The organism is Bacillus sp. S71, assembly GCF_016625265.1.
Classification (GTDB): domain Bacteria; phylum Bacillota; class Bacilli; order Bacillales; family Bacillaceae_G; genus Bacillus_A; species Bacillus_A cereus.
The window spans coordinates 173014-230514 of the sequence record NZ_JACVUW010000004.1 but is presented as its reverse complement, the minus strand read 5'-3'; the positions used below and the strand labels follow the sequence as shown (position 1 = coordinate 230514).

The window sequence follows — 57501 nt, the reverse complement described above, 5'->3', positions numbered from 1 at the left end:
CTTCACGAATACCACCTGTGGATTCTATGATTCTATAGTTATCTTTATTGACCTCAGATTCCATCCAACCTACGCCTACTCTACCATTGATGTTTTGCATAGTATTGTAGTAATCTGTTAAATCCAGCATAGTCATAACTTCATCATTATCTCCTAGAAGAAATACAGCTACAGAACCCATTTGACCAACCCTAGTAGATTGTAGTGTGAATTGACAATCTAAAATAAAATCAGTAGCATCTTGAGGGATTGCCCTAGTCATTACAGGTCCATGCCATGCGGTACCATTACCATAATCTTCAGCATAGAATGCGTAACCTTGCCATACTTTAAAACTACCTGCGGGCTGAATATAACCGATTTTTTGAGTATACGGTGTCCATTTGGTTAAGTCCGTCATTTCATCCCATAAAATACGTTCCTCTCTAGATACCACAACCGTCTGTATTGGGACTGGATAACCCAGTCTGAAGTACTCTAGCCCGTTCCATACATCCAGAAAAGGACTCTTTGCCCCTACAGTTATATCAATAATTGGATTAGACTCTACAGATCCTTTGTTAATAAAGTTAGACTTTAAGTCACTGTTCTCAATAGCAAGGGTTTTACTTTGTACAGGACCTAACTTATATGGCATTGGACAAATGAACTTAATTGTTCCTATTCCAAGTGTTACAAACTCATCTGGATCAAAACTGTCATCCACAACTGCTAAATATGTTCTATTGGGTTCTACATCAAAAATAAGCTCTACTGGTTGATCTGTTATTAACCAACTTGCAATTTCTTCTTTTACCATTTCTAAATCAGCATCATCAGGAACTATAATCCCTACAGGAATTAATAAAACACGCATTTCTGTTTGTGTATTTAATAATCTTGCCCCAGGATATCCTGGGGTACTTAGAAAATTCCGTTTCAATGGTGCCCAAGTTGGTCTTTTCCAACCTTTTGCAATTTGGATATACTTTTTACGTTCATTGTTAAATTTGAAAGAGCTCATTTTGACACCTCATTTCTTTATAAAATAAAAGAAACCCAAACCTAAAAGTCTGAGTTTCTTTTTTCTTCCCTTTCTTGATACTCGGTTGTATATCGATAAGTACCACGTGCCACATCTCGTCCATCTAAAACAACAGGAACTTCCACAACTAAATTACCGCCAAGCATTGGGGTTACTCCATTACTTGATGAACCAAAAGAATTATTAACAACTTGATTTGATACACTATTTGTCATCGCCTGTCTGCTATTCGACATATTTCCATACACACCACTCATGACATTTTTTAGTCCTGCCAATTGGCTTGCGGAACTAGTCATCATACGTCCCATGTCACTCATTAATTGATTTATTTCACCTGACATAGCAAATTGACCTCGAGGCATGGCTGCTACGATTCCCGCACCAATACCTCCAAGTGTCTTTTTATTTAAAGGTAAAACAGCTTCATCACCAGCTTCGCCAGCCCCTTGTAGATTGCCACCGTTCATTCCGAATATTGTCGGCTTAGTGAAGATACCACCTTTTGCACGCCAGTCCACATTAACGCCTGATGGGATAGTGATATTTTTCCCCATAACTGTCCATGTACTAGTCTGCAAGCTAAAGTGTGGTAATTTAGGCATTTCTGGAGATGGTATTTTTAATCTTAAATTACTAAAGAATGACTTGATTTTATCTACAAATCGCTCTACTTTATCAACCGCATCTTTAATTGGATCAATAATAAATCGTTTCGCTGCTTCAAATTTTTCTTGCGCTGCATTCTTTACGGAATCAAATTTTTCTCTAGCTGAATTATATAAATCAGTAAATTTTTGCTTTGCCTGATTATAAGCGTCTGTTACTGGCTGAATAACATATTGCTTCACTAAATTCCAGGCCGCGAGTGTATACAATTTTATAGATTCCCAATTTCCTAATATCCAGTTAGCTAAATCTGAAAGCTTTTGTTTCGTTGTATTCCACAATTCTTGAACCGGTTGAATAACATACTGTTTTATTAAATTCCACCCTGCTAGTGTGTAAGACTTCGCTAATTCCCACTGTGAACCAAGCCAAGAAACTAAATCAGTAAATTTTTGCTTCACTAAAGTCCAAGTTTCCTGAACCGGTTGAATGATATACTGTTTAAATAATCCCCACGCAACTTGCGCTACCGCTTTTGCAATTTCCCATTGTGTACCAAGCCATGTAACTAATTCGCCAATTTTTGTACTTACCCATTCATAAGCTTGTTGAATTGGTTGAATAATATATTGAGATATTGCCGCCCAAGCAATTTGCGCTCCAGCTTGGATTAATAACCATCCAGCTTGTAGTACCGTTGAAATTAATGAAATAATTGGATCTAAGAATGTAAGTATAGAATTCCAAATTTCTTGCCATTTTTGGTATAGTTGTATGAAAAATTGAGTTGCTGTTTCTACCAAAGATGACCACCAAGTAGATGCCGTCTCAACCAAAGAGGAGAGCCAACCTACAGCTGTATCAATTAAAGAAGAAAACCATCCTGAGGCTGTTTCTACTAGGGATGACCAATAAGACGATGCCGTTTCGACAAGTGAAGATAGCCACATTGTCGTTGATTCTACTAGAGAAGCCCACCAACCAGACACTGATTCTACAAGCGAAGATAACCACGATGATGCTGTTTCGACTATTCCACTCCACAATTCAGATAAATATTTACCTATAGAATTAAAGGTATCTATCGTCCATTGACTTATAGAATCCCAATTTTTATATATAGTAATACCTAAAGTAACTACAGCTGCAACAATCACACCGAATAGAGCTATCCAACCTGTCATCGCTAAACCTATACTCGATATGACGACAACGATTGGTGCTAAAGCCATAAATGCTCCTGAAATTACACCAATAGCTACTGCTATAGCTGCCAACGTAGCCGCTAATTTAGGATTATTAGAAATCCAATCCGCTATTTTAGCAACAACATCAGCGATAACTCCAAGAACAGGTTTGAGAGCCATTTGTAAATCTTGCATCGCCTTTTGGAATTTAACCGCTGGGTTTGCATCCATTTTCTTAATGGAATCATTCAATTTATCTTGTTGTTTTCCAAAATCAACCGTTTTATCTTTCGCACCTAGCAAAGTATTAATGATGTTTTGCCCTTGATCTTCATACATTGTCATTTTGTTATCGTAAAGGCTTTTTATCCTCTACTTCTTACAGTTCATTTCCTGTAAGTTCGGCATACGTTTTCACTAATAAGTGTCGCGGTCTCGTGGAGGGATTATATCTTTTCACCCTCTATGCTCTGCCCCTGACTACACTTCGTATAGCCTTCGGTTCAAATTAGGATTCGCACCCTTTTTGCTTTATACCGCGATTTTAATTCGGCACAATTTATCATCTACCGAATAGTTTTACCCCTAATTCATTACGTTTCGTTTCATCTTCTACTTGTGACAATGCTAAAGCAATATCAGTCATAGCGGCTGAACCTTCTTTACCACCATTAGCTACAGCTTGTCCCCATTTTTGTAATTGTTCTGCTGAGATATTAGTACCTTCCAACGTTTCCTTCATAGCTTTATCGACACCTTGACCGAATTCAGCTGCTTTAATCCGTCCCTCTTTCAAACCATCTAAGAGATTATCAATCATTTATATTCAACGTGATTCGCAACGTCACGCCCGTTCTCTTATGAACTGCTATACGTCACCGCATAGATTAGACTATATCTTCAACTACTTGAGTTGCTCCCCGTTTCGAGTGTCATTTGCTTACACCCTACGTCTTTCGACTAGTCGTTGCACGTTCCTTAATTAAAAGGCTTCGCTCAGTATTGTCTCATTCGAGAGTTTCACTGAATTAAAGGAGTTTTTCATTGTATGTCACCATACAAGGGAACTATAATCTAATTCCATGTTCCTGTTTCAACCCCAGCTGCCATGATTGCTTGGACCTCTTCAGCGTTGTAGCCTGCTCGCGTCAGCTGACCACCATATTCAGCGATAATATCTAATTGTTCTGGTGGGAAGCCCATTTTTAGTAATGCATCAGCCATCCCAAGAGCGCCCTCTTGGGAAATCCCTAATTCATTTCCTATTTCATTTGTTTCTTGAATTAATTCAGTGAAATCTATACCTGCATATGCTTTAGAAATAACAGCTGCGCTTTTTACAAATGAAGCATTTGCTTCATCACTAACATTTTTATTTAAAGCCCATTGTCTTCTTACACCTTCAAGCGATTCTTCAGCATCTAATCCATATGCTGAAATGCCTCTTACTGCTTCCTCTACTGATTTCTTTGAGGACTCAGGAACATCGAAAGAGATATTAATCTTCGTTTGTAGCTTTGACATGTCCATTGCTTTTTCAATAGCCGTTGCAATTCCGCCACCAGCTGCTAATCCACCGATAACATTTTCTAATCCAACTTTTAGACCTTCAAACTTCTTCTCAGTTCTTCCAGCTTCTTGTTGTAAATCTCTCAGTTCATTTCGTACTTGCTGAATTGAATTACCAGCATCTACAGATCGTAGCGCTCGCTGTAATTTTTCTATATCTGTTTCTGCTCCTAATGCTTCGCGGCCAATAATTCCAATCGCTTGCTCTAACTGACGACTTGTAGCTGTTCCATTTCGAATTGCATTCACAAGACGATTCCCTAATGCTCCTGCAAAATCATCAACGCTTTTCCCTGTAGCTCTAAACAATGTTTCTAATTGCCTTGTGGAACTCGCTACATTCTCTTGCTCAGCTTTCATGTTTCCTAGTTTATTTTTAAGACCATTAAGTGACCCTTCTGTAAATTCAATCTCACGTCTAAATGCACGATACTGTTCTTCAGAAATTTTACCGTTTTGGAATTGAGCTTGTACTTGCTGTTCCGCTGCTTTCAATTTATCTAGCTTTTGCGTTGTATTTTCAATCTGTTGCGTAAGTAACTGTTGTTTTTGCGCTAATGCTTCCACATTACCAGGATCAAACTTTAACAACCGTTCAACGTCTTTAAGTTCTTTAGTTAAATCATTACTTCGTTTATTTACATCTTTTAAAGCGTTTTGAAGCCCTGTGGTTTCTCCGGCAATTTCAATCGTAATCCCTTTAATTCTTCCTGCCATTTTCTCACCCCTTTCTTAGAATGAATCGAAGTCTTTTTGACCTGCTTTTCTAACTTTTTCTTTATCTGGATTCTCTAACTCAGCGAATTCAGCAATGTAATCAAAGCAATCACCAACGGTCATTTCTTCTAAATCACCTTGTGTTAAATTTGCTTTATAACAAAGAGCAAGAAACAATTCAGTGGTAAATTCTTCATCACTGAATGTCCCTTGCTCTCCATTGTTTTTCTTTATTTTTTTTTTGCTCCCATAGTGAGCTGAACTAATTCCATTACCTCTGGCATAATTTCTTCAATTGGGAATTCTTCAAATTCATCCAGCCATGTCATAGGATCAGGAATATTCGGATCAGCCGTTTTAGCGTATAACCAAGTTAAGTCATAAATAAGTTCAAAATCCACATTGCTTAAATCAACATTAGACATATCAATTGGCTGTTGTGAGCCACCTGGTGAAGTTACTGCACTAATTGCCCCTAATCCCATCAAATCAGCAAATAAATTCCGTCTGAATTGTGCTTTATATCGCTTAACTGTTGCTGCTGTAGCTTTTAATCTGACTTTTTTTCCGTCTATTGTAATTGTCTTTTCCATTCACTTACGCCCCTTTTGGTACTGCAGGTAACTTTGTATACACTTTTTTGTACCAATTATCATAGATTTCTTGTTTTGATTTAGTTGTAGTTTTCGTTTTAACCATACGTTTTCCGTTAATATCAATAGGGCTTGATACAAATTTAAGTTCATTTGTGTTAGGTTCTGCTGAATTTGTTTTCGTTTTAGATGCAATTGTTGGACGACTTGCTGCGCAGTTAAACATAACATGTCGAGTCGCTCGTACATCGCCATCGAATTCAAACAATAAAGCAAATGGTTTTCCTTTTGCGTCAGCTAATTCATTTAATACACCATCTTCTGTGTCTAATTCTTCTCCCAATGCATCAACTGCAAATTGCTCTGGAATTGTCGCGATGGATAGCGTACCGTCATAACCTTGGTTATTGCTTGCTGCATAGTACAGCATGTCATCCGCGTAGAATTCAATTAGATCTCCTCGTGGATCACAGGTTAATTCAACCGCACCTGGTAATCGGATTGGTGTACTGAATGTAACTACACCATCTTTAATTTCATAGAGTGCATAGTGGACATTTTTCAGACCGAAAGCTACTTTATTTTCTGGCATTCACATCAACCTCGTTTCGTATATTTTTTGATACATTTTTTCAGATTCAATAAAAGTCCCGTACGAATCATAAGGAATCTCATGATCGTCTAGGACTTTTTCAAGTTTTGCTTCTGCAACTAAATCTTTTTTATTTGTGTAAAGTTCAATATTTGCATCGTCTATCTTGTAATACACCTTATTATCAGCCATTAAATTTGCTGATCCATCAACAAGGATACAAATATAAGGTGGCACTGGTACTGGCTTTCCTGGCGTTGCTATGAAATGCGAATAAGCCACAGGATAACCTGTAGCTTCAAGGATTTTTATTAACTCACCTAATGTCATTATTCAAGCGCCCTTTCAATACGTCTTGGCAACTCATCAATTACATATTGTTCAACTGGAAGGATATGAACTTGTGCCGGTACACGGCCACCGCCGACTTTCGCATGTCCATTTTCTAAAAGATGCGTTAATTGTCCTTGTGAATTGTGGACGACAACACCATTACCTTCTTTTTTCTTACGCCATCCTTTACGATATGCCCCTGTTTTTTTAGGACTACCTTGCTTTAATTTTTCTACAGCAACATCAGCAACCTCTTCTTGTGCTGTCAACAATTCTTCTTCCACAACATTTGCATATCTTTGCAATTCTCTAGCAAGCTCACTCGCAAAATCATTCATATTAAACATGCTCCTTTGCGATAATAGTCAATGTTTGATACATTTCATTATCATTCATTGGCGGTTCGATAATGTCAAAGATACGACCTTTCATATTGATTCGCATTAGTTCTGTAATACCTGTTGTATAAGGCATCACAAACCGATAAATTCGTGTAGATTGTGATGCTGAAGCTTCAATGTACTCCGAACCTTTTACCGTTTTTATCATTGCCCATGCTTTTTTTACTTCTTGCCAATTACCTGTTTCAACTTCTTGATTCAAATCATCTTTTATTACTTCAGGTTGTTCAATGATAATTCGATTTCTACAATCACCTGTATTCAGTGGTTTCTTGTACTGAAAAGGACGCATATTAATCACCGTCCAATTTAATTTCTTCTAATGCTTTATCGATACCTAAACTATTAATCTGACTTAAAAAATTCTTGTCAAAATACTCTAATGCATCGTTATAAACATAACGAGAACGTTCAAAGACTAATTCTTTGAACTCCTCGTCTTTATTTAAATCATAATTCCCACAAACCCTAAGTAATGCCTTGTTAGACGTAGAAAGGATGCGCTTTAGGTTATCATCTTCCTCATCCCCTAAGTGCATCCTATCTTTGAATTGCCGTAATATTTCATTCGAAATTACTGTATTCATTCACATCATCCTTGTGTTGGTGGAGTTACTTCTTCAAGCTTTAATGTGTAAACTTGTGAAGTGTATTTATCCTTCGGTTTACCTGTAGCATATTGTTTAGCAATATAAACAGTTGCATCTTCTAAAGCTAATGTTTCTTCATACTTCTTGATTGGCTCTGTTCCACCCATCGCTGCAATGTATTCCCCTTTAACAAAGAAAACCACTTGTCCTTGAGGTACAAATACAGATTCTGTTGGGATTGGATTAAAAGGTAAGCTCGTTACATATACACCTGCCGCATTTTGAATCGTAGCATTTGCTTGAATATCAAAAGTATCAAATGGATTTGTTACCATAACTACTTTACCCGCAATATTTTTTGGTCGATCTGCATCTGTTTTACCATCAGGATTTAATTTTTTAGCCAATAATTTGACCACGCCTTTTAATTCATTAATTGTTTTGCGACCAGGCTCAAAAGTTAAAGTTCCAGCAACTTTTTTATCTGGATATACTCCATTTGTGACACTTCCGCTAGGATCTTTTAATAATCCAATTGGCTCATTTTTACCCGTACCAGCTACAAAACCACGTTCTAAACCTACTGACATTGCTTCTGTAATCATAGTACGAACATATCGTTCCACCCAAACTGGACCAAGCTTCAACATATCATTTGCTAATGGAATAAATGCTGTTAATTTCAGTTGAGTAATTGACTCTTTTCGGAATGTAGCATTTAATTGTCCTTTAATATCACCAAATAACGGTCCCCATACAGCTGCACCCTCTGAATCTCCATAAATAAATTCTGTCACGGCTCCTAAATTCTCTAAACCGATATGCTCTAGCAACGGATGACCTTGAACTAAATCATCAAAAATTCTCTCTTGTGTTGTTTTAGGTAAAGTCTCAGTAGATTTAAACCCACCCTCTTCAACAACGGCATTAAAGAATTTCATTTCTTCACTTGTTAGTACATTAGAACCACGAGATTGCATAATAGAACGATCTACCATTGATTCATTCACTTGATTTAAAATATCTGAACGAACATCTGTTGCAAGTGCTTCAATCATGGAATTTAACGCTGCTGATTGTTCTTCCGCTGTACCTTCTTGTGTTGCTTTCGCGAAAGCTAGTTTCTTCTCTTCAAAATTATTAAACTTAATAACCATATTTTATTTTCCTCCTAAAGTTAAAAAGAGCGTACTCAGATTCTGTTTTGTATTAACAGGCTCTTGAATAGACTCTTTGGGATTTTGATTATTTGGTTGTTTCATATACTTAGCTACTAAATCTTCTTTAAAATTTTCTACAACTTCCACTTCTTCATCTTCTTGCGTATCATCAATTTCAATTTCATCTGCAATTTCATCAGCTAAACCAAGAGCAACCGCTTCTTCTGCTGTTAACCAAGTTTCATCTTTTAAAAGTTGTTTTAATTCTTCATCTGTTCCAACAAAACGTTTTTTATAAGATGCCGCTAAAGCTGAATCAATCTTTCGTAAATCTCGTGCTGTTTTTTCAAATAAATCTGCATTTCCATATTCAAAGGTACTTGCTTGATGAATCATCATCATAGTATTACTAGGCATAATGATTTTATCACCTGCCATCGCAATTACAGACGCGGCACTGGCTGCCCAACCATCAATATGAATTATAATTTTCGCATTATGCTGCTTTAGTTGATTACAAATTGCTACACCATCGAATGCGGAACCTCCACCTGAATTAATATGAACATGAATTTTTTCTGCTTTAACATCTTGAATTTTTCTTCTTACAGCTTCAGCATTATTTTCACTAAACCATCCACCAATTGATCCATAAACAGTTAATTTGTACTCATTTTCACCTTTAGCTTCAAAACGAATATCTCGTTTTAAGTTCAAAAGCTTATTCATATTCACATGCTCCATCATTCCTCACCTCCTTTTTCTCCATTCATTTGAGTATAGTTTTTTGTAATATAGTGTTTGTCCAAGTTCGGATCATTTGAAGCTTCATATCCCCCCTCCAATCTAATTTCGTTACCTGTAAAGGCGCCAGAGGAAATGAGCTTATCAATGCTTGTTGCAAGATCAAAAATACTTTGATAAGAAATAGATTTTATTTCTATCCTTTGTCCCACAAGATAATCTTTCATCTCAAAAAACTTCACATTTGATTCATCAGATAGTTTCTTTAATAAAGGATTTACGGTGAATAGCATGTAGTTTTTCGTTTGCTTCTCTACATCAGCCATTTCGCCATATATCAAAGCTGTTGGAATCCCCATTGACATAGATACTTGATTTAAGAAACCATTCGTTACTTTATTGATTTCTTCCACGCTTGGTCCATTCGCAACACCATTGTATATTTCGTTATAACTAAAACCCTTTTGTTGTGGAACAATAGCAATATCCTTATTACCAAACGCTTGATACATATCATCAATAAATTTTTGTAATTTCGCTATATTCTCTTCCGTTTTGGCACCTGACATTTCCATATCAACTGTTCCACGAACTTGATTTTTTCGTTTTTGGGAACTCAGTATTCTACTGAACAAGTCTCCGTAATCTTTAAATAAACCATCAATAAGCGGAGATAATTTGTCATTTCGATACTTTAAGTGAATTACTTCACTTTGCCTAAAACTTCTCTTAAACGTATAATCTTTTACTATTACATTAGTAAAAGTATCCTCAAACACGGCGTATTCATTATGTTGAAACCCATCTGCAATAAGTAAATCACCATCATCTGCTTGTATAACTAAACACTCATTATCATAAATAAGTTTGCGAACAAATCTTTCCCAAAAGGTACTTGCGGTCATATTCTTGTTCGGTCTAACGTTTAATCGATAATAAAGCTCATTCTTCTCAAATGTGTTACCATGTCTTACTCTAAATTCAGATTGACTAATCGTTCTCCCTAAAAATGATACACATGTATCGATTGCCAATCGTTTCATATGAACCCTGTTCGCCGTATCAGTAATTATGTCCAGATCCACCATAAATTCTAGTTCTTTGTTTCTTTTAAATACTGAACCTAACCATCCAATGGTTATCACCCCCTTTACTAGAATTTAATGTCACCTATAATGAAATCCGTTACTTCTTGTATTTCATCAGCTCTATAGAGAGCATGTACAAAACATTGAAATCCATCAGTTTTTCTACGTACAGGCTCTTTCTTTTCATATATTTTATTTCCATCACTTTTGATAACAACCAGCACATTTTGCGTATACCAACGCATTAGCGGATTATCATCAAAGACAATTTGTTTATTTGCAAATGCCATTTCAATACGTGGAGCTAATAAACTATGAATAGCTTTTGGGTTTCGTATAACTTCTATTTCAAACCCTTCTGCTACTAATAATGGTCTTATTGCTTCCATTCTGAAGTTATCAGCAATAATTTTTTTAATTCCATATTGTTCTCTCATTTCTACAAACCAATCAACAATGTGTTGAGGATTAATAGTTGGTTCATCTACAACTGTTAGTAAACCTTGCTCTTCCCAATCTTTTATAGGAGCAAATTTTTGTTTTTTATACTCGCCAGCTTTTTTAGAATAACCATAATAAATATCAACAAATTCTTTACGCACAAAGGAATGGGTTTTAAAAATGTACTCACCATTTTGTCTAAATAAAAGACCACATGCTGCGAAATCTCGAATACTCGCAAAGTCTAACGCTCCTATGCATTCTTGAGCATATAAATCAGGGAATGGACGGTTTGTAGCAAGAATCTCTGACCATTTTGCAACAGATCGTTCTAGATTTGTAACTGGTAAGTTCATACGCTTTGTCATAAATTCTTCTCGGTTACTTGGATCATCCTCTAAATCTTCATATTCTTCCTTTATCGTTTCAAGTAATCCCTCAGCATACTCGCTTAGTGGCTGCGATAACATAGGATTAGCTAATTCCCAATTATCAATATCATCAACTTCCTTTTCATCATTAAGCTTACAGATAAAAGGAAATACGGCATTAGGACGAGCTTCACCATTTAAAACCTTCATAGCTTTTTCTTTTTGTTTATCTAAAAACCCATCTCGTACATAACCATCTGTACCAATATAAAATTCACGAGGGTTTTTCTTTTTCCCTAAGCCACTGATATGGACGCGAACGTCTTTATTACTTTCATATTGATGTATTTCATCAAATACAACTGCACCATCACGCAATCCGTCTTTTGTATCCCCGTTGGAAGTTCTAAACTTTAGTATACTTTCAGTAGCCTTTGAAACAGTTTGAGTTAATGTGGTTTTAAACGCTCTCTGTAAAACCTCATTTTTCTTTACGCATTTATGCACTTCGTCAGGACTTGTTTTCGCTTGTTCCTCACTATTCGCAACAACAGAGATGTTATACTCTGGAATACCGTGCAATTCACTAATTAAAAAGTGAATAATTACAGATATCAGACCATTTTTACCGCCACCACGTCCTAACATCCATAGGAATTTCCGATAAAATACGCGTCCATTTTTCTTATAAAACAAAAAAACGAATGCTATTAAGAATTTTTGAAATGGCTGCAATGGAAAATACCACTTCTCACCGAAGTTGATACAATCCTGAATCATTTCATCATCAAAATACAAATCGTCTCTGTTTAAAACGTATTTTTCTAGATAATTAATTAACAGTTCTCTCTCTTTGTTGAACTTTATTTTTCCACTTCGATAAAGTCCAATGTATTCTTCTACATACTTTTGCCTAATCATGTTAAATCACTTTTATTATAACCAGCCTTAGGAATATTTGGTTTACAAACAAACTTTATATCTCTTCCTAAAGCAATTAAAGAACTGTTAATTTTATTTCTCTCACTTATAAGAGGATGGGCCTTAACAAAAACTTGAGATCCGTTTTTGACTGTAACAGACTCACCTTCTTTATTGATAGTCCTGTTTATTTTTCTAAATGCTTTAACTAGATCAATATATCGTTCTACTTTTTCAACCTCGACTAAATCTTCAACATCAATACTGTTCATTAGCTGTTCCTTTAACTTTGTAATACTGACAGCCATCTACCCACCCCCCTTACGTGCGTAATTTCGAAAAAAACCTGACAGTTAACCCCCTCCTCCGGTGCCCCTTAGAGCATTTTTTGATGAAATATTTTAAGGGGGGGTATTATTATCGAATCATTTTTACCACTTTTCATCGTTTTCCCATTTGTTTATCTTTTTAACAAACACTCTACCGTGTTCTTTATTATGGCAATCCACACAGACTGTTTCTAAGTTATCTATTTCTAAAGCAAGTTCTGGATGATGTTCAAGTTCTTTTATATGATGGACAACGAGCTGAATCTTCTTACGCTTTGCACTCTCACTGTATTCTTTTGTGTCTGTTTGAACGCGACCATTACGTTTACACTCCTGACACTCATAATTGTCTCGCTTCTTTACTCGTTCTCTTATACTCTTCCATTCGCCACTGTCATAGAACTTACGCTTCATTTGTTTGTTTTTGTATTCATGCAACATCCTTTACCTCAATCGCACCTATATCACAACCGCTTGTTCTTTTTTGTTGAGTTTCATTTATCTAATTCCTCCTTACAATAACCTCTTGAACTCATTTTCATATCCTTGTATTATATTTTGTTATCTTACTTGCATACTAAATATCAATTTTTAGAAGTATCTACGAATTTGAAGGTTCTTTTTTGAAAAATAAAAAACACCCTAATTACTGGGTGTTTTTTATCCTTAATTATTTTCATCTCTAGCGTTTTTTTCCAATAAAATTATCATATTTTTTAACTCTTTCAACATTTTAATACGTTCATAGTCATCATTTTCTTGATTAAGAATCAGATGTATTTTATTGCTTGCGTAGTATTCCGTAACTTCAGTGGTCAAGGATTCAATCTCTCTTATTAATCCCTTAATTTTTTGCTCTGGATTATGTTTACTGAATTCTAATATTTTTTTATTATATTCCGCTAAGATACTATTATAACTTTTATAGATTACTTGGTCTCGTATACATTTTTCATTTTCAATTTCATTTTGCAAATTCAATTCTTTTACTTCTTCTATCGCCTTATTATTTACACTTTCATGTAAATGCACTCTAATTTCTTCTAAAAATCTAGCAGCTCGATACATATAAAACGAAGTTCCAGCTTTCAAACTAAATTCATTTAACAGTTCAATACGTGGTCCTACTGTTTTTCCACTTTGTTTCCCCCACCAATCTTCTTTTCGATCATCAGTTATAAAAACTATTGGTTTTTCATTATTTTTTGCATATTCAATAATTTGATACCAAACCACTAAATCTCCATACTCATCCTTGTAAATATTTCCTCCGTACTGTTTGACTTGCCCTTTCTTTTCTGCTAAATCCTTGTAGCCAGGAGGACATTTTCTATCATACCTTTTCTTTCCTTCTTCATAAATTTTATCCAATTGATCTTGAGAATAGGCATTTCCGACCTTATCTTTAAATAATTTATTTATTTCAGTTAATACCTCATCATCGGCAAAGAGATTAGGGTGTTCTTGTTGTTTCACCTTTATATCTTCAGTCAGATTCGTAATACACCCTTCTAATTGCGCTTTAATATTGTCCCATTTTATATGAGGATGTATTTTATCATATTTTTTAGCTAGCTCATTAATAAACTCTTTAGAACCCGATTCAAGACTAGAAATTAAACCATTATAAAAATTTTCCTGATCACTTATCACTGATAACCTATTAAAATTATATTCTAATCCAACTTGATGAGGCATCCATAATCTATCTTCAATTCTATGTAAAATTTCTAACCATTCTTTTTTTGTTTCAATAGAATACTTATATAAATTCAATAAAACATTCGTATCAAATACAAATATACATTCTTTAAATAATTCTTTAAATTGATCGTTGTTATACCCTTGAAACTCTGGAAATTCTGCTTTCATGATTACCTCCATATATTTCTATATTTATCCATAACAAATATTATCATTCTCACCTTTTTTATGCAAATAGAAATTTAAATTAGAAAGGTATTATCCACAAACGATATTTTCTAAAAAAGCTCCCCGTACCCATTTTAAATCTAATATTTAAATACCAAACTAAATAAAAATACTAAAGCCATAACACTCAAGCGACATGGTTAAACATATAATCACTTCCTCAAAATAAAAAGCACCTGAATAGGTGCTTTTTTCATTAAGTATTGAATTGTACTTCAATTACGGTAAATGAAGTTTTATTCTTCTTCCAACCATCTAATTCTGTTTGTATTTAACTACCCAACAATACTAAGTAACTCGAAGAAGAGCAAAAGCTCTCCTTAATAACGGTATCATTCAACCACTACCATCTGCTGGTTTCGGATTTTATGTGCCGTCATTATGAAACCGTTTAGACAACATATAGTTTATAAAGGAATTTATGAGTTGTGTTTTCCGCCACTTCTCACAATACAAATATATCACGTTGATTCCAAAACAACCGACACATTTCCTGCCAAAAAGTGGTCAAGACTCTGCCACTTATTTTATAACTTCCCATCTCAAACTTGAGCCATTAGTCATAACTACCTCTCGATCTCGCAACCATGTTCTAACATGCATACTATGTTTCACAATATCTTCACCTTTACTATTTTTTATTGTTTGATTTATGTACTTCATCTTTTCATTTGCTATTGTTTTATATTCTACTTCAACTCTTTTTATTTCATAAACCTCAGTATTAAAAGACAATGATGGAATATATAATTCATCCTTACCTTCTAATACATAAACATCTACTGTATTAAATGTATTTTCACCAGTCTTATCTTTTAAAATCACTTTTATTTGCATATCAAAACAATGATTAGAACTTATATTTTTTATTCTTATAAAAGTACCTTGTATTATTTTTTTATCAGATCCGCTCAGCCTATATTCAGCAAGTGCCTTTTTATATTCTTCTGTAAGAATTAATCTCCCGCCTTCTTTTAATATTTTATCACCTGCATAGGGATTAGCTATTGTACTTTCAACCACAACAAATGCTCTTAAATCCTTCTTCTTCAATGAATTAGCATTTCTCAAATTAAATATCAATGCAATAATCGTTCCAATGAAGCCCCACATTGACCAGCTAGTTAAGTTACTCAACATTTGTTCCAACAAGCTCATATTAATAATCACTCTCCTCAAAAAACAAATTAATACAACATGGCGTTTAATATATTAATTTTATCATGCGATCACCTTCCTTAGTTACCCATATCTTATATTGTGTGTAACTGACCCCTTCGCTGAGTCCCTTGGTATCAATGGTTTCATTTAACTTTCTCTTTCGAGTTACACAGTACGAAAATTATGAGTAACTGTATAGGGATACCACCAACATTTTGCAAAACAACCTACGCTATGCGGAAAAATAAAATAAGCTGCCCATGTGGACAGCTTATTTACATAATTATCGTTATTGGAGGTTCGTTTTTCGCTTCACATCTTCCTATTTTTCAGTTGGTTCTCTTTGTTAATGAGTGGACGAATAAACCAGAAGAGAATAAGTATATAACCTACAATGACAAGTATAGACCAAGGTTCTCCTTTTTTGAGTTCGTCAATCAAATGTTCTGCTTCATTCTTTCCTTCGGGTCGTCCTATGCTATAAAGAAGGGACACAAATGGAACAAGAAGAGCAGTCAAAACAACAGAAGCAGACAACCACTTCTCTTTTTTCTTAAATAAGCTGTACAGAGCTGTTACAAAAGCTAACAATAGAAAAATATAATAAACACTCCAAAACCAAGTAGGAAGTGATTCAAAAGCCATTTGGTTACACCCCTTTCTTATATAAGTGTAATTTTACACAAAATGAGTAATAAATGGAATATTTATCCTGGATTTATTAAAGGATATAAATTTATATTCTATACATGTGAAGTTAACATAACGTCCTATTATCGGTATCAATGAAAAGAGGAAACCGCACGCTCACTAAGGAACCTTCTTTTTTTGTTCTATGGATCTATGTATTTTTCTATACATTCCTATCCTAGCACATTTTTAGGGTTCTTGTTTGTTACTGGAACCGTATAAAACCTTGCATACTCTTAGCGTAGTTTTTTTCCAAAATGCTGCAATAACCCTAGATAAAAATAGAGAGAAACAATGATTAAATTTTAAACCTAGTCATTGCCTTATCCATTGCATCTTGGTTTACACCTATATAACGTAACGTGACCTTCTCTGACGAGTGATTGAATATCTCCATAAGTAATGCTATGTTTTTCGTTTGCATGTACATATGATAACCGTACGTCTTTCTCAGTGTATGTGTTCCTATTTCATCTAGCCCAAACTCTGCCGCTGCTCCACTTAATATCTTATATGCCATACTACGGCCAATTGGACGATTCTTACCTTGTCTACTTTGTAATAAATACTCTTTATCTCCTCTTTCTTCAATAAACCATTTAAGTTCTCTTTTCAGTGTTGCAGTAATTTGTATTCTTTTTTGTTTCCCCGTTTTCTTTTCCCTCATAGAGATATGACTACCTTTGACATCTCCTACTTTCAATTTCAAAATATCGGATATTCTAAGACCTGTATTAATGCCCATAATGAAGAGAATGTAATTACGTAAGCTATTTCCCTTAAAATACTCTTTCAGCTGCTGTATTTGCTCTGGATCACGTATCGGTTGAACAAAATTCATTATTCATTACCTCCCGTTTCTTCTGTCTCGTAAACTTCTAATCCAAGTGCGAAAGCAAGTTTATAAAACGCTTTAGACTTCCAACGTCGATAGGTGCGCTCTGACATCCCTATTTCGTTATAAACCATGTAATCACATACGTCCTCTTCTTCTAAATAACGTTTATAAATAATATCTCTTTGAATATTTCCTGCACGTCCGTTTCCTAATCGATTTAGAAACTGATCAATACGTACAGACATTCTTTCAAACCACTCTTCTCGTTCGCTTTGTTGAATATTTCCTATAGCAACATCTTCTAGTGGCTTGCCAACTGTATGTGTAGGACCGTGCTCACGTATTTCATAAGAAGGAGTGACTTTCATTTCTTTACGCATCATCCCAAATTGCCTATGTATACGCACACTTTCCAACATACCTTCTAATTCCTCTTGTGTCGCTGTTCTATCGATTTTTGGTAAGAAAGATAATTGTTTAGTCATTTAAGACCACTCCTTTTTATTTTTAAATTACTTTTGTCTTATTGCTCCACGTCTTCGTTCATAACAAGGTCTATGCATCCCCATTAAATCCTCAATTTCACGAGTGCTAAATTTCTCTTTTCGTTTTTTCTTCTTTTTCTTTTTTGCTTGATTCGATTGCTTTTTCCATTCACTTAACTGATCTTTTAACCCCTTCATTTCCCCATCTCCCTTGTCCAAATAAAAAAGACACCTATTCCTAAAACAGCTTTTATTGCTGCTTTAATGAATTGGTGTCCTCTAGTTTTCTAGCCGGACTATATTTGTTTGCTTTTAGCTTTCTTGCTTCCCTTATAAAATCCATATCTATGATCAACTTCTGAAATCAAAATTACAAGTACCATAATAATTCCAGCTTGTATGAAGCTTTTCGCATTACTAAAGGTCACAAACATGATGATTAAGTAAAGAGCCAAATACATTCCGAAAAACTGTTTACCATTCATTTTCTATCCCTCCAGTACTGTTATTTTATTATTCCAGCTTTCACAAAAATATTTCTCCAAGCGTTATCAACTTGATATTTCTCTACTGGTTTTGTGCGACGCGCGATAGCTTTTCTAATTTTTCTTTTCTTTAAATTAGTCATTATCCTAACCTCGCTTTCTATTAAAAGGATTATTTTATTGAGTTTTTATTTTCATATATGTTTTCTATCACTTTTAATTCATAATCTTCCGGAACCCATCCAACACAATGATCATCTTGGTATATATCAAATCCAACCATTTTAACAACAAGTGCACCTTCCAATTCAAAAACTGTAGAAGTGTATTCTTTTACTTCTGGATCATTTGGAACAAATATTCTTACCATATCTCCCTCGAATATCTTTGTTCCCTCTACATCTTTAATGCCTGAATACTGCATTAACACATAGTTATTATCTATATGGTCATATGATTTCAATTCCAATTCGCAGAACTCATAACCGCTTTGTTCATGCTCTAAAATTATTAAAGTTCCTACAATACCAACGTTATAATACATTCGCTTATCTTTTAAATCCCAAGCTCTGAACTCAACTTCTTTCATTTCCCTCTTCCTCCCCTGAATAAAATCCAACATTCCGTCAATAATATATATACATCTAGAGTTACATCCCTGTTTGGAGCAGTTAGCTTTTGCTGGCTGCTTTTTATTTCTTTGAATACTAAGCGCAATCTTGTACATACTAACTATAAGCAGATTTCTTAGCAGTGATTTCTGCCCGAAATCTTTTGTCGAATGTGGAGCAGTTAGCTTTTGCTATCTGCTCTTTTATTTTTCATCACCTTTTTTATAAAATGACATACTTTGTATTGAACACTTTTCAATACACCTTCATAAGGCCTGCTTAAATTTTTTAAATTCACTCCGAGAAAGAGCACTGTTCGAAGGTGCTCTTTTTTAATTTTACACATCCGAATATTCCTTAATATTAAACACATACTATATATGGGCGATAAGCCAGAACTCTTTTAACCGTCCATGTATTCCTTCGCTACTTATCTGTATCGAGCAGTTAGCTTTTACTAGCTGCTCTTTTATTTGTGACTGTTATAAGTAGGATTGCATACACTATAGTCAGTCCTTTCTTATAACCTGAGCTCGTCACTTTTGTTATAAAAACGCGATTATATCCTATAACCTTTTCAGGAATCATTCATATATTATTTCTGAAAAAGTTGCTCTGTTTTATAAAAAGGTGGTTGCGGAAACAACCGCCTTTTTATTTATAACAAAATGAAATTTTTATATTAATCTTCCTCAAGTTCCGTAACAGTTATATAATTCCTAGCATTCTTCCGATTCGCTATTCTCCTTTGATACGCTGGTCTTGTATAAAAACGAACTGTCGCAGGAAGTACGCCCATATAATCAGCGCATCCCTGTATAGTTCCAATACATAGCAATGATTCACCTTTATAAACGACGTACTCCTTTAAGTTCATTTCTCAGACTCCTTTTCTAATAAAATAGCGTTTTTGTTCAAAATAATGGCCTTACTCATTTGGACACATTTACCAGTATTTTTACCAAAAAATTCATGATATGGTTATTTAGTCGAGTACGTCATTACTTGACAATTACCCTTAGAAGCCTCGTAGATAATTGGGGCTTCTTTTACCAATATATAGTTGTTAAAATGATCAGTTGAGTGTTAAAATATCCTAGATTCTCCTTAGGGAGTTTTCATCTGATTAAACAAGAGTTTACAAGTTCTCGAATCTTAGCCCCTTGGAGCGCCCTTCAAGGGGCTAAACCAATTAAAATAACGATTTTGTTTAATTTTCCGCCTTCCTCTTTTTCCTTTTTTCTTTGATGACAGGCTCCATAATTCCAAGTAAGGCATACAATATAAAAAAATTACTCGTAAAAAATCTGATTACGATTTTTTGAATTTTTTATATTTCATGAGACGTTCACCAGATTTACTAAGAGTGCATATAAAAATGCACTCTTTTTATTTGTTGTTAAATAAGGATTTTATTAAATTACTTTCCTTTGTTTCCGTACGCTAGCTTGTCATAACATGTTTTACAATAATGATCTCCGAATTCCGTTTTTACACCGATGATGATTACCTTATCGCACTCTTCACACAATACATCCCAATTTTCACGTTCTCTCATAACTCTCGTCTCCTTTTTAAATAAATATTTTATTAAAATTTGATTCACTCTTTATTTTCAACTTCCATATACTTATACGGACTATAAAAAATACACAATATAGTTCTTGGTCAAAGAGCGCCTTACGCCCTAAGGGTGCTCTTCTCTATTCCTATAAGGATTTTCTTTAAAATTTATTAACCTTATTGATTCCTTTGCATACAGTATTACCACAAGGAATTCTACAGGTTTCCTTAGGCCAGTTACCTTGTATTCCTTGCACACCTTAAGGGAAGAATCCGTTTATAACAAACGGGTTCTTTTATCTATTCACCTTTTTACTGGACAAGCATATATTATTGTATGGAGGCATCCACTCATAGAAATCTACCTTTCTTGTCCAAGAGCACATATATTGTGCTCTTTTTTATGCCCAAATAAGAATTTTGTTTCAAATGTATTCACTCTTTATTTTCAGCTTCCATATACTTATACGGACTATAAAAATACAAAATATAGTTCTTGGTCCGAGAGCACCGTTAGGGCAAATGGTGCTCTTTTCAATTCAAATAACTATTTTGTTACAAAGTCACTGCTTCTGCTGCAGGTTTATTTTTCGTTAATTGTTCAATTGCCATTTGCAAGCCTACCCAGTAAGCAATTAATCTATATGGCATAACCTGTCCTAAATCGTATAACCATTCCATATCATCTGTTTCTAAAGATGTATTTTCGTAAATATCCATTATTCCACGTTGATACTCTCTAACATTCGCACTCTCTCTTATTGCAGATGTAATTTGATTGTAAACATCCTTGGTGTCCTCCATATTATCCATCTCGTAATCATTCCAGTTTTCTTTTAAATCCCGTCTAGCTGCGTTATTATCAAAATCCCATCGTTCATTACAGAATGCCGTTAATTTTCCTGTGAAGTAATGTAAACCAAAGTCATTGATGTTTTCTAAAGTCGCTAGGCAAGTTAAACTATAGACCGCTTCGCCAATGTCACCAGAGATAAATACGTTTGCACCGGATAATACATATTTTGTACGATACATGTTTGTTCCAGGTTTCCCCCACTGAATAACTTGCAAGCCCTCTTCACCTGTTATTTCAGCCACATGATCCTTAAACCAACTTGTTTTAATTACCTCAATTGCTTTTTCGTTGTAATTCATTTTTCATTTCCCCCTTTTGTATTCAAATAACGCTTTTGCTTGGTTTTTTATTTAACTTGCTATCAATTGCTCCTGCAACATAGCAAGTAACACTTCAAATATTGCTTCTAAAACATCAACTACAATACTGTTACCAGCCAACGCGTACAGTGTTGCATTTCTTTTTCCTGGTTTAGTTGGAAATTCTTTAAGCATAAGCTCATAATCTTCATCACCGAACCCTAATAATCTCCAACACTCACGTTCTGTTAAATATCGATACTGCGGATTACTTAATCGAATAATCCCTGCATTTGGGCAACGATCTTGTCGTTCAGTTATGGTATAACAGTATTCATCAATTACATCTAGTCGTCGCTTATAACTACCACTCGTATCGGGATTGAATTCTTTAATTCTGTTTAGCATCGATGGAATATTAATTAGGTACTGTGATGGTATATCGTCATTTGGTCCATACTCCAAAAACTCGCTTATATTCTTCATTGGTTTGTGCTGCAACTTGCTAAAATCAAATATCTCATTTCCTAGTAGCGAGATACAAAAAACTCTTTCTCTTGCGTGTGGCACTCCGAATTTCCTAGCATCCAATACATCAAATGAATTTGTATAACCCAACTTCTCCATTTCTTCCAAATAATAATTGAATACTGGTACCACATTACGATCTAACACGCCTTTCACGTTCTCCCAAATAACTACCCGCGGCCGCCATTCCCCCATTTCTTTTATTATTCGAATTGTTTCAAGCATTAATTGTGATCGCGATTCCTTTGTATTGCCTTTTCGATACTTATTACCTCTGCTGTTATCTTGGCAGGGCGAGCCGTGAATTAGGATATCTGGCTGCAAGTTCCATCCCCGAACATCTTGCGGTTTATGTAGATGGTCATACAAAGCGTTGTATGCTTTTACTCTATTAGCTTGCCATTCTACATAATCGATTGCTTTATGATCTATTCCTAAATTAACAAGTGCTTTTCTTGGCGCTCCGATTCCACCAAACAATTCAAGTATCTTAATCAAATCCACCCCTCCTTTTTATACAAAATTCAAATTTGGTCTTACTTTATTAAATTTGAACTCACATTTTCCTCTCTGTGTTGAGTTAAGATAGTCTTTAACGCAGTTGCTATTCCTTCATTAGCAATCCATTGCCCACGTAAGTATCCTGATAAACCTAAATCGCCATTTTCATACGCTTTGTCTGATTCCTTTCTGTTCTCTACTGCTGACTGTTTTAAATGATTGATATATTCTTCAATTACCTTTTTCATTTTCTCTATCCCTCCTAGTCTAGTTCCAGAAATTCTGATCTGGTACGCTTCGAATGAGTTATCCTAATCTTCTGAATACCTTTCCCATGCTCTTCTATTGTTGCATCCCAAGCTTCAGCTTCACTCCTAGCATCAAAGCAATCCATCTTTTGCCGTTCCTCTTTATCGTAAAAATGTACTTCAAAGCTTGGATTGAAAAACTTTTCACTGGTGCTTATAGCGTTGTAGCGGAAACTCCCTATAACATCATCAATAGTTAATTGCTTCATAATCGCATCCCCAGTTATTTAATTTTTTCCGTGATCGTAGTTGAAACACGATCAACTTTTCCACCTTGCCAAGTAATTACTTGTTCCCCGAATCCTGTTACTGGAGGATTCAGTAGCGTAACCTCACCATTCTTGACCACATAAATTTTATTATCAGTAACATCGATTTCAACTTTCGTAGGCTTCATACGACTGAAATCCCCCTTTTTCTTGTTAGCTAACTTTTTGTTGCTGCTTAGGTTGTAACTCTTGTTTCATTGACTCAAATTTTATTAACCATGCTTGCCAACGCTTATCGTTTTCTTCTTGCTGCTGGATTGCTACTTCGCAATTACAACCACTCGTTTCAATTACACCTGGGTAAGTTTCTTTACAAATAATCCCTGTATTACGGCATAATGCACACATGCTTATTCCTCCTTATTAGAAACCTAAATTTGTAAGCCTTTGATCAGCTGTTGTAAATTTCAAAACCCTTGAATCCCCTAATAAACGACTAACTGTTTTAGCATCGTATTTATTAAAAAGTTGTTTTCCGGTAAAGTTTGTTGTAGTAAATGTACTCATTCCTTGTCTAGCGTTTGATACCGCATATAAAAGGCGTTGAATGAAATCCGATGCTTGTCTATTCGAATCAGTTGACCCGCTTTCTGCCCCAAGATCATCTAATACCACCAAATCAGCTTGTCCAATTAATTGAACGAAATATTGAAGTGTATATTTACTGCTCTTATCATCAAAAGAATCCATAATCATTCTTGTTATTGCTTCTAATTCAACGTACAAGCAACTTTTCATAAGATGATAATTTTCTTCTTTTTGACTGACATCCCAAAAATATTGATTTAATTCATGAAGCATGCTGTATGCTAGGAAACTTTTTGCCGTCCCTTGATTTCCTGTAAATACAACTTTTCTTATTTCTCCGTTCTTTAAATCCTCCAAGGTTTCTTCTACAGCTTTCTTGTGACTAATCGTTTCATCACATCCTGTTCTGTAATCAGATAATCTTGAAAGAGGAATTTTCTTATTTGTAATAACACTAGCTTTTTCCAGCATGTTGAATTTCTGTAAACGGCTAATCTTCTTATAATGAGCGTTAGCTTGTTCTTCCAAAACCTTATCGTTTTGCTCAACTACACATCTTGGGCAAACAGGCTTTCCTTGATAAATAATCATTTGAATTGGCTTAATGATTGTTTGTCCACCTATTACATAGGAGTGATTCATACATTGATCAGAATGGTAATTCACCTTCGATTCCAGGGATTCCGCCAATTTTTTCATTGGTGTTGCCATTTCTATTCGCTCCTTTTTTACCTTTGTTCTTAAACTCTATTTCTGCTGCATTAACATCAGCTAAAGTACGAATGTTTTTATTAACCCACTGTTTTAAAATCCCCTCAGCATAATTCCATTTCTTCTGCTGTTTCAAAGCACGCTCCATAGCTGCTTGTACAAGTTTTTCGCTTGTATCGTTTACCCATTGTGAAATACTTTCGGCTATGAATGAATTTAAAATACCGAAATTATTTTCGTAGAAAGAGAAGATGCTACTACAACTTTGTATATTAGTATTTTGTTTATTAGTACTTAGTTCTTTAGTATTTAGTAGCTTGGGATTTTCCATAAATGGAACTTCCATTTGTGATTTTCCCACTTGTGGATTTTCCATATCTGGATTCTCCACTTGTGGAACTTCATAAATAATTGTCTCCCAGTTAGTAATCTTTCCCTTTTCGTTTTTTACAGGAAACCTTCTAACATAACCGAATTTTTTTAGTTCTTTCATTCCTACTCTTAAACTATCAATTCCATCTTTCGCATGAGTAGATATTTCCTCCATGTAAAACACCCAATCATCTGGTAACGATAAAATGTAAGCCAATATTCCTTTTGCTTTCCAACTTAAACGTTCATCTCGAAGACCTGTATTATTAATGGTTGTGTAATTTTTACTTTTACTAACTCGAAATGTTGCCATTTATTTACCTCCTTGTACAAACCGCCACATATACTTGTCCACTTTTGATAATTCGTTGAATTTCATAATGCGGATAACCAGCCTTGAAATACTGTTCAATCATTTGCTTTAATTCATCCCTGCTCTTTGCTAAGTTCCAAAACTTATTAGGTAATAGCACTTGATATTCAGTTAGACGCATCTACTATTTCCCTACTTTTCGTGATATACTTATAACAACTGTTTTTTCTTAAAAGACCCACTGCCATGGGTCTTTTTATTTTGTTTTACGTCACTCCAAGCCCACTGTTTTATTGGTTCATAAGTAATGTAAAGTAACAATGCGCTGCACGCGATAAACATTGCGAATATAACTAACGATGTTGTATCTTCCACTAAATCACCTCCTTTTGTGTTTCAAGCCAAGCTTCTAAATCCTTTTGTAGGAAAAGTAATTTGCGCCCTTCCCTAATCACTGGAAACTGTGGATGACTTGCTAATTCATACATTCTACAAACAGCGATATTGAGATATTCTGCTGCTTCTTTCACCCTCATTACTTTGTTTGGTTGTGATTGTTGTTGGAACTGCGCTAAAGCAGCTTGTATCTCCTCTCGAACAACTTCGCGGATTGATTCTTTAATGATTTGATCTAATCCCATTTCTTTTTTCTCCTTCCAAAATTATATTAACGATGGATAATCATACTAACCTTGGCCGTCATGCTTTTATGTATGATATCTCTTCATTGAAATCTTTCTGTAAAATGTTGCAATAACTGTTTACTGCAAACGCTGATTTTACGTCTCTCCAAGTTGCTGCGAAAAGTTTCTTTCCACCATCATGAACAACTTAATTCCCTTCCATAAAACAAACTCATTTACTGGATGTTGCAAAACTTGTAATTGGCTCATTTTTTTCACCCCCTTTAGTTTCACTCAATGAAACTTCATATTCAAAATTTTTTTCCTGTTCATTAAATAGAATGTCGGTTTCTTTACCTAAAACATTTGATATTTTTACAGCTACATCATAATAAACTCTTAGATTATAATTTATAATTTTATAGCAGTAAGACTTTGATATACCAACCATATTAGCTAATTCATGATATTTAAGACCAGAATCTTCAAAAGCTTTTTGAAGTGCCGTTAGTTGTTTTTGATTTTGCATCTGATCACTCCCTTCTGATGCTTACAAACTCATTATAAGTTTCATAACGTGAAACTTCAAGTGTTTTTAACAAAAAAATTTCAGAGAAGGAAACTTTTTTTACTCTTTACGTTTCTTGCTAGGAAACTTTATAATGTAATTAACGTAATTTACGATATATCGTAAAAAGGGGAGTATTTAAATATGGAAATGAAGGATAGAATTAAACAAATTCGAATAGATAACAAAATGAATCAAGAACAATTCGGAAAAGAAGTGGATTTAACTAAAGGGACTGTTTCAAAGTTTGAAAATGGAAAAGCATTCCCAAGTCGTGAAACCATAGAAAAGATAGCGAAGAGATTTAATGTACCTGTAAATTATTTGTACGGAGAAAATAAAGATGACGACTCTAGTGATGATAAATATAAAAAATTCAAAGAAATCATGGAATGGCTAGAACCGCTGCCAAAGGATAAAGAAGATATGGCGTTAGAACAAATGTTAGCTATCGCTCAAGCTCTTAGCAAACACCATAATAAAACAGAAAAATAGCCCCTTAATTAGGAATGGCTATTTTTTTAATTTCTGCTATATATTCTTCTAATTGATCTGGTGCATATTCTTTCACAGTATCTAAAAATAGGATTACAATTTCCTCTTTCGTCATCCTTAATTCTCCCCTTACATCCTGTTTTATATATTAACCGTCTTAAAGTGGAAAGTTTTTGTCGTTTCAGTCAAAATGTTTCCATTCCCTATAAAGTAGAAATGACACTACCAATTTGATAGTGTCATTTCTAATATTATATTAATTACCCGCCTCCTGGGCCTGGATCAATCATATATAAAGTTGTTTTTTGTTCTTTAGCACTTTGCACCTTATCTTTTTCTGTCACCTGAAAAGCTGTGATAGAAAGACAAGCTACAGTAGCAATAGTGAAAACTATTTTCAAAAACTTATTTTTCAAGCGTTTCACCACCCTTTTTGTATAATTCAATTATAACATTTCAATGCTGTCTTTGGTAGGAATATATAGAAATAATCACCTGATTTAGAAAAACTTTCTATAGACATTTCTAGGTATTTCTTCCCTTCTTCTCCTCCGACCGCAAGCCCCATATAGTACAATTGAAAACTACTAAGATATCCATTTGTATTTTGTAAAGCTTGTAAAATTTTAATCGCTTTTTGATTTTCACCTAGCTTTACATATAAGAATGCTTTTTCAGCATCATCTAGATTTTCTGGGTTAATGGTATGTAAATCTTTTTCATGATATATTCTTAAAAATAATAGTGTATTAAGTACTTTTTCTCTTCTTACTTCTAATTTTTTATTCACTGGAACACCAATTATATTTAATGATTTCTCCATGTACTCTTTAGCATTTTGATAATCAGAGAAAACATAACTTTCTCCAATTTTGCAATATGCTACTGCCTTTGTGCTGACATAGCAATTACTTTGATCATTTATTATTTCAAAACATAATTCACGTGATTCGTCTAAATTATTTTCGTGAAGTGCAACGAAAACTTCCATTTCTTTTATTCTTAATAAAAGAGAATCTCTTAATGTATGACATTTAATTCCCAAGATGTCCGGTAATAATTGCTGAATATGTTCATTGACCATCTTGTAATTACCTAAATCAAAAAAAGAGTAAATTGTATTTAAAACAGATATTATTACCAGCTCGTTATCTGAGTATTTTTGATTTTTTCTCATTTTATCAACTTTCTCAAAGAACCTCTTAGGAGTAGTTGTATTTTCACTTCTTTCTCTTAATGTTTTGTATAATGGAACCAAATTTAAATTTATCCTTACAGTTTTTGAATTGCCTTTTTTCTTTTCTTCTTCGCTTTTATTTTTATTAGTTTTAAAACTCATTATTCGTTGAATTACTAGGTCTTGAAGATCATATTCTCCAAACATATCTAACACTTCTAATGCTAATTTCAAATTTTTATGTGATAGTTTAGGTATACACTCTTTGATGCATTCCCTTCTAAAATCAACATTTTTAGGCTTATATAGCTTCAGCGCATCAACCAAGTGCATAAAATCAAATTTACCTTGCTTCTTAAAATAACTATTGACTGTTGTATGCGTTACTTTAAAACGTGTTGCCAATTTACGATTTGTATAACCATTTGATTTTAGACACTCCTGCATGTCATTTAAATCCAATAAAACTTGCACAATCCTTGTCCTCCTTATGGACAAAAAAGACAACGTTACCCTAGATGTCTTATGTTTACAGGAAAACGTGCCATTATATCTAGGTTATGTGTTATAATTATGTTTGAGACTTATGACAAGTGTTTTCCCTAGCGCGTTTAGGGAGGACGGTGTAAGGGTGTTGCGAGCACCACTTGCACAGTCGTAGGTCTTTTTCACGTCCGTTTATTTTATTATTTTCATAATATCACATTTTTTCCAAAATTCAGTCGTGTAGTTATCTGATTCTTATTGAGAAAGTTTTAAAATCGTTATATATCAACGTTTCTCAAGGGAGCCTAACGGCTCTTTTTTCTACAATAAAAAAAGAGCCGTTAAGCTCCACCACCTATGTACTATATGCCTGTTCCAGGGTCTAAACTTATATCCCATCCACCGCCGCCTGGATCATTTGTGAATTTTCTCATAGTCTTACATCCCCCTTTATCTAATTCTATTAATATTTTACTATTATTGAACATTGGATGACAATCATATCCTATAACTGAATTTGTTTATATATGGTAGAATATATCCATCGCTGATATGTCCAACTATGTAATTTTCATAGCAGCAAAATTACAACTAGACTTATACAACATGATTCAAAACAAATGAAGGAGTGTTTTAAGTGAAAGGACATATTCGAAAAAGAGGAAATAAGTATTGTATTGTTATTGATATCGGGCCTGATCCAGAGACAGGAAAAAGAAGACAGAAGTGGTTTTCTGGGTATAAGACAAAAAAAGAAGCACAGGCTGATGTGGCAAAGAAAATTACAGAGTTGAATGAAGGAACTTTTATAGAGCCATCTAAAGTTACGCTAAAAGATTACCTAAATCATTGGCTAGAAATTAAAAGTATGAGTATACAAAAGAGTACCTTTGCTGGCTATAGGGCATTTATCAACCAACATGTTATACCTAGTATAGGAATGGTCGCACTCCATAAATTAAATGTTATGCACATTCAAAAATGCTATAAGACTGCGATAGATAAAGGTATTACAAATAATTCCGTTCTGCTTATGCATAGAATTTTAAAGAGTGCTTTAAACCTAGCTGTAAAACAAAATATTATCTCTCGAAATCCAGCAGATTTTGCTGAGATACCTAAAAAAGAAAAAACCCCTATCCAGACTTGGACAGAGGAAGAAGTAAAAAAGTTTTTAGCTCATTCACAAGAATCACGATATCACATTGGATATCTACTTGCAATAACTACAGGTATGCGTTTGGGAGAAGTTCTAGGTTTACGATGGCAGGACATTGATTTTGAAAAACATACAGTTACAATAAATCAAACATCTGGTCATGACAATAAAATCAAAAAAACTGCAAAAACAAATTCGTCAAAACGCACAATTCCTGTACCTAATGAAACAATAGCAGCCTTAAAAAAACATAAGATTTTAATTAATAAAGAGAAATTAAGATTTGGTTCTGCTTATCTAGATCAAGATTTAATAAATTGTAATGAGTTTGGAAGAATCATAAAAAGAGCACATTTCAGAAAAAGTTTCATTAGGGCGACACACAAAGTTGGTATAAAAGAAATTAAATTCCATGATTTAAGACATACACACGCTACTATACTATTGAAACAAGGAGTTAATCCTAAAATCATCAGTGAGAGATTAGGTCATACAGATATTTCAATGACATTAAGTGTCTATTCTCATGTTTTACCGAATATGCAAGAAGAAGCAGTTAAAAACTTCGGTAAAAGTATCTTTGGATAACCTATGTTTGCAAAATGTTTGCATTTTATCAAAAAAAGTCAAACAAACATTGTCATATTAAGGTTTGTTTGACCTATCATCTTATATTCTTGATAAAATCTCCGAATCCCTATTGAAATATTTAATAATGGAGCGTTCTCACCACCGCGTGTTATGCATTCGAATCGATATACATAGGAGAAAAAATCTTGTGTTTTTTCATCTTTTATCGGCCCTGACATCGCCTCACAAATATTTTGTGATCTAAGAGGGGAAAAATAGATTTCTTCTTCATTTGTATTTTCTAAATATATAGGACGCTCACAAAAAATATGTGAGATTAAAGCGGGCACCCACTTAGAATACGTTTCATTATCATGTAGTACTGGCAAATTAGAAATCAAATCGGATTGCCATTCATATTTTGGTGGTTCTACTAATATATTTGGTTTCCAATCATGAATAATCTCATACCAACTTTGAAAAATATAATCGAGCTGCTCTTGTCTAATAGGTTCTTTCGATACAATCCATGGTGTATTTTCATTTAATACGTACGGGTTATGCTGAATAAACAATATATCCGAAAACATATCATACAATCTTTCATTCAAACGTTTCAACTTACTCGTTAATAAAAATGTCTTATAATGTATCTCTACGATGTCCAGCCATTCAATAGGAAAGTATATAAATGATACCTTTTCATTTAAAAGGGGTTCTACTATATTTTCAAATGTTAGCAGCCTTAATTTTTTCATAAAATGATTCCTTCCTTTCTTCAGTTGTCTTGATTATCAAAAAGCTAGAACAATAGTTACTTAATCTAATCCATTTAAACCAAGTATTTAAAAGAAACGTAAAAACTGTTTATCTACATAAATTATTATCAAACCGACTCTTTTAAAAATTCAAAGTAATTATCATGTATAACACCTCTATTATATTTGAATTTCGATACATTCGAATTATACATTATACTTAATGCATTGTACTTATCATTTACAATATCTTTACAAAAAAACCAAAAAAGAACACCTTAATTCGGTGCCCTTTTTACAAATATCAACCTTTATGTAATTGAACATATAGATAACAGTAATCCCCCAAATGAAATTGCTCCTAGTAAACCTACTACAACTCCTGTTAAACAAATACAATCAGCAAGACAAATAGAAGACTGCGATAATGGAACAAATGACCTACTTGTACTCGAACCATATTGTTTTATTTTCTCATAATTCACATCTAACATTAGATGTAAACATGTTACACCATCCTCAATAGTATGTAGAGGTTCTTTTTCTAATCGCTCCAATAATTTACTATCAAAAGCAACTGATAGAGGATACTGCTTATCTAATTTCATATTTTGATAAATTAGTTGCAAACGAGATAATATATTGTTTTTCTTCTTTTCAGATGTTACTGTACATTTCATTTTATTAAATTCATTTAATAACAGTGTCAATTCATCTCTTTTTCCGTATAAATCTTTAGCTATTTTTCTCTTTAGTTTATACGAATGGATAATAGATTTTAGTTCAATCATATTCATACACTTCCTAATTACATATTATTTACCCAATTATTTTATAGATAAACAGTACTTTTTAATCTTATTTAAATTACACTCAAGCATCTTCACTTACTATCGATTAACATTACATTAACCTTACAAAGTTGTAATGAATTCATTAGCTAGAAGGAATCAATCCCTAAACCAGACAGATATTTGATGATAAAACCATAAGAAAAAAGCAATGATTAGATTTTAAATCTAGTCATTGCTTTATCCATCACCTCTTGATTACACCTATATATCTTATTGTTACTCTTTCACTTGAATGATTGAATATATCAATTATAATAATGGCTATATTCTTTGTCGGCACGTACATATATAAAACTAATGTTTTTTAATTGATAAGGTGAAACTTTAATTAGCCCTCATCAATTGGGCTTTTATGGGTAGTCCGCCACCTAACTTCTCTTTGCTCCTGCTGAATTTTTTTAGGGTCTTACTGCCCTGCAAATAGCAGGATAAATGCAATCAATATTCATACGTTATAATAGTACCAGTAGTATCAGTAGTACCACTAAAACCATCAAAACAGTTAGAGCAACCACCACAACCGCCACAACCTCCGCAACCAAAACAACCGAAGCAACCAATACAACGGAATCCACCACAACGGAATCCGCCACAACGACCTCCACCACAACCACCACAACGACCACAACCGCCACAGCGACGAGCAGCATCTTCAATATAGTAATATGGATATTGGTTTTGCTGGTCCCAATAGACAATATTTCCAGACCGGTAATCATTAAGACTTAACGCTTGTAGTTCTTGTTGAAACTGATTCATTTTCATAACCTCCGTTTATAAAATACAACCTCATTGATGCTTCCCTATATTTCTGTTCGTTACATCTAAGTAAAAATAGCGCTATAAACTAAGTTCAATACGTACACCAACAAAGTATGACTTATCACTAAATGATGCACCTTGTTCATATACCTATTTTTGCTATGGGCTCATTTTTATAAAGTGAAACTTTAATCAGTGGGGGGAAGTTCATCCCCCGCTGATTATTAGCCCTCACCAATCAGGCTTTTACGAACAGCCCGTTAATGCGGAATAAATAAAAATTAAAAAATATGAATTCTAGCGTCATATCTTCATACCTACTAAATTCAATTAATTTCTCAATAATTATGTTGCCATATCCTATATATTTTCGTCTGCCGCTTAGATTTTTCTGTACTGTAAATGCCTTTCGCTATAACACCTCCAAGTAACCGGTTTCTATGACGGATAAGAAATTCCTACAAAGAAAAAAGCCCTTATTAGGGCTTTTCATTCTATTTCTCCAGCAAAACTCTCTATGAAATTCCTAATAGAAAAAAGACACACTTAGATTGATGCGTCTTTTTGTGATGCCTCTTTTGTGAAATCATATAAAGCAATTGCGCCTAAAAGAACAAGTATACCTTGAGGAACATCTAGCAAAATAGTTTTCCAAATTTCTGGAATTACCCATTTAATATCTGCTGCTGTTTCAAGATATGTTTGGAAATAGCTGATTGTAAAATTAATTATCCCTAAAAATACAAACAACGATAAACCAAATCGAATTAATTTCTTATTTGTAAACATATAACACCTCTCAAAATTCATTGGATATTCCTGCTTTTGCTTCTTTATATTTCCATATCTTTATATCTAATTTTAACACATAAAGAACTCAAAAAAATACGATATGCATATTTGCATATCGTATTAACAACACTCCATGATAATTTAGAAATTCCTGGAAAGAAAAAAACAACTCCGTTACAGCTAACAGCTCGGGTTTCTTTTCTTATTTAACTTCATACCACCAACATTTACGTTCTTTGATTGTAAAATAAATGTGACAGAAGTTTATCCAGTTAATGCGTAGACAAGTAAATGAGCTAAATTATCGATATTTTATTTCGCCATATCCGTAGCACTAATGACTTTACGCAAATTTGACAAGAAAAAATATATAGATAGGTATGATCCATACCTATCTATAACATTACTTCTATTCTTTATCCAATTACGTCTTTTACGTCTGTATCCACTGGCCACTTTTCTAATGTATAAGCCATTTCCCAAAATGAATATTCATATTGACTGCTAATAATAAAATGCTGTTTCATACGTTTGCGGTCTGCCTCTGTTACTTTTTCAGCTATAGTATCTAAACGTGTAATTTGTTCTTCAACTAGCGTACGGAACCAATCAGATCCATAAGCAGAAATCCATTCGTTATAAATTGGCTCTTCCGGCTGGCACTCTTTTAAGTGTTCGCCAATTTCATAATACAACCAATAGCAAGGTAAAATTGCTGCAATAATATCTCCTAAATGCCCTTCATACGCAGCACGATACATATGTGAAGTATACGCATATGCAGTTGGCGCAGGAATAAAATTATCTTTTTCTTCTTTTGTTATCCCTAGCTTTTTAGCAAAATTCTCATGTAAAGATAACTCGGCCTCATATGTATTTTGAGCATGATGTGCCATACGAGCTGTCGTCTCTAATTCAAGAGCTTTTGCAGCTCCTAAAGTTTGTACTCTAGCAAAATGACTCAAATAATATGAATCTTGAAGCACATAATAGCGAAAACTAGCTAAATCTAATGTTCCTTCACCAAGTTTTTTTACAAAAGGATGGTTAAAACTCGCTTCCCAAATTGAATCTACTTCTTTACGTAATGATTGTGAAAAAGTCATTTAAATCCCTCCAATAATGTATAAAATATAAGTATTTATCCACAATTATTAAAGCTGTAAAATAAAAAAACTTTCTTTACAGGCGTAAAGAAAGTGAAATTGACAGTATTTATTTACTCATTAAATAGCAACGTCTTTCCCACTTCCCTACGCTGGCATTAACCAGATCAGGTACTAAGAGTCTCAAAATCACATTTGATCTCAGCCTATAAAAGGCCCCCCTAGTGGATAAATATTTTGTTTTTATAATGTATTCATCATAGCATACTTCGTGAAACTGTCAAAAGAATTAGTTATATAATCTCCTTAAAACCCTTCTTCATTTCTAACTTTTAATGATGTTTCAATAATCATATCTAATAGTTTGCTATAACTAATTCCCGCTGCTTCTGCACTTTTGGGCAATAGGCTTGATTGTGTCATCCCTGGTAATGTATTAATTTCCATTACATATGGAATTCCGTCCTTCACCATCATATCAACTCTTGCATAAACACTACATTTTAATGCTTTATAACAAGTCAGTGAAGCTTTATTTACACGTTCATTAATTTCTGCTGGAAGTTCGATAACTTCCTCAACTGTACTAGTATCATCATATTTTGCATTGTAATCAAAGAACTCGGCTGCATGTCGAATTGAAACTATAGGTAACTGTTTTCCATCCAGAATAGAACATGTGATTTCATCACCTTTTATATACTTCTCAATTACTACTTCAGAATCCCATTCGAATACAGTTTCTAGCATTGAGATCAATTCATTTTTATTGTAAACGATTTTCACCCCGACACTCGATCCGCCAGAGTTTGGTTTTACCACTAATGGAAACCCTAACTTATCTAACTCATCAAGATTTAGATCCTCCATTTTTGTAAGTTCAATCCAATCTGGTGTTTCTACACCTTCATAACGTAAAATCTTTTTCGAAATATTTTTATCCATACATATACTGCTAGATAACATATTACTTCCGCTATAAGGAATCCCTAAACTCTCCAGTGTTCCTTGAACTGTCCCATCTTCTCCGTATTTTCCGTGTAATGCGAGCAATGCAAAGTCAATGTCTTTCGCTTTTTCAATTAAATCCATTTTTTCGTTTAATGTAATTGGAACTATTTCATACTTATTTTTATCTAAATGAGCAATCATTTCATTCCCCGTCATAATTGAAACTTGTTTTTCAGACGATACCCCGCCCATAATAACACCGATTTTCATTTTCTCAACTCCAAATTTCATTTTTTAATGTATCACCAATTATTTTAATTCCCCGAACTATTTCTTCTTCTTTCAAGCGCGAAAACCCTAATCGGAAAGTGTTTGCTCCTTCTCCATCAGAGTAAAAAACATCTCCAGGTGAAAACGTAACGCCTTTCTCATAACACTTTTGTAAAAGTGTGCGGGCATTCATATGCTCTTCTAGCTCTATAAATAAATGAAGTCCACCATCTCCAGTCATTCTTTTAAAAGGAATGTACTGGTTACATGCCCCGACAGCTAACTCATATTTTTTCTTATAAACAGATCTTGCCTTTTTTAAATATTTTTCAAAATATCCCTCATGTAAATATTGAAACAGAACAGCTTGATCTAGCGTAGATGTGTGAATCGTTCTTGCTCTTTTTACGCTTTCTAAATAATGAATCAGCTCTTTATCTGCAATAATCCAGCCTACACGTAAACCAGGGAAAAGCACCTTTGAAAAGCTACTAATATAAATCACATTATTGCCAGCTCCCGCAAAAGTTAATAATGGAGCTAAATGTGAACCTGAATAACGTAATTCTTCATTAAATCCGTCCTCTATAATAGGAACCTTGTATTTTGAGAATAACCTCATCAATTCCGTTCTTTTCTCTGAACTCGTAACAATACCGGTTGGATTATGATAAGAAGGAATTAAATAGGCAAAATCAAAATCTTTTTCACGCAAACTTTTTTCAACTTCATTCGTATCAATACCATCCTCATGCATATCAATCCCATGAACTTCAAGTCCATGTAAACGGAAAAGCTTAAGTGCAGCATGGTGAGTTGGATTCTCACAAATGACACGACCGGATTTTTTTGATAAAGAAGAGAGTACAATATCCAATCCTTCTGTAAATCCATTTGTAATTAGAATATCTTTATTCGAAATGTCTACACCTTTCATTTCCATGTAATGAAGTAAATAATTCATTAACGGTCTATATCCCTTTGCATATCCGTAGTTCAATACGATGTCCCCTTCAATGGACATACGAGTAAGAAAAGCTCTTTTGAAATTTTCAACATCAAATAGCTTCTCATCCGGGGCTATACTATTAAAAACAATCATTCCCTTTTCCCAACGAACACCATGTTTCATTAAATCTAATTCGTCCGCTAATGCGGTCACTGTATTAAGTTTATTTTTCCAATCTATTTCAACAGACGAAGTGTTAGATATATCCACCTTCGCAACAAAGTTCCCTTTTCCTTTAACTGCATAAATGAGTCCTTCTTGCTCTAAATCTGCATAAGCAGCGAGTACAGTGTTTCTACTCACACTTAGTAATTCACTTAGTTCCCTTGTTGATGGGATTTTTTGATCCCCGAGCAAATGCCCTTTCATAATCATCTTTTTCAAATAGTCTTTTAATTGAATATAAACGGGACGATCTTTAACAACTTTAAAATCCTTAAACAATTCCTTACCCCCTGCAATCATTTTTGCATATTTATTTCATTCTCAAAAGGTCCACGACATATGTATTTTTTATAAAGGGCGGTACGGTCTTACAAATCTTTTCGATATAAGTTAATTACATCTTTTAAAGCTGCAGCTGCAGCGCCTCGTGGATTAGAAGCCCCGCCAATTGTAGTAACTTGCCCCATCGTATCTGTAAAGAACGTAATTCCTTTTTCGGTCCCATTTACTTTTGCTAACGGATGATCTTTTTCTATTTCGCACGGTTCAACATTTAAATTCACATTGCCACCCTCATCCTTATATATTGATGCTATTAATTTAATAATTTTATGTTGTTTCTTAGCATTTTGTATTTGCTGTTTTGTAACGTGCTCAATTCCTTTTATATGTATATCAGTAAGTGTTTTCTTTGTTTCCATTAAGCTGTTAGTCAAAAGTAACAATTTACACGCACTATCTGAACCACTTATATCTAATAAAGGGTTTGTCTCAGCAATCCCTTTATTTTGTGCTTCTTTCAGCGCTTCTTCAAATGTCATATCTTCCTCATACATTTTCGTAAGAATATAATTAGTTGTTCCATTTAATATTCCTTCTATTTTATCAATACTGCAACCGGCTAAACTAAATTGTCCAATATCTAGTGTCGGTAGCGCAGCGGCTGTTGCACCGCTATATCGAATTCGTACATTTGCGCCCCTTGCTGCTTCATTTATTTCTCTCCAGTTTGTAACGAGCGCACCTTTAGAAATTGCTACTATATCCATCTGTTTCTCAATCGCTTGTTTCATATATTGTTTCCCTGGATTTCCATCTTTAAGATTTGTAACCGTTGATTCTACCAATACAGTACCACTTATGCTAGTTGTTGCACGTTCCTTCGGATGATACTCTAAATATTTTTCAATTGCAGCGGTACCGGCACCATACATTAATAAATGATGAAGAGATAAGCCTTCTTCATTATGTATTGCAATATTTCTCCCTAATACGCCACTTACAACTAATTGAATCCCATATGTTTCATATATATATGAATATTTTTCATTTAATAATTTTATAAACTCTCTGCCTACTGTTCCGTATCCTGATAATACAACTTGAATTTTCATAATATCCCCCCATATTTTTCTACCAAATCCCTCTTTCAATATAATATAAAGCGCTCTCGAATTCCATCGAGAGCGCTTTATTATTACCTATTTCGGTAAACGTGATAGCTTTTCAGCAATTGTTCTATAAAACTCTTGAATGCTAGAAAAACCTAACGAGTCTGAAACACTTAACCCTACCATGTCGAGATGGTCCCAATTCGCTTTCGTTTCGATATGATTCCATTTTCCAATCTGTAATGACTCATTATTATTTACAGCAACATTAGAAGTTGGTGCAATCATAGAATTTGTATTTACTACACCATCATTTTGCCACCAAGAAGTATCGATTAATGGACGGTTTTCTTCATATCTCGCATAGGAACCTAAGAAAAATGCATTCCCCATTAACACTTTATTCATCGTTATATGTGGTAAATGTAAACCTGTTATAGGTGCTGCTTGTGATGCATGTCCACTATAAGATAAGTAATACACATCCGGTTGCGTCTTTACCCAATTATTTAACTCCTTTGCACCATCTGTACTTAAATCCCATTGACTTATATCTTTTGTATTTTTCCAAAGTGAACTATTTAGAATACGATTACTATATTGGAAAAAGGACTCTCCAGCATTCTTCTTTATCCCCCATTGATCCAATTTGAAATCATATAACGATAAATTATTGTTTCCTCCGAAGCTTGCCGTTGTAATGAGTAAATCTTTAACGAACGGTAGCAGAAGACTCCCATCCGCAAGTGTTGTACCGTTGTGAGGGGTTGCTAATGTTGTAACACTATGAACATATGATTTTCCGCCTTCAAATAGTGGTGATATTTTGGTGTTTGGGTGATTTTTCACATAATTCTTTTCTTCAAAACTACCTTCTTTTAATAGCTGTACTAATGTTCTAATCGTTTGTCCACCCATGCTATGTCCAACTAAATGAACTTTATTTGTTTCAGTCCAATTCGGTGCAAAACCACTATAAGTTCTGCCAAAACGATTATGTCCATGTTTCTCAGCATGTACGGCACCATAGTCTACTGTCCCACCGTTAATTTGTGCATACAATTCACATGCACGATCCCAGTTACTAGAAACAGGTCCAACAGCTGCGGTATGTACCATATAACCATTTCGTTTCAAATCTTCCTGTATATCATGAACACCACCCCAATATTTTACGCCCAGCATTTCTTCCCTACCCCATCCAGCAAATCCATTCACCAATATGATAGGATAATTATTTTGTTGCCTTTCTTCAGCGTATGATATTTTCGCTGCGAATGAACATACGGTCACTAATGCGAAAAAACATATTTTTAAAAATAACTTCCCCATACTTTCTCCCCCTAATAAAACGTTTACATTTTTCTTTTTTTAAAATTTAACAGAATACTTTAACAACTTAAACATAATGTAAAGTATTTTATATACGTTGTATATATAGAAAACATATACAAATGTTGATAAATATTAATTCAAGTGAACATTTACTTTTTACAATATAACTTGTAAATCTGTTTATTTGAATTTATAATTAGATATAGTTTCCTCATGTTAAAAAAATTTAAAAACCATAAGAAAACTAATCTCATTGCTTCAAAAAGGAGGAAAAAGCATGCAAATCGGAACAAATATTCATACATTATCTCAACCTACTAAAATAACTCCATCTACTCTTGAGCATAATACTATCTCTTCTACTAAACTTGAAAGTACGAAAGTAAATGATCCTATCAAGTTTGATATTCGTTCATCTGAAAAAGAAATGAAACAGCCTGAGCATAAATTTAATGAATTAGATTTATGGAAGATGTTAAAGGATAAAGGCGTTCCTTTATGGATCATCCTTGAAATGCTACAAAAGGCTCGTAAAGAAAAAGAAGCCCAAAATAATTCAGTTCAAAATTCAAATGGGATTGAGGAAACGAGTGATACTCGATTAAATGAAGTAATGTAATCTTGTTATATGAATGTTTTATAAGACAAGCACCACTCCTCACAAATAGTGGGATAAACTAAAAAGAGTTCAAAGTTGATAGAACCATTATCAACTTTGAACTCTTTTTTAAGATTTGCCTCCAATCGTTACAAACTGAACTGATCCTTCCCCTTTAAAACCTTCAATTAACTTTCTTACTTTTACTTTTTCATTAATCAACGTATTATCTGTCGATATTTTAGGGTTTTCATCACCTAATGACTTTTTCAAGTGTAGAAGTTGCATATTCGTTTCAGTTGCCCTTATTTCTTTATACACACTATTTCTCGCCACAATAATATACCATAGTGCTCCATAGTCACGTTTATTGCCAAGCCAAGCATCATTACCATATGTAACAGGTATCTTGCTTCCTTCTATATCAATACTTTTTATATTCTTTTCTTCTTCATTTATAAATAATAGGGAACTTTCTTTTGGAAAATCCGGCAACGTATCTAACGTTTTAGAAAGGGATGATTGATCACGTTTACGAAAAATCTTTGCATTCATCATCTCTTGTGCAGTAGATTCATTTATTATCAGAACCCTTTTTTGGTCGAATCTACCTGTTTTCACTGCAAAAGCTTCCTGTTCTTTCGTGTTTTCCTTATAACGATTCATAATTGCTCCAGTATGATTCTCATCTCCAATGATTAATACACCGTTAGCTGGAAATCTGTTTTCATTTTTAGAGCATGCACCTACACTTAATAACACTAATATACTTAATATGAAAATAGATAATTGTTTTTTCATCACAGTTCCTTTCATAACTCAAATTGGTTTATACATGCTTTTCTGCAAGCATACTTGCTCATATTCTCTACTGTTCCATCGTTTTATAAAGCTTTTGTAAATAACGCCAACGAGTTATAAAGAAATATAAAACTTGTATACACATAAATGAAATTAAAATGACGATAGAGCTATTTAGAATAGAAAAATCGACTAATTGTTGTAATGCCATATAAGCGACTACAGTATGTATTACTGCAACGACAATCGGTAAGAAAAACATTAATAATAACTGTCTCGTTACGACTTTCTTTAACTCCCGTTTACTTAACCCCATTTTCGAAATCATTTTATACTGCTGTTGATCGCGGTCCAAATCAGTATATAATCGAAAATAAATAAAACTAGCAGCAAATGTGAAGAAAACAATGCCGACTAAAACACTAGCCATAAGTAATAATCCATTCGTTTGTTTTGCACTTAACAACTCTATAGTTAGAGCTCTAAATTCAAAATGTATATCTCTAGGATCTTGATTAAATATATTATTTAATTGGTTTGAAACCTCTTTCGTTTTTATCCAATCATCTACAACAAATCCGTAAGTACGATATTGAATAATATCTTCATTATCTGGACCGCTATTCAGTGGAATTCCATCATATACATGATCTTGAATAGCAATATATATTCCTTCCGTATCATGAGGTAAAACTAAATTATCGACAGTTTGTTTTACATGAAATGTCTTTGTCCAATCGCCTTGAATGACTTCAATATTCTTCTTATAATCACCATTTTTAAATTCTTGTTTTTGTGATACCATTCCAGGAATTAATAACATTTCATCTTCTTTTTCAATCGTTTCTTGTTGATACCCTAGCGCTCTCGCAAGTTCGTTATATTCACTTAATTTCATTACATATACATTACTTTCTGTATATATATATGAAGATGAAGCCATTCGATACGGAATATTAGCATCAGCCATATGTTTTTTTATAATAGAGAGATGTTTATCCGCTATTTTGTTGTTTTCAGGAGCCATGTATAGTAATGTATACGGATTCGTCATCCTTACTAAATCTTTATTTCCAAGAGCAGCTGTCGTGCCAATTGCTGTAAAAGCAACTGCTGAAATAATAGATACTATAAAAAACATCGTTGCATTATCCTTCATACGATAAATTAATTCTGAAAATGTTAATATATTCGTTCTCTTTAAAAAGAAATTTTCTCTCCTTTTAGCAAGATGCAATATATACACGCTACACTGTGTATATAAAAAGTACGTTCCAATAATTACTAGAAACACTCCTATTCCGAGCACAATAAAACTATGATTTGGGATAAAGCGAAATACTAAAATATAGCCATACCCTATACTAAATAAAGAAAAAATTGATAATAAAATTGACGATTTTGGTTCAGGTTTTGGCTTTTCCCCTGCTTGAATCAGTTCCACAAGCTCTGTAACTTTTATCATTTTAAATGTTACTAGCGAAACAATTAAAAATAAGAACAGAAATGTAATGACTGTTAATAATACAGCCTGTACTGGTATATAAAAAGGTAATCCATTGCTAATCATTAATACACTGGCGCTTATTAATAAAACTAGTTTAGAAAAAATGAGTCCAATAAGAATACCTATACAAATTGAACCAATTCCAATTAACATATTTTCAATTAACAATAACTTCTTAAGCTGTCTCATTGACATACCTTGCATCATTAAAATGCCAAATTCTTTCTTACGCGTTTTTAAAAATGAACTAACTGAATATAAAATGAAGAAAAATGAAAATACAAATATCAACCCTTGTGAAACTTTAAATCCTAATGTACCAAATGCACTTATTGTTGTACTTGTCGATTTCAACTCCCCTTGTAGATCGGGATGAAATAATAAAAGTGCATACGTAAAGAAAATCATAATTGAAAATGCACTACTTAAAAAATGACCTGCATATGTACGCTTATTACGAAAAATATTATTAAATGCGAACTGACGAAAAGTCATGCCTTTTCCCTCCTAACAAAGAAAGGACATCCATAATCTTTTGATAAAACGCTTGCCTGCTTTCACCGCAATAAATTTCGTTATATAGTTGACCATCTTTAATAAAGATTACTCGGCTGCAAAAACTCGCTGCATACGGATCATGAGTAACTAACATCATCGTAGCTTTTTCTTCTTTATTTAGAGTATCAAGCATCTCCATTACATCATTTGAAGATTTAGAGTCTAAATTCCCTGTAGGTTCATCTGCAAGTAATAATTGCGGCTTATGAACGATTGCGCGAGCGATTGCTGTTCTTTGAGCTTGTCCCCCTGATATTTCAAACGTTCTTTTACTCAATATATCAGTAATGTTTAACTTCTCTGCAATCTCTTCCACTCGTTTATTCATTTCTCGGACGGAAACACCATCTAAAGTCATCGGCAATACGATGTTTTCTTTTACAGTAAGTGTGCTAAGAAGATTAAATGATTGAAATACAAATCCTAATTGTTTTCTGCGGAATAACGCTAATTCTTCTGATGATAATTGAAAAGGATTTGTGCCATTAATAAATATTTCTCCCGATGATGGAGAATCAATAGTAGATACCATATTTAATAACGTTGTTTTCCCACTACCTGACGGGCCCATAATTCCTACAAATTCACCTTCTTGAATTGATAAATCAATATCTACTAATGCTTTATAAGGTACTTTCCCTTTATATACTTTACTAATACTATTTGCCTGCAAAATTTCCATTTATATTCTCCCTTCATTTCCACTGCTCACTATAGAGTGTAAATGAATTGTCTTACAGCTCATATTGATTCATCTTTCATTTATCTTACACGCTTGTAAGATTTCTAAAAAAACTGATAACAAACCTATTTTCAATCTATAAACAAAGTATATCTATCTTATAATATTTGCATATTGGTTTGAATTACAATGCTATTTTCTAATCTTTATTTTATTAATATGAAAAGACCGATTTTTTTATCGGTCTTTTTACTTTCAAATATTATATTTTAACTGTTGTATGTAGTTGAAGCATATTTGAGTTACCTATTAAATACTATTTCACTTTATAATAACCTCTGCAAAAAAATGAGCGCTTTGGTTTCATTGCAATCAAAAACGAATTGTAAATATCTGAGGCGGAAATGAATGTGTTTATCCAACATATAAATAATAAAATTGATTTAATATTTCCTGATACAAAGAATGACATCATGGCAGGAACTACTGATAATACAATAATAGGTAAGCTCATAAAGACCCAAAATCTTGTTTTAGATAAGACTGCATTTGTATTTAACCAAAAAAATCTTTTACTAAATGTTAAGCTAATATCCCCTTTTTTACTTATTACTAAAATGTGTAGACATTCGTGAATGATGAAGACTAAGATACCTATTATGATAAGATAAAATATATTAATATGAGTGAAACCTGTTTCAAAGAAATAAGGTATTAGAAAAATAATTATCTGGAGTATATATACAAACTTCATATAATGTTTTCGGTACCAATTATTCTGTATAAAAGGAGTCCATTCTGAAAAATCCATACTTATTTGTGGCAAGTGACGAAACCAAATTATAATATGTGTTCCCCTCCCTCATTTAAACTAATTCCTGGCTTAAAGATTTAATCTACTAGCACTCAACCGTAAGTTTTATATGTAGCTCTTTAATAGACTTACCAGCAATTTTTGTTGACTAAGACTAAATGCTTCTTTATACCGCCCACTTCTCTTTTCCCTTCCATTTTTCAAGTAATTCATCTGTAGAATGATTTGAGTAAGAAATTTGTATTATCATTGATACATAAATTCGACAAAATCTTCCAACACCCTTTTTCATGAATAATTTTTCAACTGATTATCCCCTGTACAGCTTGATTTCCATATTTTGTTGAAAAGCAATTCCATCAAGAAGTCATTACAATTGTACCTTTCATATGTTAGCAGGTATAAAGTGAAACTTTAATCAGTGGGGGTTTTACTGCCCGGTAATGCGGGATAAAATGAATATAAAAAAGCTTAGAGTTTTAGCTCTAAGCTTTTTTATGATTTCGTTTTAATTCCTTTTACAGAGAAATATTTTTTATCCATTCAGATTTACTCAATACATAATGATTATATATTTGATCTTCTATCTTCTGTTCACTCAAATAAGTAAACCTGCATTTTTTAATAACTTTATTTGATGGTACATTGTTAATTAAAGCAATTGCGTTGAGGACATTTAAATTTGTTTCTTTAAACAAATAGTCAATTAAACCTTTAGTCGCTTTTGTAGCATAGCCATGATTTTGATGTTCATTTGAGATAGCATACATTATCTCTCTGTTTGGTGAAGGAAGTTCTTCTTTCATGCCTGTGCAGCACCATCCAATGCATTCATTTGTAGCTTTCTTAAATATTCCTAGCTTTAACATACGATTATCTATGTTATTCGTAGTTTTCACTGTCTCAAGAAATGCTTGGTTTGCTGGTATTTCGTAATTTGCAATCCAATCCATCCTTTGTTCTTTTGTTGATTTCCAGTCTGGTAAAAACTTTTCTATTTCCGGTTGATTTGCTATTTTATAAATACTCTCTGCATCTTTGACCATAAACTCTTGCAAGTATATATCTCCACAATCTATTCTAAATAACTTAGTCAAACTCTCTTCTCCCATATTAATCCCCCTTACTTACGTTATAGCGCCTTAATCTGCTTCGTAAGTTCTATAAATCGTTCATCAAGTTCTTTATATTCTTTGTCGTTAGAAGTTAAAAAGCTTAATTTTCCTAATACTTCTTGTCTCTCTGTTTCTAACGTTAAACGTAGCTCTTCAATATCATCTCTTGTTTTCGTAGGTTCTTCTAGCTGCTTTTGTATCGTATTGTTTGAAAACACGAGTTTTGTGTTAGTTGTTTTCTCCAGAAAATATCGATCGTGAGATACAATTACTAATGTTCCGTTATACTCAGCTAATGTATTTTCAAGTTGTTCACGTGAAGGTAGATCCAAGTGATTCGTCGGTTCGTCTAAAATGAGTACATCTTTTTCATCTAAAATATAAGCCATTAGCTTACATTTTACTCTTTCTCCCATACTCATATGCTCAATCGGCTCTTTCCATTGAGAAGCTTGGAACCCTAAATGTTTCATTAAATTTTGGACTTTTCCTCTTTCTTCAAACGTCTCTTTAAAAAATAAATTTTCTGGTGTTTTATCAAGCGGTAAATCAAAAACTTCTTGTGTTAAATAGCCGATGTTCGCAGATGGTGAAATCCATATTTCTCCTTCAGCAGTTTCCGTTCCCATAATCATCTTCAGTAATGTTGTTTTCCCACTACCGTTTGGTCCAACAATCGCAACTTTCTCACCGTGCTGAATTGTAAAATTAACGTTTTCAAATAATACTTTCCCATGAAAGTCTTTTTTTAATTGCTTCACTTCTAAAAAGCGTTTTCCTACTTTTTTGTTCGCTTGAATAGAAAACTCAACTGAATATTCTTCTTTCACACGTTCTACTTTCGTTTTCTCCAGCTCTTTTTCGAGTCGTTTTCGTTTTGACTTCACTTGTGCATCCATTCGCTTCGCTTTTACACGATAGAATTCTTTCACACCTTCTTGTTTTGTAGACTGCGCGTGTGCCTTTTGTGACCATGAACTCAATTCTTTTATATGTGTTTCTACTTGTTCTATCTTTTTTTGCTGCTTTTCATATTCACGCTGCTGCGACTTCCTTCTTTGCTCACGTACTTTCATGTAGCTCGTATAATTACCACTATGCTCAATTAATTTTTTGTCCTCAATTGACCATATTTTTGTTGCGACAACATCTAAAAAATATCGGTCATGCGATACAACAATAACAGTACCTTTCATCTTTTTTATTTGTTTAATGAGAAATCCCGTACTGATCTCATCTAAATGATTTGTCGGTTCGTCTAATATTAAGACATTAGGATTTTCGGCAAATCCTTTTGCTAATCGAATTTTCAGCTTTTCACCACCACTTAAAGTATGAAAATCGTTCGTTGGCACGCCCCATTTCGCAAGAAGTTCTGCTTCTTGCGAAATCACATCATTACTAATAAAAGATTCTATTTCTTGCTCAACATATGCGGTTTTCATATTCATTTGCTGCCATTCAACAATCCCTTTTGAAGGTTCAATCTTTCCATTTATTAATTGAAGTAACGTTGATTTACCAGCACCATTTTTACCAATTAATCCGATAACATCCCCTTGTTTCACTGCTACATTCATTTTTTCTAACAAAGTATTTTCCTTTATTTCAACATAAACATCATTTAATTTTAAAATTTCTTTCATATTACCGATCCCTTTCATTAAGGGAGAACAAAAAAATCCTCCCAAAGTAATTTTGGCAGGATTAGTCGTTACATTATTTATACCCAAATAAGCTATTACGCAAATCAAATAGCAATACCGTTGTTTGGAATTGGGCAGACTAATCCTAATTTTTATAAATTGAAATTTATTTCATTTCAACATTTAAAAATAAGATTAGTTAATCATCGTCCACCCATCATTCCTTTCCGTCATTAATAACCATATTGTACCATACTAGTACTGTATGAGTAAATGCAATTATTTGTGCTGTTAAAAAGATCGCTTTCTTTTAGGCTTATTTATCATTTCTTAGCTTCATATTGAACAAGCACAAATTACATTGATTGTAATACGTCCTTTAGATTTCCCCAGTAGTAAACTTCTAAGCACTCTCTCTTATATAAATTTTATATAAAAACAAAATGTTATTCGTTACCCAATAATAACTTATTGTTTTTCGATAAATTTTTATTGATTATTTCCTTGTGATAAGCTATTATATCTTTACAGAAAATAATAATGTAAGGATTGAATTTATGGACAGGACATTAAAAATAACAAAGTTAAATATGTTTTTAAGGATTTTTCTCATCCCGATTATAGTAGGGATTATTGTTGGTATACTAACTAAATTGGGGCAAAGTATACTTCCTGGACACTGGAATTCATTAGCTAATCTAGGAAGCGTTTGGTTAGTTCCATCCTTTTTTGTGGCTAGCTTTAGTTATTCTAAGCGTTCAGCTATACTTTCTGGTATCCTTGCACTACTCGGTATGGTATTAGGCTACTATGGTTATGCAATAGTTATTAAAAATGTAGCTCACTCTATTTATTTTATATCTGTATGGATTGTATGTGCATGTATAGGAGGAACTATCTTTGGAATTGCAGGTTTTCTATGGAAAGATACTACAAATCCACTTCATAAATTCGGAAGCGCACTTTTAAGTGGCGTTTTTGTAACGGATGGACTTCACATTCTTTTAAATTTTGAACACTATAGTCACATGTTACCTGTTGGATATACCGAAGTCATAGTCGGGATTATCTTGATTCTTGTATTAGAACGCTCTAATGCTAATCGAATTTCTTCTTTCTTAATGATGGTTCCTATCACTATTTTAGGATTAATTGGATATAAATTATTAAGTTTGTTTGTTTAATTACAATACTGTATCATGAAAAAATAAAAGACTAATTCTATTATAATCCACAAAAAATATCACGAATTTGAACATTATACTTATTCATGTTAATACACTCATTCATAGGATAGATACATACAGCTACCTCTTTCAAAGGGGTAGCTTTTTTCTTACAAGATCTATTTATCAATTTATTATTAAATCCTTCTAATTTAACACCCGTATTTATTAACGTGTCATTATATATATTAAGATGACCTTTTACTATTTCATATAATTGCTATAAAATAAGGCTAAAAAAACTTATCTCCAAAGTTCTTTAGCCTAGATCCATTATCTACACATTAAAAAATTTAATTCGTACAACGGTACCTTTACCAACTTCTGAATGAATCTCTACACTATGCCCCAATTGTTTTGTAATTTCATATACAAGATATAGCCCCATTCCTGTTGATTCTTTAAAATCTCTACCGTTTTCTCCTGTAAAGAAAGGTTTGAATACTCTTGGTAAATCTTGCTTCGGTATACCTACGCCATTATCAGCAATTTCAAGTATAACGGTATTATCTTCCTTACAAGCTTTCACTTTAATCTTTTCTCTACTACCTGATGAATACTTAATCGCATTCGATAGTATTTGTCCGATTAAAAATTGTAACCATTTCACATCACTTTCTACAGTAATGTCCTTATCAATTTCAAGCTCTGGATATACAAAATTCCGGATAAAGAATCGTTTATGTTCATGTACCGAATCATTCACTATTTTATGTAGTTGTACCCTTTCTACATAAAAGTCTTGTGTAAACGCTTCTAAACGTGCGACATACAGAGCCATTTCTAATCCCTTTTTTAATCGATCAGTTTCCTCATTTATACTTTCAAAACGTGAATCTACTTCATCCTGTGTAATTAATTCTATTACAGATAAAGGTGTTTTCATTTGATGGATCCACTGATTCATAAAGGTTAAATGGTCATTATTTTTTCTCTCTTGCATTTGCAGCTGATTTTGATAATGTCTATATTGCACCTCAAGTAGTTCTTGAAGAGCAGCCGATACAGCTGCAAAATCAGATTTTTGAACAGATTCATCCAAAGATTGCATCGGGTTTGCTAAGCGCTCATAAAAAGAACGATGTGTAAAATAACGAAACACTAAATAACTTCCCATAAAGAAAACACCTAGAAACATTGCATATAACGCCGTTGTAATATGATTATGCCCATCAAACCAATATACGAGAAATATAGCTAGTAGTTGAATTATGGTAAAGCAAATAAGTGGTATATGATCACGTATAAACAACCTTATCATTTTTCTATACCAGTATCCCAAGTAATATGCAATCTATATCCAACACTACGAATCGTTTCAATCGCACCTTCTATATGTAACGTTTGTAACTTTTTACGCACACGTGTTGTATTTACACTTAATGTATTATCATCAACATAAGATTCACTATCCCATAATTTATTAAGTAACACTTCTCTACTCACAACACGCGGATAATTTTTCATTAATGTCTCTAATAAAATAGCTTCGTTTCTCGTTATATCAATCTCGTCATTTCTAAGTTTCAATACAAGTCTTTCAGGATATAAACAAAGACCTTGTTGCTCAATCATTCGCTCTTCTAGTTTCGGTGCATAATCTCCATATGCACGTCTTAAATGACTACGAATTTTCGCCACTACAACTTCATAATGAAAAGGCTTCGGAATAAAATCATCGCCACCGTTTTCTAACGCCATAACTTGATCCATCGTGCCTTCACGGGCCGAAATGAATAGTATCGGACATGTTGAAACTCCGCGAATTTGACGACACCAAAAGTACCCATCAAAACTCGGTAAATTAATATCTAATAAAACTAACTCTGGTTGTTCTTCTAAAAAAATGTTTAATACATTTTGAAAGTCCGATACAATAACTCCTTGATAACCATATTTCGCAACATGTGTCGATAATAGTTCTGCAATTTTCATATCGTCTTCTACAATCATAATTTTGACCATTATTGAACTCCTTTTTAATCCACAATCTCAAATATACTTATATAAAATAAATACTACCTCTTTTCACAAAATCAGTAAATTAAAAAAAGGATGCTTTTATACAAAAGTATCCTTTTTCGTCCCTTATCTATTTAATATGAAATTTACTAAAAGTAAATCCTAGTTTCTCCACATAATCCATTCCTAGTTCCATACGCGCTGTTTTCAGCGGATCCACAACTTGGCAAACTTTTAAATTACCTGCTGCCGATAATAAAAGCGTTGCATCAGCTTTAGACATTGCTAATTCTTCATGTAAAAATGTCACCATATTACGTACAGCACGATTTGCTGCATCATCTAACAATTTCTCTGAAGCAATCGTCATTATTTTTTCTTTTTGAATAGCCATTGGTAATGGCCATTGTTTTCCTTTTATCGTTTGAACTGTTACAGTTACCTCACCAGCAACCTCTACACCACTAACACCAATTTCCCCATCACCCATTGCTGCGTGTAAATCACCTAACGCTAATAGTGCCCCTGGGACATTAACTGGTAGTAGTAATGTTGTTCCTTCTTTAATTTCTTTACAGTCCATATTCCCGCCATGATCATGCGGTGTGCCACATGAAATGCTCTCTTCTTTCGGTGCAGTACCAATTACCCCAATCATTGGATTAATCGGGATTTGTAGTTCACTTAAAAACAAAACATATTCATTATGTATTGGGACAATTTTCACTGTATTTTCATTTAACTCATCACCCATTACACCAAGGTTTGCACCTGTAGTTAAAACGCCCTGCTCTGCAATTTCAATTTTTTCAATCGTTACGACTAATATATCGCCAGGTTCTGCTCCTTTAACATATACAGGTCCAGTCGCTGGATTAATTCGGTTCCAATCTAATTCTTGTAACACAACATCTTCAGAATCGATTTGATTTTCAAAGCAATCATATGTTTCAAATACAAGACTGCTCCCAATTTCTACTTCCATACACGGCTTATTTTCTGGTGACATTGAGTAAATGATATGGTCTTTATGAATTCGATACATAATACCTCTCCCTTTTATATTAATCTACTATTACTAATTAGCTTTTTTTATACAAGCTCCTCTTAAAATTAAATGTTATTTTTATGTAAAAAAGCACGCAGATTGTTTTATAACATACACTCTTTACTATAACAGAAAGGTGGTATCACTATGCCCCTTATTCCATACAACGAAAGTGATGTTGATTTGCTAGCTCGATTAATTCGTGCTGAAGCTGAAGGCGAAGGTCGCCAAGGTGAGGAGTTAGTTGGATGCGTTGTAGTAAACCGTGTATTTTGTGATTGCTTAGATTTTAAACAACTCCGTACCGTACGAGACGCTGTATATCAAAGCCCCGGCGGATTTGAAGCAGTACAATATGGATATTTTTATCAACGCGCTCGTGAATCAGAAAAAGAAATCGCACGAAAAGTTTTACAAGGTCAATGGCGCTGGCCTGCACGATGGGCTCTTTGGTATTTCCGTCCAGTTGGAGCTTGTCCGCCTGAATGGTATAATCAGCCATTTGTAGGACAGTTTAAAAGCCATTGTTTTTATGAACCAAGTGGTGATGAATGTCCGAAAATGTATTCACGATAGTAAAATTTGCAACGCAAGTACTTAGAAATTTTGGTACTTGCGTTGCTTTTAACTGTGTTTTAGAAATCTAATAGTGTGATGAAATTTTCTATGCCTACTACATGTATTAATAATGGTATACGAGGACCATTTGATTGATTCATAATGAGCTTATATATAATAGTGAATAATTGTTTTTGATTTTCTTTCATTATTTTTTTATTTTCATGATGACAAATCGCATATAATTGCTCCATTAAGTTAGAGTAATCTTTATTAGAACGAAGTATTTTACAAACTTCTACTAGCCATTCTTTCTGCCTTTCATCTAATGTATAGTAAAACTCTGCATTTTTCTCCTCATTTACCGCGATTAATTTTTCAGATTGAAAGTTTCTTATCCAATACTCTGCGCGATTACTTATCGCTCTCATTTCATCTAATGCATAGCTCCTATCTATTTTCTTTAATATCCCCTGTAAAATAGTTGAATCAAAATTTAATAATGGTAACGTTCCTGCTACTTGATTAAATTTCGGATATTCTTTAAACTCGCTATCAACTTTAGAGATTTTAATTGCATTAAATAAATCTTCATTTTTGAGCGTTTTATTTTCATAACTATCTTTCAATCGTTCATACTCTGTATAATTACGAATCACATCTTCATCCAACCCAATATGAAAAGCAGCGCCTGGTTTGTATTTTGCAAACATAAAGAGAATTACTTCTGGTATATACACTTTCAATATATCGCTTGGTGTAATACTATTCCCTGAAGAACTAGACATTTTTTCATGATTCCCTTTAATACCAATAAAATCGTAAGAAACATAATGAGGCGCTTCTCGATTGAATATTTTCCTTGCAATTTCTTTTGATACATTATAACTACCCGTTTCTGATGAATGATCTCTACCGCCCGGTTCAAAAACAACATCCTCTATCATCCATCTCATCGGCCAATCGATTTTCCAATTCAATTTCATTTTTTTTGTATTTAATACGGATAACTCTTTTTCATTTCCGCATTCACATTCATACCGGACTGTTTTTAATACTTCATTAAAATGTGTAATAGTTGTTGTATCTTTTCCGCACCTCTCACAATATAATGTAGCTGGATAAAAGCTCTCTCGCTCTTCTTCACTACACTCTCCAGTTTTAAAATCCATTAAAATATCATATATTTCTTTTCGTTTATACAAAGCCTCTAAAATATTATCATTATACCTTCCACTTCTATATTCATCATGTTGATAAATAAATTCTACTTCAATTCCAAATGCTTGAAGCGATTTTTCAAACTCTTTTTCAAAATGCTCCGCATACGAGTTATGACATCCATACGGATCTGGAATATCACAGTATGGCATACCAATATACTTTGCAAAAGATGGATCAATATTTTTTGGAACTTTTCTAAACCTATCATAATCATCCCACGAAAATATAAAACGAGTCTTTTTCCCTAAATCTTGAAGTGCTCTTACTACGAAATAAGTCGTTACGATTTCACGAAAGTTCCCAATATGAACAGAACCTGACGGACTAATTCCAGATGCACAAACAAACATTTCTTTATTTGGATGTTCCCTAATTAATTCATGTGCTACTTCATACGCCCAATGCATATATTACTCACCTCAATTATTTTTCGTTTCTCATTTCCAGTTTTATGCAACAAAAAAACTCCCACCCCCAAGATTATTCATCTTGAGGACGAGAGTTGTTAGCTTCGCGGTACCACCTCAGTTTGTTAATATGTCACCATATTAACCTCTTCAGGTACGGCAAAATATGCTTATACCCTATCTCTATAACGGGAGAACCCGTCGCACCATCCCTAAATAAATTAGTTCCTTGCGCAGCTCCAAGTCTTTTTTCATTAAGATGTATACCGCTCTTTCTCAGCTACCAGAGCTCTCTGTACGTATTCTTTCTTAACTACTCTTCTATGCCTTAAATATTAGTTTTTTAATATGATAATTTATAACACTTTTATTGTCAAACTTTTCCGAATCGAAATCGTAAAATTATCTAAAAAAATTCTTTATCGCTTCTAATTGAATTTTGTGGCTACACTCATCACAACAATATGCCCCTTTTGGTTTCTCTTTAAATCGCTTATATTTTTCACTACCTTCGTAAACACGAAATATATTCTTACAAGAAAAGCAAACAATCTCATAAAACATCATATGCATTTTCCTCTCCGTGTTTATAAACCTTTTAATCACTTGAGAAGATTAGTTTTCTAGAGCACAAATCATAATATCCTCTGACTAAAAGGTTTACCTCTATTCTTATCGAATTATATTAATATCTTATAACGCGAGGTGAACATCTTGTTCAGTAATATAGACTTAGTTTTAAATGTTAAAGCAAGTTTAGCTGAAGGACCATGTTGGAATGAAAAAAAGCAACTTTTATATTGGGTTGATATTATGGAGAAAAAATTATGCATATATAATCCTACTACCAATACGAACCGAGTAATCGCTCTCAATCAACAAATTGGCTGTGTTGTTCCATATTTAGAGGACAAATTACTCTTAGCTATGGAAAACGGCTTTTATTCTATTAATGTAAATACAGAAAAACTGACACATATTTTTGACCCCGAACCTCATTTAATAGAAAATCGTTTTAATGATGGAAAATGTGATCCAGCTGGTCGTTTCTGGGCAGGTACTACAGATACATACGGTATGAATGCTGCAGGTTCCTTATATTGTTTACATAATAATTTGAGTGTAAAGAAAAAAGTTTCACATGTAAATACTTCAAACGGAATCGCTTGGTCACCTGATCATACATACCTTTACTTTATAGATACACCTACTAAAAAAGTGGTTCGCTATCAATATAATATACGTACTGGAGACATTCATAATCCAAGTGATGTAATCATTTTCTCTGAAAATGATGGTCTACCTGATGGTATGACAATTGACGAAGAAGGTTGTTTATGGATTGCACATTGGGGAGGTTCAAAAATAACTAGATGGAATCCCTCTACTGGAGAACAAATATTAAGTATTCCAATTCCTGCGTTATATGTAACATCATGTACATTTGGTGGGCCTAACTTAACTGATTTATATGTTACAACAGCCAGAACAAGAATGACGGATGACGAATTAAAAGAGTATCCACATGCTGGTGGTATTTTTCGAATTCAAACAAATGTTAAAGGCTGCCCCACCTATTCATTTTGTAATAAAAATATTGGAGCTGAAACAATATGAACCGTATCGATTACATAAGACAAGAAGAAAAGAAATATCACGACCTTTGCTATGAACAATATAAACTGTTTGAAGCTGGCTCTTGGCTTTTCAAACCAGTTAAAACGGTTATGGACTTGATGAACCACTTTGACGGACAAAACAACTTGCAAGTACTTGACCTTGGCTCTGGCGTTGGGAGAAATAGCATTCCAATTGCAAAAAAAATAAAAAATACTAGCGGCACCGTTACATGTGTTGATTTACTTAATTCCGCTTTAACAAAGCTACAAATTTATAGCAAAGAACATGACGTATTCGAGGTTATAAAAACAGAAGAAGCAGCAATTGAAAACTATTATATTGACTCTAACGCTTATGATTATATCGTTGCAGTATCAAGTTTAGAACATGTCAGATCAGAAGAAGATTTTAAAAATGTACTCCACTCTATGAAAAGAGGTACAAAAAACGGCGGTATTAATTGTTTAATTATTAACTCTAACATACAAGAAATTGATTCAATAACGAATGAAGAATTAGAAGCTTTAATTGAAATTAATCTTTCAACCGAAGAAATGATAAGTACTTTAAAAAGCATTTATAAAGAATGGAAAGAACTAAAAGTTGAAATAAAAGAATTAGCTTATGATATTGTTCGAAATGAAAGACACATTCAATTAAAAACAAATGCCATTACATTTGTCGTTCAGAAATAATACTATAAAAAGTAAGGATATTTCCTCATATATTCATAGGAATACCCTTACCTTTTATTTTCATAAAATTATTTTGTTATTAGTTTTCGCATCATTTAAAATATAATTTTCATTCGACATACTACTCAGCTATTAATTGAATTCATTAACTGGAAGAAATATTCTGCTTCATGAGTCTCATTCAATTTATACCATGAATGAAGTGTATCCGGCGCAAATACATCTAATTTTTTCAGTACTTCCATGGCAAATTCTAGAGGCGCTACACCCGATGCAGTAATAAGGTTTCTACTAGACGCTACAGGTCCCACTTCATAAAAATTTTCTCCTTTATAAGTAGGACAAACCATTTTCATATACTCTAAACTATTACTTGTGTGATTTATAGAATCCAAATAACCGTAATTTGCAAGACCTATAGTTGCACCGCAAATTGCTGCTACAATTGTACCAAGTTTTAAAGCTTCACCAACTGTTTTCAAAATAGGTTTATGTATTTCTTCACTCCAAGTATTCCCTCCAGGTAAAATTAATAGATCGTTACTCTCAAGGATACATTCATCTAGGGAAATATCCGGCTTTATATTCAAGCCCCCCATTGAAATAATCGTTTCTTTATTTATTCCAACTGTTACTACTTTAAAAGGCGCTACATCTTTTTTGAAATATCTCCCTGTATTAAGTTCAGCAATTAAATGTCCGTACTCCCAATCGGACATCGTGTCAAATATATATAGATAGGCTTTTCTTGTTTGCATTCAATAACACTCCATTCATAACTAATATCGTTAAACATCAAATTACAATTCCTTTTAAAAGAGCTTAAATAAGTCGGTTCATTTATAACCAAATTCATTTTTTCTAAAAAATAATTTATCTATTATTTATAATTGCTTGTCGAGCTGTTTCTTTATCATCAAAATGAATCGTTTTATCTTTTAAAATTTGATACGTTTCATGTCCCTTGCCTGCAATTAACACAATATCATTAGCAGATGCCATTTTTATTGCATGATTTATAGCAAGCTCACGATTAACTTCTACTCTATATTTCAAATTATTATTCTTTGAAAATCCTTTTTCAATATCTTTAATTATTATTTGCGGGTCTTCCGAACGTGGATTATCAGAAGTAATATAAACAAAATCGCTATAACTCTCAGCAACTTCACCCATTATAGGTCGTTTTTTCACATCCCTATTTCCTCCGCAACCAAAAACAGTAATAATTTTCCCCTTTGAAAACTCGCTAATTGTAGAAAGAACATTTTCTAACGCATCAGGTGTATGAGCATAGTCCACTATTACAAGAAAATCCTGATTTTCATCTATAATTTCCATTCTACCTTCAATGCTCTTTAAGTTAGATAAGCTATCACTAATGTTTGTAAGCGGAATACCTTCAACTAATGCAGCTGTTATTGCTGCTAATGCATTATAGACATTAAAG

70 protein-coding genes, 4 pseudogenes, 1 riboswitch and 1 other annotated feature (2 of these 76 cut by a window edge) are annotated in these 57501 nt (G+C 33.5%); of the genes and pseudogenes, 7 read left to right on the top strand and 67 right to left on the bottom strand.

The genetic code is table 11. The features are described 5' to 3' along the window. From IBT51_RS11415 to IBT51_RS11215, 41 genes and pseudogenes are all read right to left on the bottom strand, one after another. A protein-coding gene (locus IBT51_RS11415) for a distal tail protein Dit (RefSeq protein ID WP_075719806.1) crosses the window boundary here: on the bottom strand, window positions 1-1003 show its 5' portion. The gene continues 473 nt to the left of window position 1, outside the view; 1003 of the gene's 1476 nt are visible here — the first part of the coding sequence; it begins with the start codon at window positions 1001-1003; its stop codon lies off the left edge, out of view. A 41-nt stretch (window positions 1004-1044) separates the two neighbouring features. After that, the gene (locus IBT51_RS11410) at window positions 1045-3165 is read right to left on the bottom strand and encodes a phage tail tape measure protein (protein ID WP_200458308.1); all 2121 of its coding nucleotides are present in this window, start codon (window positions 3163-3165) and stop codon (window positions 1045-1047) included. Between the two features lie 223 nt (window positions 3166-3388). Then, window positions 3389-3616 (bottom strand): annotated as a pseudogene (locus tag IBT51_RS11405) (hypothetical protein); the annotation flags it as partial. 281 nt (window positions 3617-3897) lie between these two features. Then, a pseudogene (locus IBT51_RS11400) lies at window positions 3898-5106 on the bottom strand (hypothetical protein); the annotation flags it as partial. Window positions 5107-5121: 15 nt separating this feature from the next. Then, window positions 5122-5283, bottom strand: a complete 162-nt coding sequence (locus IBT51_RS11395; RefSeq protein ID WP_044798004.1) for a hypothetical protein — start codon at window positions 5281-5283, stop codon at window positions 5122-5124. Window positions 5284-5336: 53 nt separating this feature from the next. Next, a complete protein-coding gene (locus IBT51_RS11390) occupies window positions 5337-5699 on the bottom strand; it encodes a hypothetical protein (RefSeq protein ID WP_069355651.1) in 363 nt (120 codons plus the stop codon). A 4-nt stretch (window positions 5700-5703) separates the two neighbouring features. Beyond that, window positions 5704-6291, bottom strand: coding sequence for a major tail protein (locus IBT51_RS11385; RefSeq protein ID WP_053564359.1), 588 nt, complete (start codon window positions 6289-6291; stop codon window positions 5704-5706). Then, window positions 6292-6621, bottom strand: a complete 330-nt coding sequence (locus tag IBT51_RS11380; protein ID WP_069355649.1) for a hypothetical protein — start codon at window positions 6619-6621, stop codon at window positions 6292-6294. Continuing rightward, window positions 6621-6962, bottom strand: a complete 342-nt coding sequence (locus IBT51_RS11375; RefSeq protein ID WP_200458310.1) for an HK97 gp10 family phage protein — start codon at window positions 6960-6962, stop codon at window positions 6621-6623. The genes IBT51_RS11380 and IBT51_RS11375 overlap by 1 nt, the downstream gene beginning before the upstream one ends. Before the next feature lies 1 nt (window position 6963). Beyond that, window positions 6964-7317 (bottom strand): phage head closure protein, encoded by a 354-nt coding sequence (locus tag IBT51_RS11370; RefSeq protein WP_069355647.1) that lies wholly within the window; start codon window positions 7315-7317, stop codon window positions 6964-6966. Between the two features lies 1 nt (window position 7318). After that, window positions 7319-7612, bottom strand: a complete 294-nt coding sequence (locus IBT51_RS11365; protein ID WP_075718165.1) for a hypothetical protein — start codon at window positions 7610-7612, stop codon at window positions 7319-7321. Between the two features lie 5 nt (window positions 7613-7617). Further along, window positions 7618-8772 carry a phage major capsid protein gene (locus IBT51_RS11360; RefSeq protein WP_075718167.1) on the bottom strand — a complete coding sequence of 385 codons (1155 nt, stop codon included), beginning with the start codon at window positions 8770-8772 and terminating at the stop codon, window positions 7618-7620. 3 nt (window positions 8773-8775) lie between these two features. Next, entirely contained in the window at window positions 8776-9519 is a 744-nt protein-coding gene (locus tag IBT51_RS11355) for a head maturation protease, ClpP-related (RefSeq protein ID WP_200458311.1), read from the bottom strand. Continuing rightward, window positions 9519-10664, bottom strand: a complete 1146-nt coding sequence (locus tag IBT51_RS11350) for a phage portal protein (protein ID WP_200458312.1) — start codon at window positions 10662-10664, stop codon at window positions 9519-9521. The genes IBT51_RS11355 and IBT51_RS11350 overlap by 1 nt, the downstream gene beginning before the upstream one ends. A gap of 8 nt (window positions 10665-10672) precedes the next feature. Then, a complete protein-coding gene (locus IBT51_RS11345; protein ID WP_200458313.1) occupies window positions 10673-12340 on the bottom strand; it encodes a terminase TerL endonuclease subunit in 1668 nt (555 codons plus the stop codon). After that, window positions 12337-12648 (bottom strand): P27 family phage terminase small subunit, encoded by a 312-nt coding sequence (locus IBT51_RS11340; RefSeq protein WP_069355644.1) that lies wholly within the window; start codon window positions 12646-12648, stop codon window positions 12337-12339. The genes IBT51_RS11345 and IBT51_RS11340 overlap by 4 nt, the downstream gene beginning before the upstream one ends. Window positions 12649-12771: 123 nt before the next feature. Further along, window positions 12772-13107: an HNH endonuclease gene (locus IBT51_RS11335; RefSeq protein ID WP_200458376.1), complete on the bottom strand. Its 336-nt coding sequence runs from the start codon at window positions 13105-13107 to the stop codon at window positions 12772-12774. A gap of 228 nt (window positions 13108-13335) precedes the next feature. After that, complete coding sequence (locus IBT51_RS11330) at window positions 13336-14541, bottom strand: PIN-like domain-containing protein (protein ID WP_200458314.1); 1206 nt, start codon at window positions 14539-14541, stop codon at window positions 13336-13338. A gap of 582 nt (window positions 14542-15123) precedes the next feature. Then, the gene (locus IBT51_RS11325) at window positions 15124-15759 is read right to left on the bottom strand and encodes a hypothetical protein (protein ID WP_200458315.1); all 636 of its coding nucleotides are present in this window, start codon (window positions 15757-15759) and stop codon (window positions 15124-15126) included. 315 nt (window positions 15760-16074) lie between these two features. After that, complete coding sequence (locus IBT51_RS11320) at window positions 16075-16407, bottom strand: hypothetical protein (RefSeq protein WP_078400819.1); 333 nt, start codon at window positions 16405-16407, stop codon at window positions 16075-16077. Window positions 16408-16750: 343 nt separating this feature from the next. Then, entirely contained in the window at window positions 16751-17293 is a 543-nt protein-coding gene (locus tag IBT51_RS11315) for a site-specific integrase (protein ID WP_078400818.1), read from the bottom strand. After that, entirely contained in the window at window positions 17293-17775 is a 483-nt protein-coding gene (locus tag IBT51_RS11310; protein WP_078400817.1) for an ArpU family phage packaging/lysis transcriptional regulator, read from the bottom strand. The genes IBT51_RS11315 and IBT51_RS11310 overlap by 1 nt, the downstream gene beginning before the upstream one ends. 27 nt (window positions 17776-17802) lie before the next feature. After that, a complete protein-coding gene (locus IBT51_RS11305; RefSeq protein ID WP_078400839.1) occupies window positions 17803-17973 on the bottom strand; it encodes a hypothetical protein in 171 nt (56 codons plus the stop codon). Between the two features lie 98 nt (window positions 17974-18071). Then, window positions 18072-18260: a hypothetical protein gene (locus IBT51_RS11300; RefSeq protein WP_078400816.1), complete on the bottom strand. Its 189-nt coding sequence runs from the start codon at window positions 18258-18260 to the stop codon at window positions 18072-18074. Window positions 18261-18280: 20 nt separating this feature from the next. Next, window positions 18281-18403 (bottom strand): DUF3983 domain-containing protein, encoded by a 123-nt coding sequence (locus tag IBT51_RS11295; RefSeq protein WP_078400815.1) that lies wholly within the window; start codon window positions 18401-18403, stop codon window positions 18281-18283. 29 nt (window positions 18404-18432) lie between these two features. After that, window positions 18433-18987 (bottom strand): YopX family protein, encoded by a 555-nt coding sequence (locus IBT51_RS11290; RefSeq protein WP_200483281.1) that lies wholly within the window; start codon window positions 18985-18987, stop codon window positions 18433-18435. A 566-nt stretch (window positions 18988-19553) separates the two neighbouring features. Further along, window positions 19554-19748 carry a hypothetical protein gene (locus IBT51_RS11285; protein WP_200458316.1) on the bottom strand — a complete coding sequence of 65 codons (195 nt, stop codon included), beginning with the start codon at window positions 19746-19748 and terminating at the stop codon, window positions 19554-19556. 543 nt (window positions 19749-20291) lie between these two features. Further along, on the bottom strand, window positions 20292-20429 hold the full coding sequence (locus IBT51_RS11280; RefSeq protein ID WP_078404562.1) for a hypothetical protein: 138 nt from the start codon (window positions 20427-20429) through the stop codon (window positions 20292-20294). A gap of 560 nt (window positions 20430-20989) precedes the next feature. Further along, on the bottom strand, window positions 20990-21589 hold the full coding sequence (locus tag IBT51_RS11275; RefSeq protein ID WP_098400106.1) for a hypothetical protein: 600 nt from the start codon (window positions 21587-21589) through the stop codon (window positions 20990-20992). A gap of 51 nt (window positions 21590-21640) precedes the next feature. Next, on the bottom strand, window positions 21641-22615 hold the full coding sequence (locus tag IBT51_RS11270) for a DNA cytosine methyltransferase (RefSeq protein ID WP_200458317.1): 975 nt from the start codon (window positions 22613-22615) through the stop codon (window positions 21641-21643). Between the two features lie 38 nt (window positions 22616-22653). After that, window positions 22654-22866 (bottom strand): hypothetical protein, encoded by a 213-nt coding sequence (locus tag IBT51_RS11265; protein WP_000755581.1) that lies wholly within the window; start codon window positions 22864-22866, stop codon window positions 22654-22656. 14 nt (window positions 22867-22880) lie between these two features. After that, entirely contained in the window at window positions 22881-23135 is a 255-nt protein-coding gene (locus IBT51_RS11260; RefSeq protein ID WP_000811858.1) for a hypothetical protein, read from the bottom strand. A 14-nt stretch (window positions 23136-23149) separates the two neighbouring features. Further along, window positions 23150-23323, bottom strand: a complete 174-nt coding sequence (locus IBT51_RS11255; RefSeq protein WP_000805171.1) for a DUF3954 domain-containing protein — start codon at window positions 23321-23323, stop codon at window positions 23150-23152. A 25-nt stretch (window positions 23324-23348) separates the two neighbouring features. Beyond that, a complete protein-coding gene (locus tag IBT51_RS11250) occupies window positions 23349-23543 on the bottom strand; it encodes a hypothetical protein (RefSeq protein ID WP_000332463.1) in 195 nt (64 codons plus the stop codon). 15 nt (window positions 23544-23558) lie between these two features. Then, the gene (locus IBT51_RS11245) at window positions 23559-24434 is read right to left on the bottom strand and encodes a P-loop NTPase family protein (protein WP_200458318.1); all 876 of its coding nucleotides are present in this window, start codon (window positions 24432-24434) and stop codon (window positions 23559-23561) included. Continuing rightward, window positions 24373-25119 (bottom strand): DnaD domain-containing protein, encoded by a 747-nt coding sequence (locus IBT51_RS11240; protein ID WP_078400811.1) that lies wholly within the window; start codon window positions 25117-25119, stop codon window positions 24373-24375. Before IBT51_RS11240 ends, IBT51_RS11245 begins: the two co-directional genes overlap by 62 nt. A gap of 4 nt (window positions 25120-25123) precedes the next feature. Next, complete coding sequence (locus IBT51_RS11235) at window positions 25124-25300, bottom strand: hypothetical protein (protein WP_001241130.1); 177 nt, start codon at window positions 25298-25300, stop codon at window positions 25124-25126. A gap of 29 nt (window positions 25301-25329) precedes the next feature. Further along, entirely contained in the window at window positions 25330-25494 is a 165-nt protein-coding gene (locus tag IBT51_RS11230) for a hypothetical protein (RefSeq protein WP_000390298.1), read from the bottom strand. Next, on the bottom strand, window positions 25494-25760 hold the full coding sequence (locus tag IBT51_RS11225) for a helix-turn-helix domain-containing protein (protein ID WP_000522024.1): 267 nt from the start codon (window positions 25758-25760) through the stop codon (window positions 25494-25496). The genes IBT51_RS11230 and IBT51_RS11225 overlap by 1 nt, the downstream gene beginning before the upstream one ends. A 58-nt stretch (window positions 25761-25818) precedes the next feature. Further along, a pseudogene (locus IBT51_RS27020) lies at window positions 25819-25881 on the bottom strand (hypothetical protein); the annotation flags it as partial. A gap of 93 nt (window positions 25882-25974) precedes the next feature. Next, window positions 25975-26271: a helix-turn-helix domain-containing protein gene (locus tag IBT51_RS11215; RefSeq protein WP_078400810.1), complete on the bottom strand. Its 297-nt coding sequence runs from the start codon at window positions 26269-26271 to the stop codon at window positions 25975-25977. Window positions 26272-26454: 183 nt separating this feature from the next. On the opposite strand from IBT51_RS11215, the gene IBT51_RS11210 reads away from it, so the two are divergent. Next, window positions 26455-26805: a helix-turn-helix transcriptional regulator gene (locus IBT51_RS11210; RefSeq protein ID WP_000425256.1), complete on the top strand. Its 351-nt coding sequence runs from the start codon at window positions 26455-26457 to the stop codon at window positions 26803-26805. 260 nt (window positions 26806-27065) lie between these two features. On the opposite strand, the gene IBT51_RS11205 is transcribed toward IBT51_RS11210, so the two are convergent. The 3 genes from IBT51_RS11205 to IBT51_RS27220 all read right to left on the bottom strand — a co-directional run bounded on the left by IBT51_RS11205 (window position 27066) and on the right by IBT51_RS27220 (window position 28956). Continuing rightward, a complete protein-coding gene (locus tag IBT51_RS11205; RefSeq protein ID WP_176087136.1) occupies window positions 27066-27206 on the bottom strand; it encodes a hypothetical protein in 141 nt (46 codons plus the stop codon). A 41-nt stretch (window positions 27207-27247) separates the two neighbouring features. Beyond that, window positions 27248-28456 carry an AimR family lysis-lysogeny pheromone receptor gene (locus IBT51_RS11200; protein ID WP_078400809.1) on the bottom strand — a complete coding sequence of 403 codons (1209 nt, stop codon included), beginning with the start codon at window positions 28454-28456 and terminating at the stop codon, window positions 27248-27250. Window positions 28457-28830: 374 nt separating this feature from the next. Continuing rightward, window positions 28831-28956 carry a hypothetical protein gene (locus IBT51_RS27220; protein ID WP_002195538.1) on the bottom strand — a complete coding sequence of 42 codons (126 nt, stop codon included), beginning with the start codon at window positions 28954-28956 and terminating at the stop codon, window positions 28831-28833. A gap of 149 nt (window positions 28957-29105) precedes the next feature. On the opposite strand from IBT51_RS27220, the gene IBT51_RS11195 reads away from it, so the two are divergent. Continuing rightward, complete coding sequence (locus tag IBT51_RS11195; protein WP_078400808.1) at window positions 29106-30215, top strand: site-specific integrase; 1110 nt, start codon at window positions 29106-29108, stop codon at window positions 30213-30215. Window positions 30216-30253: 38 nt separating this feature from the next. Here IBT51_RS11195 and IBT51_RS11190 read toward each other — a convergent pair whose 3' ends face one another. The 10 genes and pseudogenes from IBT51_RS11190 to IBT51_RS11145 form a co-directional block, all read right to left on the bottom strand. Next, a complete protein-coding gene (locus IBT51_RS11190) occupies window positions 30254-30955 on the bottom strand; it encodes a pPIWI_RE module domain-containing protein (protein WP_200458319.1) in 702 nt (233 codons plus the stop codon). Between the two features lie 311 nt (window positions 30956-31266). Then, on the bottom strand, window positions 31267-31752 hold the full coding sequence (locus IBT51_RS11185; RefSeq protein ID WP_002041181.1) for a hypothetical protein: 486 nt from the start codon (window positions 31750-31752) through the stop codon (window positions 31267-31269). A gap of 209 nt (window positions 31753-31961) precedes the next feature. Beyond that, window positions 31962-32113, bottom strand: a pseudogene (locus tag IBT51_RS11180) (site-specific integrase); the annotation flags it as partial. A gap of 134 nt (window positions 32114-32247) precedes the next feature. After that, window positions 32248-32568 carry a heterocycloanthracin/sonorensin family bacteriocin gene (locus tag IBT51_RS11175; protein ID WP_069355632.1) on the bottom strand — a complete coding sequence of 107 codons (321 nt, stop codon included), beginning with the start codon at window positions 32566-32568 and terminating at the stop codon, window positions 32248-32250. 549 nt (window positions 32569-33117) lie between these two features. Next, a complete protein-coding gene (locus IBT51_RS11170) occupies window positions 33118-33381 on the bottom strand; it encodes a DUF3937 domain-containing protein (RefSeq protein WP_002082716.1) in 264 nt (87 codons plus the stop codon). Window positions 33382-33779: 398 nt separating this feature from the next. Then, entirely contained in the window at window positions 33780-34469 is a 690-nt protein-coding gene (tenA, locus tag IBT51_RS11165; RefSeq protein WP_053564403.1) for a thiaminase II, read from the bottom strand. A gap of 127 nt (window positions 34470-34596) precedes the next feature. After that, window positions 34597-34702, bottom strand: a riboswitch (TPP riboswitch). Between the two features lie 73 nt (window positions 34703-34775). Then, complete coding sequence (locus IBT51_RS11160; protein ID WP_061660682.1) at window positions 34776-35690, bottom strand: D-alanine--D-alanine ligase; 915 nt, start codon at window positions 35688-35690, stop codon at window positions 34776-34778. Between the two features lie 4 nt (window positions 35691-35694). Continuing rightward, entirely contained in the window at window positions 35695-37143 is a 1449-nt protein-coding gene (gene pdxR, locus IBT51_RS11155) for a MocR-like pyridoxine biosynthesis transcription factor PdxR (RefSeq protein ID WP_086422389.1), read from the bottom strand. 89 nt (window positions 37144-37232) lie between these two features. Beyond that, the gene (locus tag IBT51_RS11150; protein ID WP_098127271.1) at window positions 37233-38258 is read right to left on the bottom strand and encodes a homoserine dehydrogenase; all 1026 of its coding nucleotides are present in this window, start codon (window positions 38256-38258) and stop codon (window positions 37233-37235) included. Between the two features lie 87 nt (window positions 38259-38345). After that, window positions 38346-39587: an esterase/lipase family protein gene (locus tag IBT51_RS11145; RefSeq protein ID WP_095690844.1), complete on the bottom strand. Its 1242-nt coding sequence runs from the start codon at window positions 39585-39587 to the stop codon at window positions 38346-38348. 280 nt (window positions 39588-39867) lie between these two features. Here IBT51_RS11145 and IBT51_RS11140 point away from each other — a divergent pair, with 280 nt between their 5' ends. Continuing rightward, the gene (locus IBT51_RS11140; RefSeq protein WP_071730528.1) at window positions 39868-40209 is read left to right on the top strand and encodes a DUF3914 domain-containing protein; all 342 of its coding nucleotides are present in this window, start codon (window positions 39868-39870) and stop codon (window positions 40207-40209) included. A gap of 108 nt (window positions 40210-40317) precedes the next feature. Here the strand turns inward: IBT51_RS11140 and IBT51_RS11135 are convergent, their stop codons facing one another. The 6 genes from IBT51_RS11135 to abc-f form a co-directional block, all read right to left on the bottom strand. Beyond that, window positions 40318-40989 (bottom strand): lipoprotein BA_5634 family protein, encoded by a 672-nt coding sequence (locus tag IBT51_RS11135; protein ID WP_053564408.1) that lies wholly within the window; start codon window positions 40987-40989, stop codon window positions 40318-40320. 67 nt (window positions 40990-41056) lie between these two features. Continuing rightward, on the bottom strand, window positions 41057-42991 hold the full coding sequence (locus IBT51_RS11130; RefSeq protein WP_200458320.1) for an ABC transporter permease: 1935 nt from the start codon (window positions 42989-42991) through the stop codon (window positions 41057-41059). Next, complete coding sequence (locus IBT51_RS11125; RefSeq protein WP_053564410.1) at window positions 42966-43736, bottom strand: ABC transporter ATP-binding protein; 771 nt, start codon at window positions 43734-43736, stop codon at window positions 42966-42968. Before IBT51_RS11125 ends, IBT51_RS11130 begins: the two co-directional genes overlap by 26 nt. 316 nt (window positions 43737-44052) lie before the next feature. Continuing rightward, entirely contained in the window at window positions 44053-44547 is a 495-nt protein-coding gene (locus tag IBT51_RS11120) for a DUF3267 domain-containing protein (RefSeq protein WP_071730602.1), read from the bottom strand. Between the two features lie 521 nt (window positions 44548-45068). Continuing rightward, on the bottom strand, window positions 45069-45662 hold the full coding sequence (locus IBT51_RS11115) for a GNAT family N-acetyltransferase (RefSeq protein ID WP_088022337.1): 594 nt from the start codon (window positions 45660-45662) through the stop codon (window positions 45069-45071). Between the two features lie 20 nt (window positions 45663-45682). Further along, on the bottom strand, window positions 45683-47311 hold the full coding sequence (gene abc-f, locus IBT51_RS11110) for a ribosomal protection-like ABC-F family protein (RefSeq protein ID WP_200458321.1): 1629 nt from the start codon (window positions 47309-47311) through the stop codon (window positions 45683-45685). A gap of 557 nt (window positions 47312-47868) precedes the next feature. On the opposite strand from abc-f, the gene IBT51_RS11105 reads away from it, so the two are divergent. Continuing rightward, window positions 47869-48495, top strand: a complete 627-nt coding sequence (locus IBT51_RS11105; protein ID WP_000376270.1) for a DUF6518 family protein — start codon at window positions 47869-47871, stop codon at window positions 48493-48495. Between the two features lie 319 nt (window positions 48496-48814). Here the strand turns inward: IBT51_RS11105 and IBT51_RS11100 are convergent, their stop codons facing one another. The 3 genes from IBT51_RS11100 to IBT51_RS11090 form a co-directional block, all read right to left on the bottom strand. Then, the gene (locus tag IBT51_RS11100; protein ID WP_053564412.1) at window positions 48815-49798 is read right to left on the bottom strand and encodes a sensor histidine kinase; all 984 of its coding nucleotides are present in this window, start codon (window positions 49796-49798) and stop codon (window positions 48815-48817) included. Continuing rightward, the gene (locus IBT51_RS11095) at window positions 49795-50502 is read right to left on the bottom strand and encodes a response regulator transcription factor (RefSeq protein WP_000238996.1); all 708 of its coding nucleotides are present in this window, start codon (window positions 50500-50502) and stop codon (window positions 49795-49797) included. The genes IBT51_RS11100 and IBT51_RS11095 overlap by 4 nt, the downstream gene beginning before the upstream one ends. Before the next feature lie 127 nt (window positions 50503-50629). Next, entirely contained in the window at window positions 50630-51544 is a 915-nt protein-coding gene (locus IBT51_RS11090) for an acetamidase/formamidase family protein (protein ID WP_200458322.1), read from the bottom strand. Window positions 51545-51694: 150 nt separating this feature from the next. Here IBT51_RS11090 and IBT51_RS11085 point away from each other — a divergent pair, with 150 nt between their 5' ends. Further along, window positions 51695-52123 carry a cell wall hydrolase gene (locus IBT51_RS11085; RefSeq protein ID WP_001128402.1) on the top strand — a complete coding sequence of 143 codons (429 nt, stop codon included), beginning with the start codon at window positions 51695-51697 and terminating at the stop codon, window positions 52121-52123. A 59-nt stretch (window positions 52124-52182) separates the two neighbouring features. Here IBT51_RS11085 and lysS read toward each other — a convergent pair whose 3' ends face one another. Then, window positions 52183-53736 (bottom strand): lysine--tRNA ligase, encoded by a 1554-nt coding sequence (gene lysS, locus IBT51_RS11080; protein ID WP_200458323.1) that lies wholly within the window; start codon window positions 53734-53736, stop codon window positions 52183-52185. Window positions 53737-53817: 81 nt separating this feature from the next. Further along, window positions 53818-54069: a binding site (T-box leader), on the bottom strand. A gap of 69 nt (window positions 54070-54138) precedes the next feature. Further along, entirely contained in the window at window positions 54139-54309 is a 171-nt protein-coding gene (locus tag IBT51_RS11075; protein WP_000551042.1) for a DUF2197 domain-containing protein, read from the bottom strand. Between the two features lie 141 nt (window positions 54310-54450). On the opposite strand from IBT51_RS11075, the gene IBT51_RS11070 reads away from it, so the two are divergent. Both IBT51_RS11070 and IBT51_RS11065 read left to right on the top strand, forming a co-directional pair. Next, window positions 54451-55353: an SMP-30/gluconolactonase/LRE family protein gene (locus IBT51_RS11070; RefSeq protein ID WP_029442383.1), complete on the top strand. Its 903-nt coding sequence runs from the start codon at window positions 54451-54453 to the stop codon at window positions 55351-55353. Then, complete coding sequence (locus IBT51_RS11065) at window positions 55350-56051, top strand: class I SAM-dependent methyltransferase (protein ID WP_200458324.1); 702 nt, start codon at window positions 55350-55352, stop codon at window positions 56049-56051. The genes IBT51_RS11070 and IBT51_RS11065 overlap by 4 nt, the downstream gene beginning before the upstream one ends. A 125-nt stretch (window positions 56052-56176) precedes the next feature. On the opposite strand, the gene IBT51_RS11060 is transcribed toward IBT51_RS11065, so the two are convergent. Further along, on the bottom strand, window positions 56177-56809 hold the full coding sequence (locus IBT51_RS11060; protein WP_200458325.1) for a type 1 glutamine amidotransferase family protein: 633 nt from the start codon (window positions 56807-56809) through the stop codon (window positions 56177-56179). A gap of 115 nt (window positions 56810-56924) precedes the next feature. After that, on the bottom strand, window positions 56925-57501 hold the 3' end of the coding sequence (locus IBT51_RS11055; protein ID WP_088022350.1) for a UDP-N-acetylmuramoyl-L-alanyl-D-glutamate--2,6-diaminopimelate ligase. 905 nt of this gene lie beyond the right edge of the window; only the last 577 of its 1482 coding nucleotides appear in the window; its start codon lies beyond the right edge, outside the window — the gene reads right to left on this strand; it ends in the stop codon at window positions 56925-56927.

Bases quoted from the DNA above. Each gene is read 5' to 3' on its own strand.
- IBT51_RS11410 (WP_200458308.1), bottom strand. From the start codon at position 3,165: ATGACAATGTATGAAGATCAAGGGCAAAACATCATTAATACTTTGCTA.
- IBT51_RS11390 (WP_069355651.1), bottom strand. From the start codon at position 5,699: ATGGAAAAGACAATTACAATAGACGGAAAAAAAGTCAGATTAAAAGCT.
- IBT51_RS11385 (WP_053564359.1), bottom strand. From the start codon at position 6,291: ATGCCAGAAAATAAAGTAGCTTTCGGTCTGAAAAATGTCCACTATGCA.
- IBT51_RS11380 (WP_069355649.1), bottom strand. From the start codon at position 6,621: ATGACATTAGGTGAGTTAATAAAAATCCTTGAAGCTACAGGTTATCCT.
- IBT51_RS11375 (WP_200458310.1), bottom strand. From the start codon at position 6,962: ATGAATGATTTTGCGAGTGAGCTTGCTAGAGAATTGCAAAGATATGCA.
- IBT51_RS11370 (WP_069355647.1), bottom strand. From the start codon at position 7,317: ATGCGTCCTTTTCAGTACAAGAAACCACTGAATACAGGTGATTGTAGA.
- IBT51_RS11365 (WP_075718165.1), bottom strand. From the start codon at position 7,612: ATGAATACAGTAATTTCGAATGAAATATTACGGCAATTCAAAGATAGG.
- IBT51_RS11360 (WP_075718167.1), bottom strand. From the start codon at position 8,772: ATGGTTATTAAGTTTAATAATTTTGAAGAGAAGAAACTAGCTTTCGCG.
- IBT51_RS11355 (WP_200458311.1), bottom strand. From the start codon at position 9,519: ATGGAGCATGTGAATATGAATAAGCTTTTGAACTTAAAACGAGATATT.
- IBT51_RS11345 (WP_200458313.1), bottom strand. From the start codon at position 12,340: ATGATTAGGCAAAAGTATGTAGAAGAATACATTGGACTTTATCGAAGT.
- IBT51_RS11340 (WP_069355644.1), bottom strand. From the start codon at position 12,648: ATGGCTGTCAGTATTACAAAGTTAAAGGAACAGCTAATGAACAGTATT.
- IBT51_RS11330 (WP_200458314.1), bottom strand. From the start codon at position 14,541: ATGAAAGCAGAATTTCCAGAGTTTCAAGGGTATAACAACGATCAATTT.
- IBT51_RS11325 (WP_200458315.1), bottom strand. From the start codon at position 15,759: ATGAGCTTGTTGGAACAAATGTTGAGTAACTTAACTAGCTGGTCAATG.
- IBT51_RS11320 (WP_078400819.1), bottom strand. From the start codon at position 16,407: ATGGCTTTTGAATCACTTCCTACTTGGTTTTGGAGTGTTTATTATATT.
- IBT51_RS11315 (WP_078400818.1), bottom strand. From the start codon at position 17,293: ATGAATTTTGTTCAACCGATACGTGATCCAGAGCAAATACAGCAGCTG.
- IBT51_RS11310 (WP_078400817.1), bottom strand. From the start codon at position 17,775: ATGACTAAACAATTATCTTTCTTACCAAAAATCGATAGAACAGCGACA.
- IBT51_RS11305 (WP_078400839.1), bottom strand. From the start codon at position 17,973: ATGAAGGGGTTAAAAGATCAGTTAAGTGAATGGAAAAAGCAATCGAAT.
- IBT51_RS11300 (WP_078400816.1), bottom strand. From the start codon at position 18,260: ATGAATGGTAAACAGTTTTTCGGAATGTATTTGGCTCTTTACTTAATC.
- IBT51_RS11295 (WP_078400815.1), bottom strand. From the start codon at position 18,403: ATGACTAATTTAAAGAAAAGAAAAATTAGAAAAGCTATCGCGCGTCGC.
- IBT51_RS11290 (WP_200483281.1), bottom strand. From the start codon at position 18,987: ATGTACAAGATTGCGCTTAGTATTCAAAGAAATAAAAAGCAGCCAGCA.
- IBT51_RS11285 (WP_200458316.1), bottom strand. From the start codon at position 19,748: ATGAACTTAAAGGAGTACGTCGTTTATAAAGGTGAATCATTGCTATGT.
- IBT51_RS11280 (WP_078404562.1), bottom strand. From the start codon at position 20,429: ATGAGAGAACGTGAAAATTGGGATGTATTGTGTGAAGAGTGCGATAAG.
- IBT51_RS11275 (WP_098400106.1), bottom strand. From the start codon at position 21,589: ATGAATTACAACGAAAAAGCAATTGAGGTAATTAAAACAAGTTGGTTT.
- IBT51_RS11265 (WP_000755581.1), bottom strand. From the start codon at position 22,866: ATGAAAAAGGTAATTGAAGAATATATCAATCATTTAAAACAGTCAGCA.
- IBT51_RS11260 (WP_000811858.1), bottom strand. From the start codon at position 23,135: ATGAAGCAATTAACTATTGATGATGTTATAGGGAGTTTCCGCTACAAC.
- IBT51_RS11255 (WP_000805171.1), bottom strand. From the start codon at position 23,323: ATGAAGCCTACGAAAGTTGAAATCGATGTTACTGATAATAAAATTTAT.
- IBT51_RS11250 (WP_000332463.1), bottom strand. From the start codon at position 23,543: ATGTGTGCATTATGCCGTAATACAGGGATTATTTGTAAAGAAACTTAC.
- IBT51_RS11245 (WP_200458318.1), bottom strand. From the start codon at position 24,434: ATGGCAACACCAATGAAAAAATTGGCGGAATCCCTGGAATCGAAGGTG.
- IBT51_RS11240 (WP_078400811.1), bottom strand. From the start codon at position 25,119: ATGGCAACATTTCGAGTTAGTAAAAGTAAAAATTACACAACCATTAAT.
- IBT51_RS11235 (WP_001241130.1), bottom strand. From the start codon at position 25,300: ATGCGTCTAACTGAATATCAAGTGCTATTACCTAATAAGTTTTGGAAC.
- IBT51_RS11225 (WP_000522024.1), bottom strand. From the start codon at position 25,760: ATGGGATTAGATCAAATCATTAAAGAATCAATCCGCGAAGTTGTTCGA.
- IBT51_RS11215 (WP_078400810.1), bottom strand. From the start codon at position 26,271: ATGCAAAATCAAAAACAACTAACGGCACTTCAAAAAGCTTTTGAAGAT.
- IBT51_RS11210 (WP_000425256.1), top strand. From the start codon at position 26,455: ATGGAAATGAAGGATAGAATTAAACAAATTCGAATAGATAACAAAATG.
- IBT51_RS27220 (WP_002195538.1), bottom strand. From the start codon at position 28,956: ATGTTCAATAATAGTAAAATATTAATAGAATTAGATAAAGGGGGATGT.
- IBT51_RS11190 (WP_200458319.1), bottom strand. From the start codon at position 30,955: ATGAAAAAATTAAGGCTGCTAACATTTGAAAATATAGTAGAACCCCTT.
- IBT51_RS11185 (WP_002041181.1), bottom strand. From the start codon at position 31,752: ATGAATATGATTGAACTAAAATCTATTATCCATTCGTATAAACTAAAG.
- IBT51_RS11175 (WP_069355632.1), bottom strand. From the start codon at position 32,568: ATGAATCAGTTTCAACAAGAACTACAAGCGTTAAGTCTTAATGATTAC.
- IBT51_RS11170 (WP_002082716.1), bottom strand. From the start codon at position 33,381: ATGAATTTTGAGAGGTGTTATATGTTTACAAATAAGAAATTAATTCGA.
- tenA (WP_053564403.1), bottom strand. From the start codon at position 34,469: ATGACTTTTTCACAATCATTACGTAAAGAAGTAGATTCAATTTGGGAA.
- IBT51_RS11160 (WP_061660682.1), bottom strand. From the start codon at position 35,690: ATGAAAATCGGTGTTATTATGGGCGGGGTATCGTCTGAAAAACAAGTT.
- IBT51_RS11150 (WP_098127271.1), bottom strand. From the start codon at position 38,258: ATGAAAATTCAAGTTGTATTATCAGGATACGGAACAGTAGGCAGAGAG.
- IBT51_RS11145 (WP_095690844.1), bottom strand. From the start codon at position 39,587: ATGGGGAAGTTATTTTTAAAAATATGTTTTTTCGCATTAGTGACCGTA.
- IBT51_RS11140 (WP_071730528.1), top strand. From the start codon at position 39,868: ATGCAAATCGGAACAAATATTCATACATTATCTCAACCTACTAAAATA.
- IBT51_RS11135 (WP_053564408.1), bottom strand. From the start codon at position 40,989: ATGAAAAAACAATTATCTATTTTCATATTAAGTATATTAGTGTTATTA.
- IBT51_RS11130 (WP_200458320.1), bottom strand. From the start codon at position 42,991: ATGACTTTTCGTCAGTTCGCATTTAATAATATTTTTCGTAATAAGCGT.
- IBT51_RS11125 (WP_053564410.1), bottom strand. From the start codon at position 43,736: ATGGAAATTTTGCAGGCAAATAGTATTAGTAAAGTATATAAAGGGAAA.
- IBT51_RS11120 (WP_071730602.1), bottom strand. From the start codon at position 44,547: ATGGATTTTTCAGAATGGACTCCTTTTATACAGAATAATTGGTACCGA.
- IBT51_RS11115 (WP_088022337.1), bottom strand. From the start codon at position 45,662: ATGGGAGAAGAGAGTTTGACTAAGTTATTTAGAATAGATTGTGGAGAT.
- abc-f (WP_200458321.1), bottom strand. From the start codon at position 47,311: ATGAAAGAAATTTTAAAATTAAATGATGTTTATGTTGAAATAAAGGAA.
- IBT51_RS11105 (WP_000376270.1), top strand. From the start codon at position 47,869: ATGGACAGGACATTAAAAATAACAAAGTTAAATATGTTTTTAAGGATT.
- IBT51_RS11100 (WP_053564412.1), bottom strand. From the start codon at position 49,798: ATGATAAGGTTGTTTATACGTGATCATATACCACTTATTTGCTTTACC.
- IBT51_RS11095 (WP_000238996.1), bottom strand. From the start codon at position 50,502: ATGGTCAAAATTATGATTGTAGAAGACGATATGAAAATTGCAGAACTA.
- IBT51_RS11090 (WP_200458322.1), bottom strand. From the start codon at position 51,544: ATGTATCGAATTCATAAAGACCATATCATTTACTCAATGTCACCAGAA.
- IBT51_RS11085 (WP_001128402.1), top strand. From the start codon at position 51,695: ATGCCCCTTATTCCATACAACGAAAGTGATGTTGATTTGCTAGCTCGA.
- lysS (WP_200458323.1), bottom strand. From the start codon at position 53,736: ATGCATTGGGCGTATGAAGTAGCACATGAATTAATTAGGGAACATCCA.
- IBT51_RS11075 (WP_000551042.1), bottom strand. From the start codon at position 54,309: ATGCATATGATGTTTTATGAGATTGTTTGCTTTTCTTGTAAGAATATA.
- IBT51_RS11065 (WP_200458324.1), top strand. From the start codon at position 55,350: ATGAACCGTATCGATTACATAAGACAAGAAGAAAAGAAATATCACGAC.
- IBT51_RS11060 (WP_200458325.1), bottom strand. From the start codon at position 56,809: ATGCAAACAAGAAAAGCCTATCTATATATATTTGACACGATGTCCGAT.